This window comes from Micromonospora sp. LHW51205, from assembly GCF_003315815.1.
Classification (GTDB): domain Bacteria; phylum Actinomycetota; class Actinomycetes; order Mycobacteriales; family Micromonosporaceae; genus Micromonospora; species Micromonospora chalcea.
On record NZ_QMEZ01000006.1, the window covers coordinates 167,527 to 222,615 of the forward strand.

The following is a 55,089-nucleotide window of genomic DNA, read 5'->3' on the forward strand; positions in this document are numbered from 1 at the left end:
GGCCTGCGGTAAAGGAAGGGCCCCCTGTTAACGCCTGCGGTAGAGGAAGGGCCCCTTCTTAACGCCCCGCACCCCCGCGCACGCGACGAAGGCCGCCGACCCTGCTCGGGTCGGCGGCCTTCGTCGTCCGCGTGTTAAAAGGGGGCCCCTCCTCTACCGGAGGCGTTAAGAAGGGGCCCTTCCTTGCACGCTCAGCGCTTGTCGGCCGGGACGTACTCCCGCTCGGTGGCGCCGGTGTAGATCTGCCGCGGGCGACCGATCTTGGTCTCCGGGTCGTTGATCATCTCGCGCCACTGCGCGATCCAGCCGGGCAGGCGGCCCAGCGCGAACAGCACCGTGAACATCTTCGTCGGGAAGCCCATGGCCTTGTAGATCAGACCGGTGTAGAAGTCCACGTTCGGGTAGAGCCGGCGGGACACGAAGAAGTCGTCGGCGAGCGCGATCTCCTCCAGCTGCACCGCGAGATCGAGCAGCGGGTCCGGCTTGGACATCCGGCCGAGCACGTCCTGGGCGGCCTTCTTCACGATGGCGGCACGCGGGTCGTAGTTCTTGTAGACCCGGTGCCCGAAGCCCATCAGCTTCACGCCGTCCTGCTTGTCCTTCACCTTCTGCACGAAGGAGCGGACGTCGCCGCCGTCGGCCTGGATCTTCTGGAGCATCTCCAGCACGGCCTGGTTGGCGCCGCCGTGCAGCGGGCCGAACAGCGCGTTCACGCCGGCCGAGACCGAGGCGAACAGGTTGGCGTTGCTGGAGCCGACCAGCCGCACGGTGGAGGTGGAGCAGTTCTGCTCGTGGTCGGCGTGCAGGATGAACAGCATGTCCAGCACCCGGGCCACCACCGGGTCGACCTCGTACGGCTCGGCCGGCACGCCGAACGTCATCCGCAGGAAGTTCTCGACGTAGCCGAGCGAGTTGTCCGGGTACAGCAGCGGCTGCCCGATCGACTTCTTGTACGCGTACGAGGCGATGGTCGGGACCTTCGCCATCAGCCGCACCGTGGACATCTCCACGTGCTCGGAGTCGAACGGGTCCAGGCTGTCCTGGTAGAAGGTGGAGATGGCGCTGACGGCCGAGGAGAGCACGGCCATCGGGTGCGCGTCACGGGGGAAGCCGTCGAAGAACCGGCGCATCTCCTCGTGCAGCAGCGAGTGCCGCCGGATCCGCTCGCTGAACTCGGTGAGCTGCGCCTGGGTCGGCAGCTCGCCGTAGATCAGCAGGTAGGAGACCTCCAGGAAGGAGGACTTCTCGGCCAACTGGTCGATCGGGTAACCCCGGTACCGCAGGATGCCGGCATCACCGTCGATGTAGGTGATGGCGGACGAGCAGGACGCGGTGTTCACGAAACCGGGGTCGTACGTGGTCATCCCGGTTTCCTTGAGCAGCTTGCTCACCCCGATCCCGGCGGGGCCCTCAACCGCGGACTGCACCGGCATCGACAGCTGCCCACCGGGGTGGTCGAGCTTGACTTCCGTCATCTGTTCCTCGCTTCGCCGGCAAGATCTTCGTTGAATTGCCTTCGCTTCTACCGTAATCACGGCGCGGAGAACACCGCTCGTCATGGTTTCGGGGTGAGGTGTGCGTCACCTGTTTCCCGGCCAGGCGGTCCGGAAACCGGTTGGGAGCGCGACCATGGGTGCCGGCCGGGGGCCCGTCACGACAGCGTGAGCCGCCGCAGCGCCCCGTCGTCGCCGACCCGGTAGAGGTCGAGCCGGTTGGCGCCGGCGGCGAAGAGCCGGTCGTCGGGGAGGAACGCCGCGAACCGCCGGCCACCGGCGTCCGGGGGCACCACCGGCGCCACCGCCCCGACCGTGCCGTTCACCGCGACGGCGAGCCGTGTCCCGTCGGGCACGTCGTCCGGGACCGTCCCCCAGACCAGCGCCGGCAGGCCGCCGCGCGCCGGGTCGACCGCGTCGAACGCGTCCCGGTTCGCCACCGTGGCGGACCCGCCCACCGGCACGTTCCCGACCCGGGTCCCGACGAGCGGATCAGCGGCCGGCGGCGGGAGCGGGGCGGGCACCCCGCCGGTGATCGTCACCGGCTGGCCGGGGCGGTCGTAGAAGCGTTTGTCGGCTCGCTCGCGCGGAGCCGCCTTGGCCGACCGGCCGTCCATCTGCCAGGGCACCCGCATGTGGGTCTCGTCGGCGATCGTGGGCAGCAGGTCCACGTGCTCCCAGTTGCGGTCGTCCACCCGGCCGGCGCGCTGGCCGGGTTCCTTGACGAACATCGGCACCCAGGCCACCTCGTTGGCGGCGTGCTCGATGGCGTCCATCCCCCGCCCCTGCCAGTCCCGCCGGAAGCTCACCCCGTGGTCGGCGGTGACCACCACCAGCGCCTTGTCGTAGAGGCCGGTGGCGCGCAGCGTCCGCAGCGTCTCGCCGATCAGCCGGTCGGTGTAGCCGAGCTGGGCCAGGTGCCGGGCGCGGGCCAGGTCGACCCAGCCGGTCCCGTCGTTGGGCAGGTCCTCCGGTGCGGCGTAGTGCGCCCCGGACGGCAGGTACGCCCACGGCGAGTGCGGCATCAGCAGGTGCAGGAAGTGCAGCGTGGGCCGGGGGTCGGGGCGCAGCCCGGCCAGGAACGAGGTGAACCGGGCCGGCTGGTTGTCGTCGAGGGTGTCCCAGCGGAACTTGGGGTCGTCCGGCACCGGCTCGGCGGCGTCCAGCCCGGCCTCGGCGGCGGTCCGCTCGCGGTAGGAGTCCTCCGGGTCGACGCGGCTGTCCACCGGCGCGGCGATCCGGCCCATCAGCTTGCCGCTCTCCCGGACCAGCACCCCGAGCCCCTGCTCCGGCGTGGTGGCCTGCTCGCAGCGGCTGGGCGGGCAGAGCCGGGTGATGCTCTCCTCGGCCTTGATCCGGTAGAGGCCCCCGAGCGCGGTGAACAGGTTGTCCGGGTACTGCGAGTAGTGCGGCGCCGCGCCCTGCTCCGGGTAGCGCCCGGTGAGCATCGCCGGCAGCGCGTAGGGCGTCCAGCCGCTGACGCCTGTGGCGTTGGGGTACCACGTCGACCCGGCCGCGAGCGCGGCGAAGTTCGGGTAGCGCTCGGCGTCGATGTGTCCGTCCGGGCCGAGCAAGGAGACCAGCGGCAGCTCGTCCAGCACGATCATGACCACCGGCGGGTGCGCGCCCGCGCCGGCGATCCCGGCCGCACCGCCCTCGCCGCGCGGCAGCACCACCGCCGAGGCCGGCGAGGCGAACAGGAACAACCCGACGAACACCAGCGGCCCGGCGGCGGCCACCCGCAGCACCCGCCGGGGCGCCCGCCACCGCCGGTGCGCGGCCGCCCCGGCGGCTCCGGCCACACCGGCGGCGACGAGCAGGGGTACGCCCCGAAGCGGCGTGACGTGCCGGCCGACCTGGACGGCCAGCGCGGCGAGCAGCAGGCCGACGAAGGTGGTGTGCACGGCGGCCCGGATAAGGCGTCCGGCGGGCACTGCCAGCGCGCCGAGCAGCGCGAACGGTACCGTCGGCGCGAGCGCGATCAGGGCGACCAGGAGCAGCACGTCGCCCCGGGACGCGCGGTGGAACAGGAAGAAGTCGGGGCTGCGGCCGAGCACGTCGAGCAGCGGCTGGGTCACCACCAGCCCGACCAGCGCGGTCACCTCCGCCAGCCGCGCAAGCTCGGACCGCCACCACTGCGGGCGTTCCCGCCGGTCCGGGCCGGCCGTGTGGTCCCGGGGTGGCGCGAGGGTGCGCTCAGCCACCCACCACCACCTGGTAGAGCGTCCGGGTGCCGGACGGCAGCTCGGTGCGGGCGACCACCCGGCCCCGGCGGGCCAGCAGCGCCTCGAAGGCGTCGCGCCGGTAGTCCGGGAACAGGCCGTCGGGCTTGTTGGCGAGCAGGCGGCGGGCCATCGGATCGTCCGGGTGGACGAACTCCACCACCAGGCTGCCGCCGGTGGCGGTGAGCGCGGTGAGCTGGTCCAGCACCCCGGGCAGCGGCACGTTGCGCCCGATCGCCAGGTGGTGCACGACGGCCAGGGCGAGCACCACGTCGGCGCGGGCCCGGTCGGCGAACGCGGCCCGCTCGACGCCGCGCCAGCCGCCGCCGGGCGACGGGTCGGCCAGGTCCATCACCAGCGGCAGGATCCGCGTCTCGCCCTCGTCGCGCAGCGCGCGGTAGAGCGTGTCGACCACCGCCGGGTCCTGCTCGACCGCGACGACGTGCGTGGCGTGCCGGGCGGCGATGCGCGCGTACCGGCCGTCGTTGGCGCCCAGGTCCAGCGCCGGGCCGCCGCCGGTGGCGGCCACCGCGCGGTCGACGAACTCCTCCTTGGCCTGCCGGTCCGGCACCGAGTACGCGCAGGTGCGCTGGTAGTCCGCCCAGTGGCTGTCGCCCGGCCGGTGGTCGAGGCGGCGGACCAGTTTCGTCAGCCCGCGTACCGTGGCCAGCGCCAGCTCGCGGGAGAATCCGGCGGCGCGCAACTGGGCGCGGACGTCGGTGGTGCTCGCGGCGGAGTTGCGGGCCTGCATCGCGCCGTGCAGGTGCACGTGGGTGGGCACGCCGGCCCGCCAGCGCCGGGCGCCGCCGAACAGCCGGCGCATCTGGTCCGGCTCGACGCCGTCGACGCGGGCCCGCAGGAACGGCTGGAAGTCCAGCCCGAGGTGGGCCTGGATCAGCAGCGGGTAGAGCAGCGTCTGGCAGAACTGCCGGTAGCCGGCCCAGGGCTCGCCGTCGCGCAGCGCCTCGAACGAGCCGACGTCGATGAAGACGGGTCGCGCGCCGCGCCACTGCACGTTGTACGCCGAGCCGTCCTTGGTGGTGAAGCCGGCCTCCAGGGCGGCGCGCAGCACGTCGAGGTGCAGCAACGCGGCGTCGCGCAGCATCGCGTACGACCACTCGTAGGGGTGCGAGACGAACGGGATCCGCTCGTGCCGCAGCACCGCAGCCCACCGCGTGTCGACGGGGGTCGGGGTCAGCTCCTCGGTGGCGACGATCTGCCCCCGCTCGGCCGCGCGGCGGAAGAAGTCGGTGACGGACAGCGCACGCCAGTCCCGGGCGGAGCGCTCGTCGAGCCCGCGCAGCACCTCCTCGCCCCGGTGGAACACCCGGTTGCCGGGGTCGCGGAAGGAGCCGGGCTCGACGCGGACGCCGGTGTCGGGGACCGTCACGCCGTGGGGCCCTGGTCGCTGGGCTGGCGGCGGAACCGGGACACCAGGCGGCGCCAGTAGAGCTTGGCGGCCACGGCCACTCCGGCCACGCCGCCGACCACCGCCTGCACGATGAGACTGCCCGATCCCGCGTCCAGGTAGGCCAGGTGGGTCACGGCTGCTTCCTTCCGTCGCCGGTCGTCAGTGCGCGCCCGGAATGCGAGCTTTCGTGCTTCGCGCCGGACTTGTCCCCCACCGTAACGCCTCGGGCGTCGCACGCGGGGCCACACCGGCCACTCGTCCCCCGTCCGATCCGTTCAAGACGGGCCGGACCGGTCGCGCCTACCGTGACGCCATGACACCGCAGTTCGATCTGGTCGGGGCCGTGGTCACCGACATGGCCCGCACACTCGACTTCTACCGGCGGCTGGGGCTGCCGATCCCGGCCGGCGCCGAGACGGAAGGGCACGTGGAGGTCACCCTGCCGAACGGCGTACGGCTGGCCTGGGACACGGTCGAGGTGATCCGCAGCTTCCACCCCGACTTCGACCCGTCCGGCGGCAACAACCGGATGAGCCTGGCCTTCCGGTGCGCCGACCCGGCCGAGGTGGACCGCTGGTACGCCGAGCTGACCGCCGCCGGCCACCACGGGGAGCTGCCCCCGTGGGACGCGTTCTGGGGCCAGCGGTACGCGGTCCTGCACGACCCGGACGGCAACGGCGTGGACCTGTTCGCCCCGCTGCCGGCGGGCGACTGAAAGGCGGCCGGTCAGGCGGTGGCCGGGGCGAGCAGCCGCGACGGGGGCACCCCGGCCAGCTCCCGCACCTCGCGGGTCAGGTGGGCCTGATCGGCGTACCCGCTGCGCGCGGCCACCTCGGCGAGCGGCGCGCCGGCGCGGGCCAGGTCCAGCGCCCGGCGCATCCGCAGGATGCGGGCGAGCGTCTTCGGGCCGTACCCGAACAGGGTCAGGCTGCGGCGGTGCAGGGCCCGCGCGCCGAGGCCGACCTCGGCGGCGGTCGCGGCGACGGTGGCCCCGGCGGCCAGGCGGGCGGCGACACGCGCGCCGACCGGGTCGGGGCCGCCGGCCGCACGCAGCCGGTCGCGGGCGACCCGGGTGAGCACCCCGGCGGCGCTACCGGCGCCCGGCGCGGCCAGCGCCGCCTCGACCCGCTCGGTCACCTCGGCGGCGGCGCGGCCCCACAGGTCGGCCAGCGGGACGCGGCGGTCGCGCAGTTCCTCGGCGGGCACGCCGAACACGGCCGGGCCGGTGCCCGGCGGCAGGCGCAGCCCGATCCACCGGTCCCCCGGCGCGGACCGCGACAGGTGCGCGGTGCGGTCCGGACCGGCCACCAGCAGCCCGGACCGGCTGGACCAGAGCAGGTCCAGGCACCCGTCCGGCAGCACCCGCGTCTCACCCCCGCCGGACACGCTGCCCCACAGCACCGCGCCCGGAACCCCCGCCGCCCCCCACTCCCGGTACACGCCCCCAACCCTGCCACCCGCCCCGTCGATCATGAAGTTGACGGTGCCGGCGCCCGGCGTGTCGCGCCGCCAACCTCATGATCGACGGGGTGTTCGGGGTGGGTCAGGGGCGGTGGTGCATGGCCAGGCGGAGCAGGAGGAAGCGCAGGGCTGTCGCGGCCAGGTTGGCCGCTACCAGCACCACCAGCTCCAGGCTGCGGCTCGGGCGTGTGGCGGCGTGCAGCAGGGCCAGTGAGCCGCTGGTCAGGGCCAGGCCCAGCGCGAACGCCAGCAGGCCCTGGAGGTGGTGGCGGCCGGCGTGCCGCCGGCCGCTGACCCCGAACGTGAGCCGCCGGTTGGCCGCCGTGTTCGCCACCGCCGTGAGCAGCAACGCCAGCAGGTTCGCCGGCTGCGCCCCGAGCGGTCCGCGGGCCAGCAGGAACAACAGCAGGTACGCGAGCGTGCTCGCCACGCCCACCGCGGCGAACCGGACGAGCTGGCGCGGTAGGCCGGCCGGCACACGCGCCGGCGGGGCCGGCAACGGTCCCCGGCCGAGCTGGGCGCGCAGCTGCGCCAGCGGCAGCGCCCCGGTGGCCAGCGCCCGGCCCAGCCGGCCGATGCCCCGCAGGTCGGCCAGCGCGGTGGCGACGATGTCGACGCGGCTGTCCGGGTCGTCCACCCAGTCCACCGGCACCTCGTGGATGCGCAGCCCGGCCCGCTGCGCCAGGACCAGCAGCTCGGTGTCGAAGAACCAGCCGGTGTCGCGTACCAGCGGCAGCAGCCCGGCCGCCACGTCGGCGCGGATCGCCTTGAACCCGCACTGGGCGTCGGAGAACCGCGCCGCGAGCGTGCCGCGCAACAGCAGGTTGTAGCCGCGCGAGATCACCTCCCGCTTGGCGCCCCGGACCACCCGGCTGGTCCGCGCCAGCCGGGTGCCGATGGCCAGGTCCGAGTGCCCGGAGATGAGCGGCGCCACCAGCGGCAGCAACGCGGCCAGGTCGGTGGACAGGTCCACGTCCATGTACGCGAGCACCGGCGCGGGCGAGGCCGACCACGCGGCGCGCAGCGCCCGCCCACGGCCCTTCTCGTCCAGGCGCAGCACCCCCACCTCGGGCAGCTCGTCGGCGAGCGCCCGGGCAACCTCCGGGGTGCCGTCCACGCTGGCGTTGTCGGCCACCGTGATCTGGAACGGGTACGGGAAGTGCGCGGTCAGGTGCGCGTGCAGCCGCCGGACGCAGGGACCGAGGTCGGTCTCCTCGTTGTAGACCGGGACCACCACGTCCAGCACCGCGCTGCCGGCGGCGGGCCGGGCCCGCACGGCGGCCCGGGGCGCGTACGTGTCAGTCATCGCTCAGCCCTGCTTTCCGCTGCTCAGGTCGTACACGGTCACGCCGTCGACGGTGGTCGCGGTGAAGTTCTCGGCGACCCAGGCGGCGATCTCGGCCGAGGCGTTGCTGCCGCCGTTGGCCCGGAACCCGCCGCCGCCGAGGAAGTAGTGGATCCGCCCGTCGGCGACGTACCGCTGGAACTGGGCGAGCGTCGGCGACGGATCGCTGCCGTTGAAGCCGCCGATCGGCATGACCGGCCGCCCGGTGGCCAGCTGGTAGCCGGAGGCGTTGTTCGAGCCGACCGTGGCGGCGACCCAGGTGTAGTCGTCGGCGTCGGCGGTGAGCAGCGCGGTCATCTCGGCGCTCGGCTCGCGGGCGTCGAGCAGCCCGCCCATGCCGCCGCCGCGCTGCCCCCGGCCGTCCGGTCCCGTGCCACCCTCCGGACCGGCGCCGCCGTCCTGACCGGCGCCGCCGGGCGCGCCCGGAGCCGAACCACCGCCCGGGAAGCCGGGGAATCCGCCGGCGCTCGCCCCGCCGCCCGGGCCGGTGCCGTTCGGACCCGTGCCGCTGGAGCCGGTGCCGTTCGGGAAGCCCGGGAAGCCCGGGAACTGCCCGTTCCCGCCGCCCGGGCGACCGGGGAACTGCCCGTCCCCGCCGCCCGGCATCCGCCCACCCGGGCCACCCGGGCCGCCGAAGCCCCCCGCTCCGGCCGGTCCGGCGCTCGGAATGGCGCCGCTGTGCGGGGTGGCAGCGGTCTGCATCGCGTACGCGGCCGGCCCGGCCAGCGCCACCGCGATCCCGGCGACGGACACCACCGGCACCAGCCACCGCACGACCCGCCCGGCAAACCCGCCCCGGTGCCCCGCCGCCACCCCCATGCCGGAGTTGACCAAGGAGTTTGCGTCAGCCTGAACGCCGTTCCCGGACACAAACTCCTTGATCAACGGGGTGGGCGGGGAGGCGGGAGAGGGCGGGACGGGCCGGCGGGGGCCGGTGGTGAGGAACGCCGGTGCGGCCAGGAGGACGGCTGCGGTCAGGCCCACTGCGAGCACCGTGGGGCGCAGCCAGGGGTACCAGTCGGGGGTGCGGCCGAGCAGGTGCCAGGACCACCAGGCGGTGACCGCCAGCGTGGCGGCCAGGACAAGCGTGGCGGCGAACCCACGCCACCGGGCCGGTGCGGCCGGGCCAGGTGCAGCCGAAGCTGCGCCGGCACGGGCCCGCCACAGCGCTGTGACGCCGATGCCGACCAGCGCGCCGACCGCCGGGGCCAGGGCGACCGTGTAGTAGGCGTGGAAGATCCCGGACATGAAGCTGAAGATCAGTCCGGTGACCAGCAGCCAGCCGCCCCAGAGCAGCAGACCGGCCCGGGTCCGGTCGGTACGCGGTGCCCGCCCGGCCAGCCACAGCCCGGCGACCAGCAGGATCAGCGCGGCCGGCAGCAGCCAGGAGATCTGCCCGCCGACCTCGGTGTCGAACATCCGCAGCAGCCCGGTCTGACCGGAGAACGGTCCACCGCCGCCGGGCCGTCCGCCGCCACCGCCGACGCTGCCCACCTCGTCGCCGGTGATCCGGCCCAGGCCGTTGTAGCCGAGCGTCAGCTCCAGGATGCTGTTGTTCTGCGAGCCGCCGACGTACGGGCGGGCGCTCGCCGGCACCAGTTCGACGATCGCCACCCACCAGCCGGCGGAGACGACCACGGCGAGCCCGGCCAGCAGGAGCTGGCGGATCCGCCGTCCCAGGCCGGTCGGCGCGGCCAGCAGGTAGACCACGGCGAAGACCGGGATCACCAGGAACGCCTGGAGCATCTTGGTGAGGAAGCCGAACCCGACGAGCACGCCGGTCAGCACGATCCACCGGGTGCTCGCCGTCTCGACCGCGCGCACCGTCGCGTACGCGGCGGCGACCAGCAGGAACACCAGCAGCGCGTCCGGGTTGTTGAACCGGAACATCAGCGTCGCCACCGGGGTGAGCGCGAGCACCGTCCCGGCGAGCAGTCCGGCGGCCGGGCCGTACCAGCGGCGGACCGTCGCGTACAGCACGCCGACCGAGGCGACGCCGAGCAGCGCCTGCGGCACCAGGATCGACCAGCTGCTCAAGCCGAAGATCCGCACCGAGAGCGCCATCAGCCAGAGCGAGGCCGGGGTCTTGTCCACCGTGATCGAGTTGGCCGCGTCGGACGAGCCGTAGAAGAACGCGGTCCAGTTCTGCGACCCGGCCTGCACGGCGGCCGAGTAGAAGGCGTTGGCCCAGCCGGAGGCGCCCAGGCCCCACAGGTAGAGCAGCGCGGTGGCGGCCAGCAGGCCGAGCAGCGCCGGGCGGGCCCAGCGGTCGGCGCGGGTCTCCTCCGGTACGGGCGCGGGGGCCGGCTCGGCGCCGGGTGGACCGGCCGTGGGCGGGGTCGGCAGGCTCTCGGTTCTGTCCATGCCGGCAAGCCTCGGAGCGTCCGCTGGCCCGCTGCCGTGAGTGACCTATGCGTCTGCTGTGGATCCGGGCAGCCAGACCGTGAACGCGGTGTGGCCGGGCCGGCTGACCACGTCGACCCGGCCGTGGTGGGCCTCCACCACGGCGGCGACGATGGCCAGGCCGAGGCCGGTGCTGCCCTGCGCGCGGGAGCGGGAGCTGTCGCCGCGGGCGAAGCGCTCGAAGACCTCCGGCTGCAACTGTTCCGGGATGCCCGGTCCGTCGTCGGTGACGCGCAGCTCGACGCCGCCGTCGGCGGGCGCCAGCCGGACGGTGACGGTGGTGCCGGCCGGGGTGTGCACCCGCGCGTTGGCGAGCAGGTTCGCCAGCACCTGGTGCAGCCGGTGGGCGTCGCCGGTGACGGTGAGCGGCTCGTCGGGCAGGTCGAGCTGCCAGCGGTGGTCGGGGCCGGCGACGTGGGCGTCGCTCACCGCGTTCACCGCCGTGGCGGTCAGGTCGACCGGTTCGGCGGCGAGCGGGCGGCCGGAGTCCAGCCGGGCCAGCAGCAGCAGGTCGTCGACGAGGCTCGTCATCCGGGTGCTCTCCGACTCGACGCGGCGTAGCGCGTGCGCCACGTCGGGCGGGACCTCCTGGCGGCCCCGGCGGGCCACCTCGGCGTACCCCCGGATGGCCGCGAGGGGGGTGCGCAGCTCGTGGCTGGCATCGGCGACGAACTGGCGTACCCGGGTCTCGCTGGCCTGCCGGGCGGAGAGCGCGGCGGCGACGTGGCCGAGCATCCGGTTGAGCGCGCCGCCGACCTGCCCGACCTCGGTGCGGGGGTCGGTGTCGGCGGCCGGGACCCGCACCGACAGGGCGACCTCACCGCGATCGAGCGGCAGTTCGGTGACCCGGGCGGCGGTGGCGGCGACCCGGTTGAGCGGGCGCAGCGTGACCCGCACGATGAGCAGACCGAGGGCGCCGGCGATGACCAGGCCGGCGCCGATCACCCCGGCCTGCGCGACGATCATCCACATGACGGTGTCGTCCACCTGGGCCAGCGGGATCGCGAGGACCAGCACGTCGCCGTCGCCGCGCGGCGAGGGCAGCGCGACCGCGCGGTAGTCCCCCCGGTCCCCGACGACGACGGTGCGCGGGCGGTCGCCGACGGGTACGCGGGCCAGCGCGGTCAGGTCGGCGGCGGGCACCTCCTCGCTGCCGCCGCTCTCGGACCGGACCCGGCCGACGGGTTCGGCGGCGCCGGGCACCCGGACCGCGATGGAGCCTGGCGGGAAGCCGCCCGGGGGGTCCGGCGCGACCTCGTCGGAGTTCGGCGGGGTGGGCCGCTGGTCCGGGCGCGGCGGGTCGATGCCGCGCCGGGCCCAGCGTTCGAAGTCGGCGGGCCGCCGGTCGCCGAAGGTGAGCTGGTTGTCGATCTGGTTGATCAGGAAGTGCCGCAGCGCGACTGTGGTCAGGCCGCCGATGCCGAGGCTGACCAGCGCGAGCAGCGCCACCACGGAGAGCACGAGCCGGCGGCGCAGCGACCAGCCGGCCAGGCGGCGGCGCAGCCGGCCGCGGGCGTCACTCGGCGGGCTTGAGGACATAACCCGCCCCGCGCAGCGTGTGGATCATGGGCGCGCGGCCCGCGTCGATCTTCTTGCGCAGGTACGAGATGTACAGCTCGACCACGTTGGCCTGGCCGCCGAAGTCGTAGTTCCAGACCCGGTCGAGGATCTGCGCCTTGCTGAGCACGCGGCGCGGGTTGCGCATCAGGTAGCGCAGCAGCTCGAACTCGGTGGCGGTGAGCGTGATCAGGTCGTCGCCGCGGCGTACCTCGTGGCTGTCCTCGTCGAGGGTGAGGTCACCGACGGTGAGCACCGCCTCCTGGCGGGCGGCGACCGCGAAGCCGGAGCGGCGCAGCAGCGCACGCAGCCGGGCGATGACCTCCTCCAGGCTGAACGGTTTGGTGACGTAGTCGTCGCCGCCGACGGTGAGCCCGGCGACGCGCTCCTCCACGGCGTCGCGGGCGGTCAGGAACAGCACCGGCACGCTCGGCGACTCCTCGCGCAGGCGACGCAGCACCTGGAAGCCGTCCAGGTCGGGCAGCATCACGTCGAGCACCACGGCGTCCGGGCGGAACTGGCGGGCGGTGCTGATCGCCGCCATCCCGTTGCCGGCGGTCGCGACCTGCCAGCCCTCGTACCGCAGGGCCATGGCGAGCAGATCGGTGAGCGTCGGCTCGTCGTCGACCACGAGCACCCGCACCGGCTCGCCGTCCGGTCGGTGCAGCTCGATGCGGCCCTGCGCGGCCTGCCCGTTCATGACCATGCCCCCATCGTGGGCGGACCCGCTGTCGCCGGGCTGTCCCGATCCTGTGTACCAGCTGTGCGCGCCGGCCGACTTCGAATCCGGGCAGGTCCGGCCGGGCCTTCCACACCCGGTCTACCCGGTGGTAACTTCCCGGCATGTCCATCGACGGTCGTTTTTCCGGCCGGTTGGCCGGCAAGGCGGTGCTGGTGACCGGCGCGGCCCGGGGCATCGGCGAGCACACCGCCCGCCTCGCCGCCGCACGCGGCGCGCGGTTGTCACTGGTCGGGCTGGAACCCGACCGGCTCGCCGCGCTCGCCGCCGAGCTGGGTCCCGGGCACGCCTGGTTCGCCGCCGACGTCACCGACCAGCAGGCGCTGGCCGAGGCGGTCGACGGTACCGTGGCGGCGCTGGGCGGGATCGACGCGGTGGTCGCGAACGCCGGGGTGGCCAACCGCGGCACGATCGCCGTCGGCGACGTCGAGGCGCTGGTGCGTACGGTCGAGGTCAACCTGATCGGGGTGATGCGCACCGCCGCCGCGACCGTGCCGGCGCTCGTCGACCGGGGCGGCTACCTGCTCATCGTGTCCTCGGCCGCGGCGTTCGCCGCGCTGCCCGGCATGGCCGCCTACTGCGCCTCCAAGGCCGGCGTCGAGCAGTTCGGCAACGCGATCCGCCTGGAGCTGGCGCACCGGGGCGTGGCGGTGGGCACCGCCCATCCGTCGTGGGTGGACACCGACCTGGTCCGCGAGGCGCGCGCCGACCTGCCGGCCTTCGAAACGGCGCTGACGAAGCTGCCGTGGCCGCTGCGGCGTACCACGACGGTGGCCGAGTGCGCCGAGGCGTTCGTCCGGGCGATCGAGCGGCGCAGCCGCCGGGTGTACGTGCCACGCGCCGTCGCCGGCGTGCAGGCCGTGCGGTCGGTGCTGGTCAGCCCGCTGGCCGACCGCCTGGTGGGCCGCACCGCCCGGGCCACCGTGCCGCTGATCGAGGAACAGGCCCGCGCGTTGGGGCGGGGCTTCGGCCCCAGCACGCCGCAGGGACGGCCGTGACCGCGCCGGTGGAGGTCGTCTACGAGCGGCGCGGCGCCGGGCCCACGCTGGTGCTGCTGCACGGCATCGGTCACCACGGCGGCGCCTGGCGGCCGGTGCTGGACCGGCTCGCGCAGGCGCACGACGTGATAGCCGTCGACCTGCCGGGCTTCGGCCGCTCCCCGGTGCCCGCCACCGGGCTGCCCGCCGACATGCCCGGCCTGACCGCGGCCATGGTCGAGCTGTTCGCCGCGTTCGGGCTGGATCGCCCGCACGTCGCGGGCAACAGCCTCGGCGGGGCGATCGCGCTGGAACTCGCCGCGCTCGGCGCGGTCTCCTCGGCCACCGCGCTGTCCCCGGCCGGCTTCTGCACCGCCCGCGAGCTGCGCTGGGCGCTGACCGTGCTCGCCCTGCACCGCAACGCGGCCCGGCTGCCCGAGCCGGTGCTGCGCCGCCTGTTCGCCGCGCCCGCGCTGCGGATGCTGGCGATGGGCATGATCCTGGCCCGGCCCAACCGGATGACCCTCGACGACGCGGTCGCCGACGCCCGCGCGCTGCGCCAGGCGCGGGCGTTCCGCGCCGTCGCGCGCGCCGGCCGGGGGTACGCCTACGCGGGCGCGCCGACGGTGCCGGTCACCGTGGCGTGGGGCACCCGGGACCGGATCCTGCCCTACCGGCAGGCGGCGCTGGCGCGTACCCGGCTGCCCGCCGCGCGGCACCTGGACCTGCCCGGCTGCGGCCACGTGCCGATGCACGACGATCCGGAGCTGGTCGCCTCGGTCATCCTCGGCACCACCGGCGTCCGGGCGGGCTGAGCCTCACTCGGTCGCGCCGAACGGGAACGTGTGCACGTACCGCATGGTCCAGCCGCCCGCCGCGGCGTGCTCGTCGCGTTCGTAGAGGTGGTCGGCCACCCCCTCGGCCGGCTCCTCGGGATGCCGCAGCACCCACCGGGGCGGTGGCCCGCCGTCCGGCCCCGCGGGCAGGTCCCGGGTCAGCTCGTCGGCCGGACCGCCGACGAACCGTACGCGCACCGAAGCCACCGCTGCCCTCCCTGTGTCGACCCCTCGCCGCGAAGCTACCCCGCCGGAATGGAAACCCCCGCCGGTTTGCACAGCTCCGGGGCCGGGTAGCGGGACCGGAGGGCACACCGGACGAGGCGAGGAGTGGGCGATGCGGACGCTGGGCGGGCGGTACGAGCTCGAACAGCGGGCCGGCCTGGGTGGCATGTCGGAGGTCTGGCGGGCGCACGACCGTGTGCTGGACCGGACCGTCGCGGTGAAGCTGATCTCGCCCCGGCTCGACGGCGAGGCCGGCTCGGTGGAGCGGATCCGGGCCGAGGCGCGCTCGGCGGCTCGCCTGGTGCACCCGAACGTCGCGAGCGTGCACGACTTCGGCACCGCCACGCTGCCCGACGGCCGGCCGGCGCCGTACATCGTGATGGAGCTGGCCGAGGGCGAGACGCTCGCCGCGCACCTGCGCGCGGGGCCGCTGGACTGGCGGATCGCGGCGCGGGTCTGCGCCGAGGTGTGCGCCGCGCTCGCGGCCGCGCACGCGCACGGCATCGTGCACCGGGACGTGAAGCCCGCGAACGTGATCCTCACCCCGTGCGGGGTGAAGGTGCTCGACTTCGGTATCGCCACCCCGGCCGGCGCGCCGGACCACACTCCGGACGGCGTGGTGGTGGGCACCCCCGCCTATCTGGCGCCGGAGCAGCTCGACCGGCAGCCCGCCACCCCGGCCGCCGACATGTACGCCCTCGGCGTGCTGCTCTACTACTGCCTCACCGGTCACCTGCCGTACGAGGCGGACAGCACCACCCGGCTGCTCGGGCCGGGGGGACGCCGGCCCGAGCCCCGGCCGCTGCCCGACGTTCCCGGGCTGCCGCCCGAGGTGGCCGACCTGTGCCGCAGCTGCCTCGACGCCGACCCGGCGGCCCGGCCGACCAGCCCGATGGCCGCGCTGCTGCTGGCCGAGGCGGTGGACGCCCGGGTGTACGTGCCGATGAGCGCGGTGCTGCCCCGCCAGCGCGCGGAGCAGGTCTCGCCGTGGACCAGCCGGGCGGCCGCCGAGGCCACCGAGGCGATGGCCGTCGACGCCGCGCCAAGCGGCCGGGTCGGCTGAGCGCTCCTACTGCCCGCCCGGGCGCGGTTTCGCTGCTCGGGGTCCGGGAACGCGGTCCGGTGAGTGACGGGAGGAACGCGATGCCGGATCCGAGTTCCTGGCTGGCCGAGACGGCCACGGCGACCGCGGCGGGCGGTCACGTACGCACCGACGACGGCGGTCTCTCCTCCGCCCTGGCGTCCCCGCTGGCGCCGCACTGCACCGGTCTGACGCCGGAGCAGCTCCTGGCCGCGGCGTTCGCCTCCTGCCTGCACCACGCGGCTGTGGAGGCGGCCGGGGAGATCACCGACGAGGCGCACACCGTGCAGGTGACCGCAGAGGCGAAACTGGGCCGCGACGACGACGGCCGTTACCGGGCCGACGTGCACGCCGAGATCTCCTCGGCGGGACTGACCCGGGATCAGCTGGCCGACCTGGTCGCGTACGCCGACCGGCTCTGGCCGTTCTCCAGCGGCGACCCGAGCCGGCACCGGCTCACGGTGACCCCGGCGGAGAACGGCCGGCACTGAGCGCTCACCAGCGGAAGCCGGCGGTCACCGCGCGGTGGTCGCTGTCCGGGGTGTGCAGCACCCCGGCAGTGGTGGGGGTGAGTCCCCGGTAGAGGACGTGGTCCGGTCGGGTCACCGGTAGCTCCGCCGGCCAGGTGAAGCCGAATCCCTGCCCGGCCTCGGCCTGAGCGTCGCGCAGCAGCCGGGTCAGCGGGTCGAAGACCCGGTCGGTGGTGGCGGTGTTCAGGTCGCCGAGCACCACCAGCCGCTCCGCCGGGTCGACGCGTACGGCGTCGGCCAGCGCGGCGACGGTCTGGTCCCGGGTGGCGGTGTGCCCGGCGCGCGCGGAGCCGAGGTGGACGACGTACACGGTCAGGTCGCCCCGGGGGGCGGCCACCACGGCGCGCAGCGCGCGGTCCCAGCCCAGCCCGGTGTCGATGCCGTGCGCCTCCCGGATCGGCCACCGGCTCCACAGCGCGACCGTCGACACCACCGCGCGGTGCGGGTACCGGCCGGCGAGGACCGGCGCCACCCGGTCGCCGTCGGCGACCTCCTGGAGCCCGATCAGGTCCGGTCCGTCGCCGGCGAGCGCGCCCACCGTGGCGGCCGGGTCGGGGTTGCCGACACGCAGGTTCTGGCTGGCCACCCGCACCGAGGCGCCCGCCGCGCCGGCCGCCGGGGGCAGCCACGCGCGCCCGTACAGGCCGGCCCAGACCAGCGCCGGCAGCAGCACCGCCAGCAGCGCCGGGCGGGAGCGGCGCAGCAGCGCCACGAGCGCGAGCACCGGTACGCCGAGGCCGAGCAGCGGAACGGCGCTGTCCAGCAGGCTGCCCAGCCCGTGCACGTTCGGCACCGCCCGATGGCCGGCGAGCAGCGCCGCGAGCAGCCCGGCGCAGGCTATGACGACGAGTCCGCGCCGCCTCCGGCGGCCGGACGGCTCTCCGGGGCCACGCTCGTCGGCCTTCTGCTCGGTCACCGTCGGAATCGTAACGAGCGCCCGGGTCACCGTGCCGGGGCCTCGCCATGATCCACAGCGGTCGCCGCCATCCGGGGCGGTCTATGCTTCCGGTCGGCGGACCGCCGCGCCGGGCGGGCCGCTCGACCAGCCTGCCCTCCTCCGAACGGTGGAGGGCGGCGCGCGGCCCGGGTTGCTCGTGCTTGCGTCCTCTTTCCCGGCCTTAAAGCGACATGAGGCATGTTCCGGGTACGCGAGGTTCGCTTGTTTGGTGATCGGCCGAGTGAATTGTCGGCCGCGAATCCGGCAGATTGTGGCGCATGCCACCAATCACCCCGATGGCAACGGTCCGGAAGCTCTCTAGCCTCGGCGGGTGCCTCCCGACCACCCCTCCCACCAGCCGTTGCCCGCCAACCGCCCGGTTCGCCGAACGATTGACCCGGCATCAGCCGAACGGAGAGTGGGGCGTCACCGCGCCCCGGAGCAGCCCCGGCGCGGCCCGGCCCGCTCCGTACCGGGCCGGATCGCGGTGGCCACCGGCGTCACCTGCTGCCTCGGCCTGATCGGCGTCGCCGCCGTCGGCGAAACCGGCCCCGCGCGGCTGGACGTACGCGAGGCGGTCGCCGACCGGACCGCCGCCGAGCAGCGGGCCTCCCGCGACTTCACCCGCCTCGCGCCACCTGTCGCCGCGGCGCCGATCCTGCCCGCCCCGGCCGCCACGCCGAGCCCGGCCGCGTCGACGAAGAAGCCGCCGCGCAAGCCCGCCCGCCCGAAGAACCCGCGGCCGGTCGCCGGGCTGGACCAGCGGCAGATGAACAACGCGAAGATCATCGTGGACGTGGGGCGGGACATGGGCATGCCCCGCCGGGCACTCGTCGTGGCGGTCGCCACCGCGATGCAGGAGAGCAACCTCTACAACCTGGCCAGCGACGTCCTCCCGGAGTCCTTCGACCACCCGCACCAGGGCAGCGGCTCCGACCACGACTCGGTCGGGCTGTTCCAGCAGCGCCCCAGCAGCGGCTGGGGCACCGTCGCCCAGCTCATGCGACCCTCGTACGCGGCCCGCGCCTTCTACACCGCCCTGCGCGAGGTGCCCGGCTGGGCGGACATGAGCGTCACCGCCGCCGCCCAGGCGGTGCAGGTGTCCGCGTACCCGGACGCGTACGCCCGGCACGAGGACCGGGCCGCGACGGTCGTGGCGGCGCTGACCTGACCCGGACCGGTCAGGCGGCGCCACGCCCGGCGCCGGGCCGCACGCCCGCGGCGGCGGTCGGGGTGTCCACCGGCACCCGCTCGCCGCGCGCGCCGGCCAGGATCTCGTCCACCCGGGACTCGCGGCGACGCCGTGCCAGCAGGGCCGCCTCGAACTCGCGGCGGGCCCGCAGAGCGTCGGCGTACGCCTCCTCCCGCAACCGGCGGGCCTCCTCGCGGGCGGCCTCCAGCTCGGCGCGGGCGGTGGCCAGCAGCTCGGCGGCCTCCCGCTCGGCCGGCGACGGGCGGGCCGCCTCCGGGCCCTCGACCGGCGCGGTCCGCCGGTGGAGGAAGTCGCACAGGTGCAGGGCGTCGGACCGGATCTGATCCCACTCCCGGCCGGCCCCGGCGGCGCCCTCCGCCCGCGCCGCCAGCCGCCCCAGCCGCAGGCTCAGCTCGTCGAGGCAGGAATCCACCTGACGCCTGTCGTATCCGGTCTCCACCACCGAGAACCTCATGCGTCGCCCCCCAGGCAGCCGGTGTTCGTCCCCACTGCCGATCCTGCGGGCCGGTCGCTCACGGGCGGGGCCGTTCCCACAAAATGTTCAGGATGCGGAGGCCCGGACTTCCCGCACCTACTGGTGCTTCGGGAGCACGACCACCCGGCCGAAGAACTCGTCGATGCGGCGTACCACGTCGTTGAAGTCGTCCAGGTCGATCGGCTTGGTCACGTACGCGTTGGCCTGCAACGTGTAGCTGCTGACCACGTCGGTGTCGGCGTTGGAGGTGGTCAGCACCACGATCGGGATGGTCCGCAGGCTCTCGTCGCCCTTGACCTCGCCGAGCACCTGCCGCCCGTCCATCCGGGGCATGTTCAGGTCGAGCAGGATCACGTCCGGACGCTGCGCCTCGGCGTGCCGGCCCTCGCGCCGGAGGAACTCCATCGCCTCCTGACCGTCGGCGACCACGTCGATGACCTTGTCGACGTCGGAGTCGGCGAGCGCCTCCTCGATCATCAGGACGTCACCCGGATCGTCGTCCACCACCAGGATGCGAACCGGGCTCGGGCTGCTCTGACCCATCGTCTTACCTGCTTGTCTCGAGGAGGGCGGCCGGCCGCACGGCCGGTTGCTGGCGGGAGAATGTACCGGATCAGGAGGCGGCCGGCGCGGCCGGGTCGACGGTGTCACGGGCGTACCGGAGCACCTCGGCCAGCCCGGTCACCTGCAGCACCCGGGCCACCCGGCCGGTCGCCCCGGTCAGGCGCAGCCAGCCGCCGTCGGCGGCGACAAGATTGTCCCCGCGCACGAAGGCGGCGATGCCGGTGGAGTCGCAGAAGGTCAGCTCGGCGAGGTCGAGCAGCAGCTCGCGCTGCCCCTCGGCGATCAGCCGGTCGATCGCCGAGTTCAGCTCGGGGGCCGTGCCCAGGTCGAGCTCACCGGCGAGCCGGAGGCAGACGCCGCCCCCGTCCCGCTGGGCGTACGTGACGGTGAACGTCACCCTGGCCCCCCTCGCTCCCCACCGCAGGCGAACGCTTGCAGTAGTGCAAGTATATGGGACGGCCCATCCGGGTGCCGTCAGCGGCCCGCCGCAGACAGGCCGCCGACCAGAGCCCAGGACCGGTCGAGGAAACCGGCCGCGCGCGGGAAGTCGCGCAACTGCTGTCCATAGTGCTCCAGCGTCAGGCCGACCGCCCCCGCCGGCACCCCGCGGCTGACCAGGATCTCCACCAGCCACTCGACGAACGCGGTGAACAGCGTCCCGTCGTCCACATAGAGCGCGGCGGCCAGGAAGTCCACGATGTAACCGAGGTCGCTGATCGTGGAGTCGAGCTGCGCCGGGGTGTAGCCGGACACCGACGGCACCCGCTCCCGCAGGTCGGCCAGGGCGCTGTCGATCAACTCGCCGCGCCGCTTGACCAGGCTGGCGTACTCGTCGTCGGCCAGGTGGTCCAGCCGGGCCGGCGGCGCCGCACGCAACGCCCGCTCGTCGGCCACCAGGTCGGCCGCGGCCGGCGCGTCCGGCGCCCACGGCACACCCAGCACACGCGCCCAGCGGCCGTCCTCGCCGAAGCCCCGGCCACCCACCACCACCGGCACGTCGGAACGGCGGCACGCCTCCACCATCCGGTGGGCGTGCGGCAGCCGCATCGGCAGCGCGCAGGCCAGTGCCACCGCCTCCGCGTCGTAACGGTGCAGGTAGGAGACCAGGTGGGCGGCGGGCACGCTGGCGCCGAGGAAGACGACCTGCCAGCCGCGCAACCGCAGCACCTCGGCCACCAGCCGGGCCGGCAGCGCGTGCCACTCGCCGTCCATGCAGGCCATCACGATCCGTCCCCGCGTCGGCCGGGGATCGGCGTACGCGGCCACCGCCGCCACCACCCGCTCGCTGATGTGCGTGGCGGCGTGCTCCTCGGCGACGCTCCACTCGTTGCGCGCCCACCGTTCGCCCACCTCGGCCTGCGCCGGCGCGACCAGGTCGAGCAGCACCCGCTCGGCGGGCACGCCCGCCTCCAGCAGCCCCACGGCCACCGCCACGGCGGCGGACTCGTCCGCGTCGGCCAGGCACTCCAGGTAGCGGGCGAAGGCGTGACCCGCATCGACCCCGACAGTCGGCACTGTCACGCGGACCACTCCCTCGTCAGCTCGGCCGCGGCCGGTTCCGGCACCGCGTGCAGGTGCCGGGGCGCCCGCCCGGCCGGGCCGGTCGCCCGCAGCGCCAGCACCGCTATGTCGTCGTGGTCGCCGTGCGCGAGCCAGTCACAGGTCACCTGCTCGACCCGTTCGGCCAGCGCGGGCGCCGGCATCCGGTTACAGCCGGCCACGGCGTTGAGCAGCCGCTCGGCGCCGAACTGCTCGTCGCCGCGCCGGCCGCCCCGCGCCTCGGTCACGCCGTCGCTGTAGAAGAGGCAGGTCTCCCCCGGCGCCAGGCGCACGGTGACCTCGCCGATGCGGGGATCGGGCACCACGCCGATCAGCATGCCGCGCAACGGCACCACCTCGACGTCACCGGACTCCCGCAGCACCAGCGGGGGCAGGTGCCCGCCACCGGCCAGCGTCAGGGTCTGGCCGCCGTCGCGGTGCGGACGCGCCACGCCGAGGACCATGGTGGCGAACCGGCCCTGCCCGTGTGCCTGGGTGGTCTCCAGCAGCGCGTCGTTGAGCAGCTTCAGCAGCCGCCCGGGCTGGCTCTCGACCCGGTGCAGCGCCTGCAGGCACTGGCGCAGCTGGCCGGTGAAGACGGCCGCCTCCACGCCCTTGCCCGACACGTCACCGAGGAAGAAGACCGACCCGCCGTCGGTGAGCTGGTGCGAACCGTAGAAGTCGCCGCCGATGCGCAGGCCGGCCTGCGCGGGCCGGTACGCGGTGCCCCACTGCACGCCGGTCGCGGGAGCCGGCTCGACCGGCAGCAGGCTGGCCTGCAGCGTGTCGGCGACCTCGGCCTGGTCGCGGTAGAGCAGAGCGGTGGTCAGCGCCGCGCCGGCCCGTGCCGCGAACGCGCGGATCAGGTCCACATCGGCCTCGTCGTACCAGCGGTCGGCACGGCGGGCCACCAGCAGCGCGCCGGCCGGCGCATCCCGGCCGGGCAGCGGCACCACCCGGGCGACGGCGCCGGAGGTGTCCAGACCGGGCAGCCAACCCGCCTCGGCGGCCTGCTCGACCAGCCAGTCCAGCTCGTGCGGCTCGGCGCCGGACAGGCCGGCCTCGATGGCCACGGGCAGCGCCGGGGCGGGCAGCACGCCGCTGTCCACCACGGGCGCCTGGTCGTCCGCGCGTACCGCCCGCCACCACCGGGACCGGCCGGAGCGGGGGGCGAGCACCAGGACCGCCACGTCGGCCGTCGTCGGCACGGCGAGGCGGACCACGGCCGCGGCCGCCCGGTCGGGGTGCAGCGGGTTGCCGAGCTTCTCGCCGACCACCGCGAGGAACGCCGAGCGGGCCCGCTCGGCCAGCAGCGCGTCGGCCCGGCTGACGCTCTCGGTGACGTCCTCGACGTACCAGCAGCGCCGGTGACCGGACAGCGCGACCGGCCGTACGCGCAGCCGTCGCCCGTGGTGGGTGAACTCCGCCGGGCCGTCGCCGCGCAGCGCGTCCACGCCCGCCGCGGCGAGCAGCTCTCCGGCGGTCACCTCGGGGACCAGGCGCTCCGCGACGGGGCTCACGTGCCGCACGACACCGTCGGCGTCGCAGACGACAAGGCCCTCCCGGAAGTGCTCGACGACCTCGGACCAGTCCGGGACGGCGGGGCCGCGGTCGGCTGCCAGCGGCGGCAGGGCAGGCGTCGCCGCAGCGGCGGCGGACCACGCCGGGACCCGTGCGGCACTCGGCGTGGAGATCCGTCCGTCGCCCGGGTCGGCACCCCTGACGTCGGCAGCAGTCACCAGCTGAGCCCCACTCTCCTCGTCGGCACCCCCGGGGCGCCGCACGGCGCCTGTGGCCACATCTCTTCGCCCCACACTACGCCGGTATGCCGGTACCGCCACCCAGCCGACGCTGCTGGGGCGTCCCGCGCGCGCCCAGCGGGGCGGTGCCGCTGTTGTTACGATCCAGGCATCCCTGCCCGACCGGCAGCGTGCGGAAAGGCGTGATGGTGGTTCCTCAACGCAGAAGGTCCGAGGCGACCCCGCTGAGCATCTCCGTGGATCGTTCCGACCCTGCCGTCCCGGTGATCGGCGTCGGCGGCGACCTGGCCTACGCCACCGCGGCGCCGCTGCGCGCGGAGGTCGACCGGCTGCTCGCCGGGCGTCCCGCGACGCTCGTGCTCGACTTCGCCGACCTGCTGTTCCTGGACAGCACCGGCCTGTCCGTGATCGTGCACGCCTGGCGGGAGGGGCAGCAGGTCGGCACCCGGATCGAGCTGCGCGCGGTCCCGCGGTTCCTGGAGACCATTCTCGACCTGACCGGCGTCACCGGCCTGCTCGACCGTGCGCCGGTCGACGACCGGACCGGGCCGCCCGCCACGGGTTCGGCCGCCTCCGCGTGACCCCGGGGGTTTCCCGCCGGGGTCCGGCTGGGAACATGGGAGCGTGCCCTCCCAGATGCTGACCATCGAGGTGGACCGGCTCGACGCCGGCGCCGTCCGGGTGCGGCTGGCCGGTGAGCTGGACTACGACACCGCCCCGGAACTGGTCGAGGCCGTTGCGCGGCTTCGCCGCGACGGCTGCCAGGAGGTGGAGCTCGACTTCGGCGGCGTGGTCCTCTGCGACTCCTCCGGGCTGAGCGCGCTCGTGGTGATCCACCGCTCCGGCACCGGCGCGGTCCGGCTGCGCAACACCAATCCGCAGGTACGGCATCTGCTGGACCGCACCGGCCTGGCCGAGCTGCTGGCCGCCCCGCCCCGCGACGTGACCGGCGGCGCCCGCGAGGTGGGCTGACCGCGCGGCACGCCGTTGCCGGGAAGGGGTGGCCCCCGGCCCTGGGACCAGGGGCCGGGGACCGGGAGGATGGCTCAGGCGGCGGGCGCGGCCTGCCGGCGCGGGCCGGTGGTGTGCGGCTCTCCCACGATCGGGGCCTCGGCGTCCTCCGGCGCGCCGGAATCGGGCGTCTGGAACAGGTAACGGACGAAGTCTCCGGTAGCACCGTCGTCGTCCGCGCCCGGCCACTGCCCGACGCAGTCGACGCCGATCACCTCACGCCCGGTGCCGTCGTGGTGCTCCAGCAGCGCCCAGAGGGTCACCGGGTAGCAGCGGGTGACGTCCGGGCCGATCCGCCAGCGGGCGTACCACCCGGGACGGGCGGGGACGATCTCCACGATCCGTTTCATGTCGACCTGCCCTTCCGCGTGCGTCGGAAGTTGTCCGGTCCATCCGATCCTGCCGCCCGCCGGGGTGAGCGCTCCTCACCCGCAGCGAGTGAAGCCTCCGCCGGGCGGGCCTCCCGTTAGCTTCCCGGCAGCGCCGGGAACGCGGTCGGCGCAAGCGCAACCGACCAGGAACGAGGTGCGACGATGCGCAAGCAGATGGAGGGCGACAACCAGCGCCGCCGGGCTCTCGCCCGCGAGGCCCGCGAGCGAGGGCTGCGGCCGAGCCAGACCGGCGCCAGCCTGAGCGCGTCCAAGCAGGTCACCTCGCTGGACCGGCACGACCGGTCCGGCCCGCCGCCGGCCGGACGACACAAGCCGGACACCACGCGCGGCGGTCCCGCGCCGCCGCCGGTCGCCGTCGCGGAGCAGCAGCGCCCGCTGCCGGACCCGACGCCGTCACCCGGGGTCTCGATGAGCTACCGGGATCTCGTCGACGACGTGAGCCGGCGCGCCGGGGTGGACTTCACCACGGCCAAGGTCGCCGCGGAGGGCACCGTGCTGGCCCTGGCCCAGGCGCTGGACGAGGTGGAACGTGAGCGACTGCTGGAGGCGGTGCCGCTGACCCTGCACGACGTGGTGCCGGTGTACGGCATGGAACCCCGCCGCGACCTGCCCGGGTTCCTGGCCGAGGTCGGCCGCTACAGCCGCCTCACCCCGGAGCAGGCGCGCTACCAGGCCGAGGCGACGCTCGCCGCGCTCAGTGAGGCCGACGCGGAGCTGGTCGAGTCGCTGCGCGTACCCGACGAGTTGCGTGACCTGCTCGGGCCGACCGACTTCGGCGGCGGCCTGGTGGGCGCGTCCTCGGCCACCGCGCCGCTGACCGAGCCGGAGTTGCGTGACGCGCTCGCGGCGCTGCCCTACTGGTCCAGCGATCGGCGGTCGCTGGTGCGCACGATCGAGTTGCCCGGCGGCAACCTGGACCGGGTGCTCGACCGGCTGGACCAGCTCAAGTCCGAGGCCGGGCGCGCGCCGCAGATCGGGCGGCCGGACCCGGACAACGCCGTGCTGACGGTCCGCACACAGCAGGTCGACGGCGTGACCGCGGCGGACGTCGACCTCGCGCACCGGGTGGACGCGGCAGTCGACGAGGCCGGCGCCGGGATGGCGGCCGGCTGACCCGGCGGCGGAACGGTCCCGGTCCCCCGCGGGCCGGGGCCACCCGTGGCCGGGCGGTACCGTGTGCCGCCGTGGATCACGACGACACCGAGACCCTGGAGATCGTGGTGGACCCGGCCCGCCCGTCCGGGCGCACGCTGCTGGCCGACGGGGTCGAGCAGTCGTACGTGGACGTGGCCGACGCCCGGTACCTGCACTTCGAGTACGTGCGGCGGATCGCCGCCGCGATCGACCTGGCCGCCCCGCGGGGGGAGGCGCTGACGGCGCTGCACCTGGGCGGGGGCGCGCTCACGCTGCCGCGCTGGCTCGCGCGCACCCGGCCCGGTTCCGCGCAGCGGGTGATCGAGCGGGACCCGGGCGTGGTCGAGCTGGTCCGGCGGAAGCTGCCGCCGCTGCCGCCGGAGGTGGTGGTCGCGATCGGTGACGCCCGGGAGGCGGTCACCGAGGCGCCGTCCGGGGCGTACGACGTGGTGGTGGCCGACGTGTACCGGGCGGCCCGGATGCCCCCGCAGGTGGCGGCGGTCGAGTTCGCGGCGCAGGTGGCCCGCGTGCTGCGCCCGGACGGCATCTATCTGATCAACCTCACCGACCTGCCGCCGCTGGCGCACAGCCGGGGGCAGGTGGCCACGCTGCGGGCGGTGTTCGCCGACGTCTGCCTGGTGGCCGACCGGCGGATGCTGCGCGGACGGCGGTACGGCAACGTGGTGCTGGCCGCCTCGCCCACGCCGGGACGGCTGCCGGCGCGCCGGCTCGCCGCCCGGGCCGCCGCCGATCCGGTGCCCGGAACCGTGCTGCACGACGCGACGCTCGACGCGTTCGCCGCCGGCGCCCTCCCGGTCACCGACGCCGACCTGGGCTGAGCCGGGTTTTCCGCCCCGCGCGGCGGGTAGCCGCGCCGGATGAGCACCGCCGACGACCGGTCCACCGCCCGCCGGACGCTTGTCGTGATCGGGCTGGTCCTCGCCACGGTGGTCGGGCTGGCGCTGGTCTGGGCGACCCGGCGGGTGCTGGTGTGGGGTCTGGTGGCGGTGTTCTTCGCGGTCGCGCTGAAACCGCTCGTGGACCGCCTGCAGCGGCGCGTACGCCGCCGCGCGTTGGCCACGCTGCTGGTGTTCCTGGCCGCGTTCGCGCTGTTCGCCGCGGTCGGCGCGCTGATCCTGGTGCCGCTGGTGGACGAGGTGGCCCGCTTCGCCGACCGGCTGCCGGAGCTGGTGCGCGAGGCCCAGGCCGGGCGGGGACCGGTCGGGCGGCTGCTGGACCGCTTCCACCTGCTCCGGTACGCCGAGCCGGGCCAGCTGCGCCGGTTCGGCTCGCGGCTCGGCGACCCGACGGTCGGGGTGGTCCGCAGCGTGGCCCAGGCGGTGACCGCGCTGGTCACGGTGGTGGTGCTGGCGTACCTGATGGTGCTGGAGGCGCCGAAGATCGTCGCCGCGACGCTGCGGCTGGTCGGCGACGGCCCGGCGCGGCGGCTGCGGCGCATCGGCCGTGACTCGTCCCGGATCGTCACCGGCTACCTCAGCGGCAACGTGCTGATCAGCGTGATCTGCGGCGGCCTGACGTTCGTCGTGCTGTTCCTGCTCGGCGTGCCGTTCGCCGCGGTGATCGCGCTGACGGTCGCCGTGGTGGACCTGATCCCGCTGGTCGGCGCCACGCTCGGGGCGATCGCCGCGGCCGGGGCGGGATTCGTGCACTCCCCCACCGCCGGCATCGTGGTGCTCGTCTTCTTCGTGGTCTACCAGCAGGTGGAGAACCATCTGCTGCAGCCGGTCATCATGGCCCGCGCGGTGCGGCTCAACCCGTTGACGGTGCTGGTCAGCCTGCTGCTGGCGGTGGAGCTGGGCGGCCTGGTCGGCGCGCTGCTGGCGATCCCGGCGGCCGGCATCGCGCAGGTGCTGCTGCGCGAGTTCGTGCCGGCCGGGCGGCAGGCCCTGCCGGAGCCGGCCGACGGCGAGCCGGCGCAGCGGCCGCCGGCCGGCGGGTGAGGGCCGGCCGGCGGGTGCGCGGCGCTCAGCGCCGCCGGGCCAGCTCCGGTGACTCGCTCTCCAGCGGCACCGCGTTGGCCGGGACCAGGCCCAGTTGCACGGCGGGGCGGGGCAGCGTCGCGTCGAGCGCCCAGTCCGCGGCGACCCGGGGCCGGTTACCGGGCATGGCGAGCAGGTGGTAGCCGCGGGTGACGGCCTTGGCCGGCAGCCCGGCCAGCGGGACCTTCAGCGGGTTCGCCGCCGCGTCCTTGCCGCCCAGGTCCACCACCCAGCCCAGGTCGTGGTGCTTGTACGACTTGCGCACGCCCTGCCCGTAGGAGGCGGCGATGTTGTGCGCGGCCAGCTTGCCCTGCCGCTGGGCGTGCTGCGCGGTCATCGCGCACACCTGCCCGGGGCGGGTCGGATCGGGCACGGCGGCGGCGTCGCCGCAGGCGAACACCTCCGGGAAGCCGGGGACGTTGAGGAACTCGTCGACCACCAGCCGGCCCTTCTCGGTGCGCAGCCCCAGCTCGGCCACGAACGGGTCGGGGCGTACGCCGACGCACCAGACGAGGCTGCACGTCGGGACGTACTCGCCGTCGGTGAGCATCACCCCGTCCGGGGTGGCCTCGGCGACCGAGGTGTTCATCCGCACGTCCACGCCGCGCTTGCGCAGCACCCGGTCGGCGGTGACCGACATCCGGCGGTCCAGTTCGGGCAGCACCCGTGGCGCGAGGTCGAGCAGCATCCAGCGCGGCCGGACCTTCAGGTGCGGGCGCTGGGCCATCAGCCGGTCGGTGAACAGCTGCCCGTGCGCGGCCACCTCGGTGCCGGTGTAGCCGGCGCCGACCACCACGAACGTGGCGCGGGCCCGCTGCTCGGCCGGGTCGTCGGTCAGCTCGGCCAGCTCGATCTGCCGGACCACGTGATCGTGCAGGTACAGCGCCTCGGGCAGGCCGCGGAAGCCGTGGGCGTACTCGGTCACGCCGGGGATCGGCAGCAGCTTGTTGACGCTGCCGACGCTGAGCACGAGCCGGTCGTACGCGAGCTGACCGTGGTCACCCTCGATCGAGCGGTAGCCGACCCACCGGTTCTGCAGGTCGACCCGGTCCGCCTCGCCGACCACCACGCGGACGCCGTCGAGCGTGCCGGCGAGCGGCACGGCGATCCGGGTCGGCTCCACCACGCCGGCCGCCACCTCGGGCAGCAGCGGCAGGTAGAGGAAGTAGTCGGTCGTGTTCAGCAGGACGATCTCGGCCCGGTCGCGGGCCAGTCGGCGCAACGTCTTGGCCGCGTGGTACCCGGCGAACCCGGCCCCCACGATCACCACACGTGGTTTCGTCATGCCTGCTGCCGTTCCCGGGCAGACCTGCGACAAACGTACCCAAGATCCATCCATCAGCGGCTATATGGACATTCCTCGCGATCAACGCGAGGATGTACCGCCTCCGCCGCGGGGTGCTGCCGGTCGGCGACGTCACCGAGGTGACCGTCGACCTGTCCAAGGACAACGTGTTCCTCGGTGTGCGGGCGGTGGACCGGGCCGGGCACCACAGCCCGGTCGCCTTCCCGAAGCCGGGCAGCTGGGGCTGCTCGGTTCGGCGGCGGCGCGGCTCGGGCGTCAGGCGGTGATCGCCCAGCGTTCGTGGTCGCGCCACGCGCCATCGATGAACAGGTAGTCCGGGGAGAAGCCCTCCAGCCGGAAGCCGAGCCGACGCGCCAGCCGCTTCGACGGCTCGTTGCCGGGCTGGATGTTCGCCTCCAGCCGGTGCAGCCCCAGCGGCCCGAACGCGTACCCGATCACCAGGCGCACCCCGGCCGAGGCGTGCCCGGTCCCGGCGTACGGGTGGAACGCCGCGTATCCGAGGTAGCCGCCACGCAGCGCGCCCCGCACGATGCCGCTGATGTTCGCGTACCCGGCGATCTCACCACTCTCCCGGTCGCAGAACAGGAACCCGGAACTGTCCCGCCGCCGGATCTTGCGTAGGTACGCCGCGTACAGCTGCGTGTCGTCCGGCGCGGACAGCCACGGATGGTGCAGATCACGGCTGCGCCGGGCGGCGGCGACGAACTCCGCCTCGTCGGCGGGGCGGGGGCGGCGGATGGCGACGCGGCCGTCGCTGCGCAGATATCGCACCGTCCCACTCTCGGCCACCGCCCCCACTCCGCCCCACCCGGGTCAGCTCCGCCACCCGCCGTCCTACCCACCGGGAGCAGCGTTCCACTTCTCAGGCAACGCCAACGCCAACGCCAACGCCAACGCGATCTTGCAGTTACCGCCCAAGGCTTGCCTGTTTTGCGAGGTTTGCCGGGGCAATAAGTGCAAGATCGCGCACACATGGTGGATCTTGATGGCTCTTGAGCTAGCGGACCCGTCGGCGATGTGCGGGCCGGGTCGTTTGGCGGTCGGTGTCCGGTTCGCTGTGTTGCGGGACCGTGGTCGGTGCCACCGTCAGGGTGGAATCGGTGGCGGGCGCGGGGCGTTGTACATGGCTGACCCCGGGGCACCGGGACGAGCGCCGAACACCAGCCGCCCGGCACCCCCGCGCGGATCGCCAGGTCAGGGAATCGGCCCGGCCCGGACGTCGTTACATCCCCGAGCGACGGGCACGCCGCCGTCCCCGGGAATGGCCCCGGTCCCTTCGTGGTTACATCCCCAGACCCACGCCACCGGTCACCCCCCGGCTGGCAGCCACGGTCGGCGGGAATCATCCCCGGCCCGCAGGTCGTTACATCCCCCGAGCCGCGACGAGCAGGCCCCTTCCGGGTCGCCCGCGTGCCAGCCCGCTCGACGGGCGCCCCCCAAGACTTTCCCCCTTCGCGGCACCCCCGCCGCGTATCCCCCATTTCAGGGAGGCAACCATCATGGCTACCACTCTGCTGCGCAAGACCGTTCTGACCGCTGCCGGTGTCGTCGCCACCGCCGGTGGCATCGCCGGCCCCGCCGTCGCCGCCCAGGCCACCCCGGCCGAGCGCGCCGCCGCCCAGGTCACCACCGACCGCAAGGGCCATGGCGAGCGGGAACTCGACGTCCGCTACGAAGCCCAGCCCAACTTCTACTTTTGCGGCCCCGCCGCCGCCCGCAACGCGCTGAGCGTGCAGGGCAAGAACATCGACGTTCACGCCATGGCCGAGGAGATGGGCACCACCGAGGCCGGCACCAACTCCATCAACGACATCACCCCGGTGCTGAACAAGGAGACCGGTAAGGACGTCTACAAGTCCACCGAGATCCCCGTGGACAAGGCCCGCGACCGCGACAAGGTCGACAAGCTGCGCGCCGACGTGGTCAAGACCGTCGACGACGGCCGTGCCGTGGTGGCCAACATCGCCGGCACCGCGACCGACACCGACGGCAACGCCCACTCCTTCGAGGGTGGCCACTACATCAGCGTGGTGGGCTACCGCGACGGCGGGAAGGTCGTGACGATCGCCGACTCGGCGAACCCGAACCAGGCCTCCTACCGGATGGACGTGGACGAGCTCGCCCGCTGGATCGCCAGCCGCGGCTACAGCTCCTGACCGAACACGAAGGGCCCGACCCCCACCACGGGGTCGGGCCCTTCGGCGTATCCAACGGCTGCCGTCCGGTCACCTCGTCGTCACGCGGGTGTCGTCACCCGGACGGGTCGCTCCACCACGCTGGGTCGCGCCGGACCGTCCGGGCGACCGTGAAGGAGCAGCAGTGACAGCCGAGGAGGCGACGAACCGCCCCGACGTGAGTGTCGTCGTACCGGTCTACAACACGCTGCGCTACCTGCGGCAGTGCCTCGACTCGCTGCTGCGGCAGACGATCGGGCCGGACCGGATGGAGATCGTGGCGGTGGACGACGGGTCCACCGACGGCAGCGGCCGCCTGCTGGACCGGTACGCCGCGCGGTACCCGGGCACCGTACGGGTGGCGCACCAGCCCAACTCCGGTGGCCCGGCCGCGCCGTGCAACCGGGGACTGGATCTGGCCACCGGCCGGTACGTGTTCTTCCTCGGTTCCGACGACCGGCTCGGCCCGGAGGCCCTCGAACGCCTGGTCGCCGCCGCCGACCGGTACGGCTCGGACGTGGTGCTCGGCAGGGTGGTGGGCGTCAACGGCCGGCACGTCTTCTCCGACGTGTTCGCCGACGGCAACGTGGTCGACGTGAGCCTGTTCGACTCGGCGCTGCCCTGGTCGCTGGCGAACACGAAGCTGTTCCGGCGCGAACTGGTCGACCGGCTGGGGCTGCGCTTCCCGGAGGACATGCCGGTCCTCAGCGACCAGCCGTTCACGCTGGCCGCCTGCTACCACGCCCGGCGGATCTCGGTGCTGGGCGACTACGACTACTACCACGCCGTGCGCCGCCTGGACGCCCGCAACATCACCTACCACAGCCGGGTCGAGCAGCGCCTGGTCAGCGTGGAGCGGCTGTTCGCGTTCGTCGCCGGCCTGATCCCCGCGGGACCGCGCCGGGACGCGGTGCTGTGCCGCCACGTCGGGCTGGAGCTGGCGAACCTGGTCGGCGACGACTTCCGGCACCTGGACCGGGCCACGCAGGAACTGGTGCACGCCGGTGTCGCCCGGCTGGTGCGGCGGCACGTCACTGACGGCGTGCGGGACCGGCTCGGCATCGAGGCCCGGCTGCGGCTGGGCGCGGTGACCGCGGGCGGGGTCGACGAGCTGCTGGCGGTCATCGAGCAGGACACCGGCCGGGGGGTGCCGGCGACGGTGTTCGCCGGGGACCGGTGGCACGCGGGCTATCCGGGCGCCCCGGCCGGCTGGTCGGACGTCACCGACGTACGCGCCGCCTGGCTGGCGCGGCTGGACGCCGTCGACGTGAGCTGGACCGACGGGGACACGCTCACGGTGACCGCGCGCAGCCCGTACCCCCGGTTCGCCGCGGAGGCCGGGCCGGTGCGGCTGCTGGCCGGTCCGGTCGTGGGCGCCACCCGGGTCGACGCCGGCGACCCGACCGGCCGCACGGTCCGCACGGAGTTCCCCCTCGGCCGGCTCCTGGCCGCGAGCTGCGCGGGCGGCCGGCGTCATCCGGTACGCGCCGAGGTGGACGGCGGCCACGGGCGCGGCGGGGCCGCGGTGCGCGCGCCCCGGCTCGCCGCCGGGCGGCCCCGCCTGCTGCGGCACGGCGCCCGGCTGTACGCGGTCGCGGCCACCGTCGACCCCCGCAACGGTCAGCTCGTGCTGTCCGTGGTGCCGGTGACCGTCGGGCAGCTCGTCGGGCGGCTGCGCCGGCGCGGAAGGCGCAGCCCGGCCCCGGCGCAGACGTCAGGGCGCGGCGCGGAAGGCCGGCTCGGCCGGCATGGGCACCTGGAGGTACGTGGTGCCGCGCAGGTCCAGCCAGGCCCGCTGCGGCGCGCGGACCAGGCGCACCATCACTCCGGAACAGGCGGGACATCGCCCGACCAGGCCCGGGGCGTGCGAGTAGACGTGTAGCCCGGCCATCGGGCCGGTCATCCCGCAGGTGTCGCAGCGCCCGGTGGTGGCGCTCAGGTCGACGGCGAACACCTCGCGCAACGGCCCGTCGAGCATGTTGCCATCCAGGTAGGACAGGTCGGTCATCCGCTCTCCTCGGGTCGTCAGCCGGTCGGGCCGAACCGTTCGGTCCGCACACGCCGGGTCGGGTGGCCCAGCCCCACCAGCAGGTCGGCCACGGTCTCCACGAAACCGGTGGGGCCGCAGACGTAGCAGAGCGGCTCCAGGTCCGGCGGCCAGCCGTGGCTGTTCACGTCGGCCAGGCCGATCCGGTGCGGCTCGCCGCGCCAGCCGTCGGGCGCCGCGCGGGTGTAGACGTACGCGACGTCCAGGCCCTGGTCGTCGCGGGCGCGGCGGCGCAGCTCGTCGGCGTAGATCACGTCGTCCGGGGTGCGCACCGAGTAGACGAGCCGGAACGGGGTGCGGCTGCCGGCGGCCCGGCGCGCGCGGATCATCGCCATCAGCGGCACGACGCCGGAGCCGCCGCCGACCAGCAGCACCGGCGCGGTCTCGTCGGTACGCCAGACGAACCAGCCGCCGACCGGCCCGCGCACCTCGATCGGGTCGCCCTCGGCGTAGGTGTCGGTCAGGTACGGCGACACCTCCCCGTCGGGCACCCGCTGCACCGTCACCTCGATCCGCTCGCCGTCGGCCGGGCCGGCCAGCGAGTACGACCGGGCGGCCTGGTAGCCGTCCTCGGCGGTCAGGCGCAGGTCGACGTGCTGCCCGGGCAGGTGGCCGGGCCAGCCGGGCACGTCCAGCACCAGCGTCTGCGCGGTGGGCGTCTCGATCCGCCGCTCGACGAGCCGGGCCACCCGCCACATCAGCGGCGCGACGCGGCGGCCCTGCGCCTGCACGGTCACCTCAGTCGCCCTGGTAGCGCTGCTCGCGCCACGGGTCGCCGTAGTCGTGGTAGCCGGCGGTCTCCCAGAAGCCGGGCCGGTCGTCGACGAGCAGCCGGATGCCGTGCACCCACTTCGCCGACTTCCACAGGTACAGGTGCGGCACGAGCAGCCGCGCCGGGCCGCCGTGTTCGGCCGGCAGCGGCCCCCCGTCGTACGTGTGCACCACCCAGGCCCGCCCGCCGCGCAGGTCGTCAAGCGGCAGGTTGGTGGTGTAGCCGCCGTAGGAGTGCGCCAGCGCGTACCGGGCGGTGGTGTCGACGCCGTCGAGCAGCGTGTCCAGGGAGACGCCCTGCCAGGTGGTGCCGAGCTTGGACCAGCGGGTGACGCAGTGCAGGTCCACCGTCGGCGTGTCCTGCGGCAGGCCCATCATCTCGTCCCAGGACCAGCGGTACTCCGCGCCGGTCTCGCTGGTCAGCACGAACTCCCAGGTGTCGAGCGGCACCCGCGGCGTCGGGCCGGCGGAGAGCACGGGAAAGTCCTCGGTGAGGTACTGCCCCGGCGGCAGGTCGGTCGCGGACGAACGGGGCCGGCCCTGGAAGCCCGGCGAGACGATTCCCACCCGTCAGTCGTACCACCGCCGGCCGTGCCGGGGCAGCGGTTCCCACCGAGTCAGGCGCCGCCTCCGCCCTGCACCTCGTGCACGACGGTGCGCTGGCCGTCGCCGCTGTTGCGGGTGGCCCGGAGGCTGGTGATGGTGACGATCACCAGGACGCCGATGATCACGCCGAGCGAGGCCAGCGTCGGAATCTCCGGCACGCCCTCCCAGATGCCGTGCGCCCAGTGCAGGCCCAGCTTGAGGCCGATGAACGCCAGGATGACGGCCAGGCCGTAGCTGAGGTGCACGAGCCGGCTCAGCGCGGCGTGCAGCACGAAGTAGAGCGCCCGCAGGCCCAGCAGCGCGAAGGCGTTGGTGGCGAAGACCAGGTACGGGTCCTCGGTGATGCCGTAGACGGCGGGCACCGAGTCGACGGCGAACACGATGTCGGTGGCCAGCACCGCGACCACGACCAGCGCGAACGGGGTGAGCGCCCGGCGGCCGTTCTGCCGGATGGTCATCCGGGTGCCGTGGTATTCGTCGACCACCGGCATGACCTTGCGCAGCAGCCGCACCGACCGCATCTTGTTGATGTCGACCTCCTGCTCGTGCCCGCTGAGGGCGTCGCGCAGCAACTTCACCGCGGTGGCGACGAGGATGAGCGCGAAGAGCAGGAAGGCGAAGTCGAGCGTCTTGAGCGCGGCGGCGCCGAGCGCGATGAACACACCGCGCAGCACCAGGGCGCCCGCGATGCCGTAGAGCAGCACCCGCTGGGCCAGCACGGAGGGCACCGCGAACGCGGCGAGCAGCAGCATGAAGACGAACAGGTTGTCGACCGACAGCGACTTCTCGACCAGGTAGCCGGTGAGGTACTCGATGCCCTGCTGGCTGCCCCAGCGGGACCAGATCCAGGCGCCGAACGCCAGCGGCAGCGCGATGTAGAAGGCCGACCAGCCCAGGGCTTCACGGATGGAGACCTCGTGCGGCTTGCGGGTGACCAGGAAGTCGAGCACCAGCAGCACGAGCACGCCGACGATCGTCACCGCCCACAGCGTGGGCGTGCCGACCGACGACAGTTCGGCCGCAGCCAGCGGGGACAATTCGGGCATGGAACCTCCTCGAACACCGTGTCATGTTCGAGGTCTCCTTCACCCACGTTTCCGTGGGCAACCACCCGGGGCTCGCCTCGGCGGCTTGCCGTACTGACCGGAATGATTTTTGGGAAGTACTCCCCTCGCCTGGACAAGGCTAGGTCACCGCCGGACCGGACGCCAAGTCGGGACACGGATGCTTGCCCTGGTCAACAGACTGGGCGGCGGTTCAGGGCATGGCGCCTGGTCACCGCGGCCCCTATGGTGACGCAGGTGACAGTCCAGGGACCGCTGACCGGCGTACGGGTGATCGAGCTGGCCGGGATCGGCCCCGGGCCGTTCGCGGCGATGATGCTGGCCGACCTCGGCGCCGACGTGGTGCGCATCGACCGGCCCCTCGGCGGGTTCGGCGCGTTCCCGGGCGACCTGCTGAACCGCAACCGCCGCTCGATCGCGGTGGACCTGAAGCAGCCCGCGGGCCGTGACCTGGTGCTGGCGCTCGCCGCCCGGGCCGACGCGCTGGTGGAGGGCTTCCGGCCCGGGGTGACCGAGCGGCTCGGCCTCGGCCCGGACGACTGCCTCACCGCCAACCCGCGCCTGGTGTACGGGCGGATGACCGGCTGGGGGCAGGACGGCCCGCTCGCGCACAGCGCCGGACACGACATCGGCTATCTGGCGCTGACCGGGGCGCTGCACGGGGTGGGCCGGGCCGGTGAGCGTCCGGTGCCGCCGATGAACCTGCTCGGCGACTTCGGTGGCGGGGGCATGATGCTGGCCCTGGGCGTGGTCGCGGCGCTGTACGCGGTACGCGGCGGCGCGCCCGGCCAGGTGGTCGACGCCGCCATCGTGGACGGCGTCTCGGTGCTGGCCACCCAGATCCACGCGCTGCGCGGCATCGGGCTGTGGCAGGATCCGCGCGGCGTGAACCTGCTCGACGGCGGCGCGCCCTTCTACGACACGTACGAGTGCGCCGACGGGCGGTACGTGGCGGTCGGCGCGCTGGAGCCGCAGTTCTACGCCGAACTGGTCCGGCTCACCGGTTTCCCGTTGGACGGCGACGACGGCCCGGACAGCGGCGACGCGCTGGACCGGGACGACCCGGCGAACTGGCCGGCGTTGCGGGCCGCCTGGGCGCGGCTGTTCCGCACCCGCACCCGGGACGAGTGGACGCAGCTGCTGGCCGGCACTGACGCCTGCGTGGCGCCGGTGCTCGACTGGGCCGAGGCGCCCGAGCACCCGCACCTGCGCGCCCGGGACACCTTCGTCGCGCCGGACGGGGTCACCCAGCCCGCGCCCGCGCCGCGTTTCTCGGCCACCCCCACAAGTGTGCGGCGCCCGCCGCCGGGGCCGGGCGAGCACACCGACGAGGTCCTCGCCGAGGCGGGGGTGGACGCCGCCCGGATCGCCGCGCTGCGGGCGGACGGTGTGATCGCCTGATCGTGGGCGGTCAGCGCCGGCGCGCGGCGGCCGGGGCGAGCGCCGGTTCCACCATGTCGCGGTAGTCGCGCGGGAACTGGACCACGACGTCCTGGAACTCGCCGCCGCCGATCGCCTCGCGCAGCGTGGTGAACACCGCGCGTACGGCGTCGCGGGCGGTGTTCTCGTCGCAGTCCGCCCGGCGGGCGACCCGGGCCACGAACTCCGCCGCGCCGAACCGCTCGGCCGCCTCGTCCCGCGGGTACGGGCTGAGCAGCCCCTGCAGCGGTTTCGGCAGTTGCGCGGCCAGGTCAAGCACCTCGCCACCGGTCAGCCGCTGCGCGAACGTCTCCAGGGTGGCCGCGGTGAGCGTGGCGGCGCGGTCCTCGCTGGTGCCGGTGAGCCGGGCGACCCGGCCCACGAACGTCAGGTAGTGCATCGGTGGTACCCCCTTCGGTGCGCCCAGCGCGGCTACCCGCCCCGGCGCGGCGGAAACGGTTGCGACGGGGCGGCAGGTTTTCCGGCGGCGGCGGGCGTGAGCGGCGGCGCGGCGGGTAACCGCCGCCCGGTCGTGACCCCAACTACTGCCGCGAGGAGCCCGACTGATGGCGAGTTACTCGGACGTCCTGGAGTACCTGTCCGCGCTGGACTACCCGGCCGGGAAGGACGACGTCATCCGCGAGGCGGAGCGGGAGGGCGCGCCGCCGGACGTGTTGCGGGCGTTGCGCGCGCTGCCCCCGGTGGACTACGCCAACGGCACCGAGGTGGCCCGCTCGGCCGGCATCGACGCGGCCCCGGAGGTGAGCCGCTCGCAGCGCGCGGCGCAGGCCCGGGACAACCACCCGCGCGTGTCGCAGCACCTGCGCGGCATCTGAGCACGGCGGGAGAGCCGGCGGGCGACACGGCCGCCGGCCTCTGCGCGTGCGGAAAAGCTGGGCTCCTCTGTGGCCGGTCGCGCAGCCCGGACAGGCGAGCGCCCCGGGTCACGAACCGCGACCTGGGGCGCCACGCAGCACCTGTCCCCCGCGGTTCACGCCCGAACCGGGTCGCGACCGCGAGGCGGTGAGATGTTCGCCCGAACCGGGCGGGCATCGCTGCCACGATCATCATACGACGCAACATCAGCCGAACGGGTGAGAATCGCGGAACTGTGTCCGGGCGCACGTACGCGCTCAGGCGGTCACCTCGGCGTACCGGCGTTCCAGGTCCACTCGCGCCAGCGCTCCGACCAGCCACGACAGTTGTTCCGACTCACCACTGCCGGCCAGCCCGGCTAGGTCACCGGCGGTACGGCCCAGGCCGAGCCGGCGGGCCGCCGCGAGCGCTCGACGGTCGGCCACCGGCGCCGCCTCGCGCCACAGCGCCTGCGCCTCACGCAGGAACAGGTCGCACACCTCGTCGTCCACTCCGGGCAGTGCGGTCAGCAGCCGCCGCTCCCCCGCCGGGTCCTGACGCGCCGCGGTGCGCAGCCGGCGCAGGTCGCCCCGGTACGTGTCGACGACCGTGCGGGCCAGGTCGCCGAGCGTGTCGGCGAGCCCGGCCAGGTCGCCGCGCAGCCCGGCGGCGCGCAGCACGCGTACCCGGTCCTCGTGGCGCGAGCGGGCCATCCGCGCCGCCGTGTCCCAGCCGGCGTCCCGCAGCGCCGTGGCCGCGTCGACCGCGCGGTGGAAGTCGCCCCGGCGGGCCAGCAGGACGGACAGGTAGAGGACCTGGAACAGCTGGGCCGGGTTGTTCGTCACCCGGAACCCGAAGCACTCGGCGAAGCCGCGGCCGTCCCCGGCGAGCCGGCGGGCCAGCCGCTTCTTCTCCTCGACGCTGCGCGTGGCGGTGTGTGTCGGCATGCCGCCGACTACCCAGGCGACGGCCCGGCATTCGGGTACGACCGTCAGCCGCGTACGCCGCCGCTGCGGTCGCGGGCCTTGAGCCGGGTGGTGGGCAGCGCGGGCGCGGGCAGCGGCGGCGCCGCGTCGTCGGCGACGACGCCGAAGCGGCGGCCGGCCATCCAGTCCTCGCGGGCGGCCACCACCTCCTCGTGTGAACGGCCGACGAAGTTCCACCACATCACCAGCGGCTCGTCGAACGGGGTGCCGCCGAGCAGCAGCAGCCGGGTGCCCGGTTCGGCGCTCAGGGTCAGCGCGCTTCGCCCGAGGCCCAGGTACAGCAGCGCGCCGGGGGCCAGCGCCACGCCGTCGCAGTCGGCGGCGCCGGACATGGCCAGCAGCGCGTACTCGAAGTCGGGGCGCAGCGGCAGCGTGGCCGGCGCCGCGCCGCGGGCCTCGAGCTGCGCGCCGACGAGCGGGGTGTGCACGACGGCGGGCGAGCGTTGCCCGCCGAACTCACCGACGAGCACCGTGACGTCGAGGTCGCCGTCGCGCAAGCGGGGCAGGTCGGCGTGGTGGGCGAAGTCCGGGTCGCCGGCGCGCGCCGGGTCGGGCAGCGCCACCCAGAGTTGTACGCCGTGCATGAGCGGCGGGTGCACCAGCGGGGAGCGCTCGGAGTGGGCGATGCCGCGCCCGGAGGTCATCACGTTGAGCTGGCCGGGGCGGATGGGCTGGACGTTGCCGAGGCTGTCGCGGTGCAGGATCTCCCCGTCGAGCAGCCAGGTGACGGTCTGCAGGCCGGTGTGCGGGTGCGGCGGCACCTCCATGCCGGGCCGGTCGGCGACGTCGTCGGGCCCGAAGTGGTCGACGAAGCACCACGCGCCGACCATCCGGCGCTGCCGCTGGGGCAGCAGCCGGCGCACCGTGGTGTAGCGGCCGAGGGGGACGTCGTGCCCGGGCAGCAGCACGCTGCCCGGGTCGGTCGGGCCGACGCCGGGCGGGAGCGTCTGCGCGGGCAGGGATTCGGTGCGGTCCACCGCCCCGACTGTACGCTCAGTCCGCCGTGACGCTCACCGCGTTCGCGCCCGCCGCCAGATCGAGGTAGAGCCGTTCGGCCGCCCGGTCCCAGCCCGGTGAGCTGACCAGGTCACCGGCGGCGATCCCGCCGTGCCGCTCGTCGTAGACGGTCAGCGAGCCGGCCCCGGCGGCGACGCGCACCCGCACCGGCGGCCCGCCGGGCACGGTGACGGTCAGCTCGCTGACCCCGCCGGTCATCCGGATGGTGAGCGACCCGTTCAGCCGGGGCAGCAGCAGCCGGGTCCGCGACGCGCCGCCGACCAGGTCGATCCCGGCGAGCCGGGCGTCGCCCAGGTCGAGCCGCTGCTCGCTGACGCCGCCGACGAGCCGCAGCCGCCAGGTGACCCGGGAGTTGAGCACGACGTCCACGGCGGCCGGCCCGCGTCGGCCGTTCTCCTCGACCCGCAGGCGGACCCGGTCGCCGACCATCTGCGGGCGCGGCGTGACGCCGCCGTCCTCCGGCACGTCGATGCGGTAGAGGTCGTCGCCGAGGTCGGCGGCCCGCAGGGTGAACCTGGTCAGACCGTCGGCCAGCTCGAACTCGGCGCGCTGCCGGCCGCCCCGGGGCTCGGCGAGCGTCTGCGCTCCGGCGGCCTCGGCCGCGCCGACACCTCCGGCGCCGGTGGCGGGCGACGGCGGCGCGCCGCCGGAGAAGACCACGCCGAGGCGGCCCGGGTTGGACAGCGTCACCGCCACGGCCACCCCGCCGAGCACGACCACCAGCGCGGCGGCGGCGGCCAGCAGGCGGGCCGCGCCGGACCAGCGGGGTCGGGTCAGGCCGGGCTCATCCTCGGATGTGGTCATGGTCATCCCCTCTCGCCGGTCCCCAACGGGTCATACGTGTCCGTTTCCCGGTCGGTTCACTCCTTTTCCGTGGCAGCGGTACGGGAGCGCACCTTGTCGGCGCACGTGGTCAGCACGGCGTGGGCGTCCAGGCCGAGGCTCTCGATGGCGACGAGCGCGGTGAACGCCACGTCGGCGAGTTCGGCGGCGACCTCCTCGCGGGTGTGCGTCACCCCCTTGCGCGGGTTCTGCCCGAGCATCCCGATCCAGGCGGCGGCGACCTCGCCGGCCTCCTCGCCGATCTTGAGGATGCGACAGGTCAGCTCGGTGTCGCCGCGGCCGTTCGCGGCGTCCAGCCAGGCGCGCGCGTCCCGCGCCGTTGTCCAGATGGTGGCGTCCACGGCGACCAGTGAACCTGATCGCGCAGACCGTTCGTATCCTGGGGCGACGCAGGCCAGCAGGTCTGCGGCCCAGGCGAGAGGAGGTGCCCGTGATGCCGGAGACCGTCGAGTCGGTGTTCGCCGGCGTGGTCGCCCGGAACCCGGGAGAGCCCGAGTTCCACCAGGCGGTCCGCGAGGTACTGGAGAGCATCGGTCCGGCCCTGGCCCGGCATCCCGAGTACGCCGAGGTGGTCGAGCGGATCTGCGAGCCCGAGCGGCAGGTCATCTTCCGGGTGCCGTGGGAGGACGACCAGGGCCGGGTACGGGTGAACCGCGGCTTCCGGGTGGAGTTCAACAGCGCGCTCGGCCCGTTCAAGGGCGGGCTGCGCTTCCACCCGTCGGTCTACCTAGGCATCGTGAAGTTCCTCGGCTTCGAGCAGATCTTCAAGAACGCGCTGACCGGCCTGGCGATCGGCGGCGGCAAGGGCGGCGCGGACTTCGACCCGAAGGGTCGCTCCGACCGCGAGGTGATGCGGTTCTGCCAGAGCTTCATGACCGAGCTGTACCGGCACATCGGCCCGCAGACCGACGTGCCGGCCGGGGACATCGGGGTGGGCGGCCGGGAGATCGGCTACCTGTTCGGGCAGTACAAGCGGATCACCAACCGGTACGACGCGGGCGTGCTCACCGGCAAGGGCCTGGCGTACGGGGGCGCGCAGGTGCGCCGGGAGGCGACCGGGTACGGCGCGGTGTTCTTCGCCGACGAGATGCTGCGCCAGGCCGGGGACAGCCTGGAGGGCAAGCGGGTGGTGGTGTCCGGCTCCGGCAACGTGGCCATCTACGCGATCGAGAAGGTGCACCAGCTCGGCGGCACGGTGGTGGCGTGCTCCGACTCCGGCGGCTACGTGGTCGACGAGAAGGGCATCGACCTGGCGTTGCTGCGGGAGCTGAAGGAGCAGCGCCGGGGGCGGCTGGCCGAGTACGCCGGGCACGCCCGCAACGCCGTGGCGGTCCCGGACCGCAACGTCTGGGAGGTGCCCTGCGACCTCGCGCTGCCCTGCGCCACGCAGAACGAGATCGGCGGCGCGGAGGCCGCCGCGCTGGTCGCCGGCGGCTGCGTCGCCGTGGTGGAGGGGGCGAACATGCCCACCACGCCGGAGGCGGTGCGGATCCTCGGCCGGGCCGGGGTGCGGTTCGCGCCGGGCAAGGCGGCCAACGCCGGCGGCGTGGCGGTCAGCGGGCTGGAGATGCAGCAGAACGCCAGCCGCGACACGTGGACGTTCGGCGAGTCGGAGCAGCGGCTGCGCGAGATCATGCGGGACGTGCACGACAGGTGCTGGGCGACCGCCGAGGAGTTCGGCCTGCCGGGCGACTACGTGGCCGGGGCGAACATCCAGGGGTTCCGGCGGGTGGCCGAGGCGATGCTGGCGCACGGCGTGGTGTGAGCGGCACGCGGGACGGGCGCTGACCGAGCGGTCGGTCAGTGATTGACAGCTCTCGACGCCCGGCCTAGGTTCAGGGCGCTACCGGCCGGTAGGCATCCGTCCCGCGTCGTCACCCCCGTCCCGGGGTGGCACCGTCCCCCCGGGGAGCAGCGATGCAGCCCTCACCCGTGCGCAGCCGGCTGCTCGCCGTCGGCGTGGCCCTCACGTTGACGCTCGGCCTCACCGGCGCGGCCCCCGCCGCCGCCACCGGCCGCGACGACGGCAGCGGCCCGCTGCCCGGCTACACCATCGTCAACCCGCCGCTGCCGCCACTTGTCGTCGGCGGCGCAGCCACCACCGTGCGGCAGGGCGTGCACGCCAACGCCGGGTACGTCATCGAGATCCCCAGGCGCTGGAACGGCGACCTCGTCATGTGGGCGCACGGCTACCGCGGCCAGGGCACCGAGCTGTCGCCGGAGCCGCCCGGCTTCGACCTGCGGCAGCGCCTGGTGACCCAGGGGTACGCGTGGGCGTCGTCGTCGTACGACCGCAACGGCTACGACGTGCGCTCCGGCGTGCGCAGCACCCGCGCCCTGGCCGACCTGTTCAGCCGTACCGTCCGGCACCCGCACCGGGTGCTGATCGCCGGGGTGTCGATGGGCGGTCACGTCATCGGCCGTTCGCTGGAACAGTACCCGGGCTTCTACGCCGGCGCGCTGCCGATGTGCGGGGTGCTCGGCGACCAGGAGCTGTTCGACTTCTTCCTGGACTACAACCTGGTCGCGCAGGCGCTGGCGGGGGTGCGCGCGTACCCGACGCCGCCCGACTACCTGACCTCGGCGGTGCCCCGGATCCAGGTCACGCTCGGCCTGGCCGGACTGGCTCCGGGCGGCCCCGACACCACCAACGACCTGGGCAAGCAGCTGCGCGCGGTCACCGTGGAGCGCTCCGGTGGGCCGCGGCCGGGCGCCGACGCCGCGTTCGCGGTCTGGAAGGACTTCCTGTTCGGCATCGCGGTCAGCGAGGCGGACGGCTCCCCCGCCCGGCGGCCCGGCCAGCTCGCCACGAACCTGTTCACCAGGTACGCGCCGAACCAGCCGGTCGACCTGAACGCGACGGTGCAGCGGGTCGCGCCGGAGAACCTGCGCCAGCGGCTCTCGCCGAGTCTGACCGAGGTGCCCCGGATCGCCGGGCGGCCCACCGCGCCGGTGCTGAGCCTGCACGGCCTCGGTGACCTGTTCGTGCCGTTCGGCATGGAGCAGGCGTACGCCCGGGACGTGGCCCGGCACGGCCGGTCCCGGCTGCTGGTGCAGCGGGCCGTGCGTACCGCGCAGCACTGCGAGTTCAGCCCGGCCGAGGCCGGCGCCGCCTGGGACGACCTGACCCGCTGGGTCCGCACCGGCAAGCGCCCGGCCGGCGACGCGGTCACCGACCGGCGCGCGGTGGCGGCGCCGGACTTCGGCTGCCGGTTCAGCGACCAGGCCGCCCGGGCCGCCGGGGCCGGCACCCGCCCGCTCTATCCGCCCTGCCCGGCTCAGTCCTCCTCGCGGCCGTACCAGCCGCCGCGGTAGACGGTGCCCTGCCGGGCCGACTCCGGCCCCGATTCCGGCGCCGGCGCCGCCTCCGCCGCGAGGGCGCTCCGGCGCGAGCGGCGGACCCGGCTGACCACGAACCAGCAGAACCCGGCGACCACGGCCACGATCACGATCTTCTGGAACGTGCCCGCGTACGCCTCGACCACGTGCCACTGCTCGCCGAGGAAGTACCCGGCGAGCACGAACGTGGTGTTCCAGATCAGGCTGCCCAGCGCGGTGTAGAGCAGGAACACCGGCACCGGCATGCGTTCCACCCCGGCCGGAATGGAGATGAGACTGCGGAAGATCGGAATCATCCGGCCGAAGAACACCGCCTTGACGCCGTGGCGCAGGAACCACGCCTCGGTGCGGTCCACGTCCTCCAGCTTGATCAGCGGCAGTCGCTCGGCCAGGGCGCGCATCCGGTCCCGCCCGAGGGCCGCGCCGATGTAGTAGAGCGCCAGCGCGCCCACGATCGACCCGATCGTGGTCCAGACGATCGCACCGACCAGGCTCATCTTGCCCTGGCTCGCGGTGAAGCCGGCCAGCGGCAGGATCACCTCGCTGGGAATGGGCGGGAACAGGTTCTCCAGCGCCACCGCGAGGCCGGCGCCGGGACCGCCGAGCCGTTCCATCAGGCCGGTGACCCAGCCGGTCACTCCGTCACCGGACGGCTCTGCCGCCCGCGCGGCGCTCACCCGGGGGCCGGCGAGCAGCTGTGCGTTTCCGATCATCCGACCAACGTTACGGGGCGAAGCTGCGGACGACCACGCGTCATGGAAACCATTATCGTGTACGCCATGCGTACGCCGTTGCGGATCGCCGTCGCCCAGCCGCTCACCCGCTCCGGCGACGTCGCGGGCAACGCGGCACGGCACGCCGACGCCGTGCGCGCCGCCGCGGCCCGCGTGGTGGTCTTCCCGGAGATGTCACTGACCGGGTACGAACTGGACGCCGCGCCGCTGGACCCGGACGATCCCCGGCTCGCACCGCTGCGCGCGGCGTGCGCCGAGACCGGGACGCTGGCGCTGGCCGGCGCGCCGGTGCCCGGACCGCACATCGGGGTGCTCGCGATCGACGCCGAGGGCGTGCGGGTGGCGTACCTGAAGATGTGCCTGGGCGGCGCGGAGCCGCAGCACATGCGGCCGGGCCGGGAGCCGGCGGTACTCGATGTGGACGGCTGGCGGCTGGGCCTGGCGGTGTGCAAGGACACCGGCACGCCGGAGCACGCGACGGCGACGGTGGCGCTCGGCGCGGACGCCTACCTGGCCGGGGTGCTGGAGTCGGCGGACGACGCGGCGGTGCCCGACGAACGCGCCCGCCGGGTCGCCGCCGCGCACGGCGTGTGGGTGGCGACGGCGAGTTTCGCCGGCTCGACCGGAGGCGGGTACGCGCGCGCCGCGGGTGGTTCGGGGATCTGGTCACCGGCGGGTGAGCCGGTGGCCCGGGCCGGTACGGACACCGGCGAGGTGGTCACCGCCACGCTGCGGTGACACTCAGCCCTCGTCGCCGCTGCGCAGCCGCTCGTAGCCGTCGATCAGCTTGCGCAGCCCGGCGGCGGTGACCGGGTCGATCTTGTCGTCCTCGGCGGCGTCCTCGATCTTCTCGCGCAGATCCTCGACCCGCTTCTCCCGGTCCTTCGGCTTGCCCCGGTCCAGCTCGGCGACCTTCTTGCGCAGGTCGTCGGCGACCTTGCGCTCGATCAGCCCGATCGACTCGGCCCGGTCGAGCAACTCGTCGAACCGGTCGCCGAGCTGCCGCAGCGTCACCGGTTCGGCCGCCGTCGACGGCGGCGCCGCGCTGCTCGGCTCGGGCGCGGGCGGCTCGGCGGCGCCGGTCGTGGGGCCAGTCGTGGGCGCGGAGGCCGGCGGGGCGCCGGAGCCGTCACCCCACACCAGCGAGCCGACCACCGCGAGCAGCAGCACCACGGCGCCGGCGACCAGCAGCCCGAACAGCCGGTTCGAGGAGACCGCCGGACGCGGCGGCGCGCCGGGACGCCGCGGCGCGACCGGGCGGGCCGTAGCGGCCGGAACCCGCTCGACCAGGGTGGGCGAACGCGTCACCGGCGCCACGGTGGGCAGGATCGCGGTCGGCGGATCCACCGGGCGGCCCGCGCCGAGCCGCTCGGCGAGCCGGGCCGCGCTCGGCCGCCGCGCCGGGTCCACGTCCAGGCAGGCCAGCACCAGGTCGGCGATCTCCGGCGGCAGGCCGGGCACGCGCGGCGGCGGCACCGGCGGCCGGTTGCGCCGCACCTCCAGCACGTCGTCCCAGCTGCGCACCGGCAGCGGGGCCCGGCCGGTGAGGCTGCGGTACAGCAGCACGCCGAGCGCGTACACGTCACCGGCCGGATGCGCCGGGCCCGGGTCGAGGCGTTCCGGGGCGAAGTAGGCGGGGGTGCCCATCAGCAGCACGCCGGTGTGCCCGGTGACCGGGTGCGGGCCGGCGGGCGCGGCGATGCCGAAGTCGAGCACCTTCGCGCCGGTCTCGGTGAGCATCACGTTCGCCGGTTTGATGTCGCGGTGCACCACGCCGATGCGGTGCGCCGCGGCCAGCGCCCCGGCGACCTGCCCGGCCGTGCGGACCGCGTCCGGCCAGGCCAGTGGCCCGCCGGCCAGCCGGTCGGCGAGCGTCTGCCCCTCCACCAGCTCCATCACCAGGTACGGGACCACGACGCCGCCCTCCAGCGTCGCCTCGGCGTAGTCGTACACCTGGGTCACGTGCGGGTGGGTCAGCCGCGCCGCCGCGCGGGCCTCGCGCTGGATGACCGCGCGCAGTTGCGGGTCGGCGGCGAGCTGCCCGGCGAGGACCTTGACCGCGACGGGCCGGTGCAGCACCTCGTCGTCGGCGCGCCACACCTCGGACATCCCGCCGAGGCCGATGCGCTCACGCAGGACGTAGCGGTCGTGCAGGCGCAGGGCGGGCGTGAACGGCGACATAATTCACCAGGCTGCCATGCGCGGCACCGGCCGCACCAACCCGCGCCCCCGTTTCGTCCGTGTTCCGGCGTTCTTCCGCCCGAGTCAGGGCTTGCGGGCGACCCCGCCGTACATGCTGACGTCGACCACGGACGGCCGCGGCTCCGGCTCGCCGTCGGCGCGCCACTCGGCCACCGAGCAGATGCCCGGCTCGACCAGTTCGAGGCCGTCGAAGAAGCGTACGACCTCCTCCCGGCTGCGCAGGTTGATCACGCCGTGCGGGCCACCGCCCCGGGCCGCCGCCTTCGCCTCGGCGGCCACCTCCGCCGGAAGGTAGTCGTGGGTGGCGTGCGAGGCGGCCAGGTAACTGCCGGCGGGCAGCGCGTCGAGAAGCGTGTCGACCAGCGCGTACGGGTCTTCGCCGTCGGGCACGAAGTGCAGCACCGCCAGCAGCATCAACGCCACCGGCTGGGACAGGTCGAGCGTGCGGCGCAGGTCCGGGTGGGCCAGGATCCGCTCCGGGTCGCGCAGGTCCGCGTCGAGGTAGGCGGTGACGCCGTCGGCCGAACTGGTCAGCAACGCGCGGGCGTGGGCCAGCACGATCGGGTCGTTGTCGACGTACACCACCCGGGCGCGCGGGTCGATCGCCTGCGCCACCTCGTGGGTGTTGTCGGCGGTGGGTATGCCGGTGCCGATGTCCAGGAACTGCCGGATGCCCGCCTCACCCGCCAGGTGACGCACCGCGCGGCGCAGGAACCGCCGGTTCTCCAGCGCGCTGATCCGGATGGTCGGGAACCGGGCGGCCATCGCGTCGCCGGAGTCCCGGTCGGCCTGGAAGTTGTCCTTGCCACCGAGCCAGTAGTTGTACCGCCGGGCGGGGTGCGCCACTGTCGTGTCGATCCGGTCGCCGAGCGGCCCGGAAACGGGCGCCGTCCCTGCTGCGTCGCTGGTCAAGGCCACCTCCACGACTCGGGTCCCACCGTCCACTGTCTCCGGTGCGGATCATGGTACTGCCCAGCGCCGGCCCGGTCAGGCCGGGTACAGCTCGTCACGGAGGCGGGCCAGCAGCTCACGGGTGCGCTCCGGCGGCGCGGCCTCCACGCACAGCCGTTCCATCGCCTCGGCGTAGAACTCGAGGTCGTCGCGCTTGTCCAGGTAGATCGCGCTGGTCAGCTGCTCGATGTAGACGATGTCCGGCAGGTCCGCGTCGCCGAAGCGCAGGATGCTGAAGGCCCCGCTGGCCGCGGCGTGCCCGCCGGCGGAGAACGGGACGATCTGCAGCCGTACGTGCGGCGCGGCGGTCGCCTCGATCAGCGCGTCCAGCTGCTCGCGCATCACCGCGGCCCCGCCGATCGGGCGGCGCAGCGCCGCCTCGTCGAGCACCGCCCACAACTGCGGCGGGTTGCTGCGGCGCAGCAGCTCCTTGCGCTGCATCCGCAGCTCCACCCGCCGGTCCAGCTCCGCCGCCGACGCGCCGCGGTGCCCGAGCAGGATCACCTGCCGGGCGTACGCGGCGGTCTGCAGCAGCCCGGGCACGAACTGCACCTCGTACGTGCGGATCAGCGCGGCGGCGGCCTCCAGCCCCAGGTACGCCTGGAACCACGCGGGGAGCACGTCACCGTAGCGGTGCCACCAGCCGGGGCTGTTCGCGTCCCGGGCGAGCTTGAGCAGCGACTCGCGCTCGCCGGCGTCGGTCACGCCGTAGAGCGTGAGCAGGTCAGCCACGTCGCGCTCCTTGAAGCCGACCCGGCCCAGCTCCATCCGGCTGATCTTCGACTCGGAGGAGCGGATCTCCCAGCCGGCCGTCTCCCGGCTGACCCCGGCCCTCTCACGGAGCCGCCGCAGCTGCCCACCGAGCAACATGCGCAGCACGGTGGGCCCGCTTGTCGGACCGCCCTCGACGGGCACCGTCGCCACCTGACCGCCCTCGCATCCCGACTGCCCCGGCCGGGCGCCCCCCGGCCGACGAGTAAGCATGCCATGAACCGACAGTGAGGTGAACTCCTCCGGAGCGGTTAATCAGTCCCGTGTGCGGGACGGCGGGATCAGGTGGTCGAAGTCGCCGTCGCGCGCGCCGAGCACGAAGGCGGCGATCTCGTCCACTGTGTAGATCAGCGCCGGGCCCTCCGGGTGCCGGGAGTTTCGGACCGCGATTCCGGTGCCACCGGGCAGCTCGGCCAACTCGACGCAGTTGCCGCTGGGGTTGCTGCGACGACTCTTCGACCAGCGCATCGGGGGCAGCTCGGGCACGGGCACACCGTTCGGCGGTTGTTGCATGGGCGTCCTTCGGGATGAGCCAGCCGAGGCCGCGGGGAGGAGCGGTGGGTGGCGACGTCTGTCGACTGAGGAGTGAGATGCACGTGCATCTGCTATTGCATCTGCAATGGACGGAGAGCATGATAGCCGAAACGTACGGTGTGCCGGGTCGCTCACATTCGGTGACCCGAACCCGGCCTCCGGATGCCGCCGCGCGCGGCTAGGGGACTGCGGTGAGGAGGACGCGCGTGCCGGATCCGATGACCGTCGCCTCCGGCATATCCGCCGCGGGGGCCCTCATCTCGGCCTGGCAGTTGCGCCGCCGCGCCGTACGCGCCGAGGCCGAGATCGAGCTGCTCCAGGCCGAACTGGCCGCCGAACGGCACGCGGCCAGCCACGACCCGCTCACCGGCCTGCCCAACCGCCGCGCGTTCTTCCGGCTCGCCGCCACCCTGCTCACCGACCCGGCCGGCCAGCCACTGGTAGCGGTCGTGCTCGACCTGGACAACTTCAAGCAGGTGAACGACCGCTACGGGCACGCCGCCGGCGACCAGGTGCTGATCAGCGTCGCGCAGCGGCTCGCCGCGTTCGCCGGCAACAACCTGGTGGCCCGCCTCGGCGGCGACGAGTTCGCGGGCCTGCTGGCCAGCCCCACGGCCGACCGCCGGTGGATCGAGCACGCCACGCGGCGGCTCTGCGAGGCGCTCGCCGCGCCCATCCCGCTGGGCGCGCGCAGCATCCAGGTCACCGCGTCGGTCGGGCTCGCGCCCGTGCACTGCCCGACGCAGCTCACCGACGCGCTGTGCCGCGCCGACGCCGCCATGTACGAGGCGAAGACGCTGGGCGCGGCCCGCCCGACCCGGCAGCTCGTCGCGGAGTACTGACCGGCCCGGCCCAGGGCGCCCACGTGCCCGGCCGGTCCGTGTGCTCAGCCAATCAGCGTGGCCGGTCGGTCCGCGTGCTCGGCCGGCGCGGCTACCTGACTGGCGCGGGTCCCGGGCGCGCGGTCAGCGCCAGCCGTAGCCGGCGCGCAGCGCCTGCCCGACCCGGTCGAACCGTGGCCGGTCCAGCACCGCGCCCTCGCGGCGGATGCTGTCCTCGCGCATGGTGAGCACCCGGTCCAGGCGCACCCAGGAGGGCCGGTTGTCCCGGTCCCACTCCCCCGGGCCGAGCGCCAGCCAGTGCCGCTGGCCGTCCCGGTCGCTCTGGCTGGACAGCATCAGCCCGAATAAGGTGCGGCTGTGCCGTCCGACCACCAGCACCGGGCGGTCCTTGCCCTGGCGGGGGTCGTCCTCGTAGGGCACCCACGTCCAGACGATCTCGCCCGGGTCGGCCTGGCCGTCCGGCTCCGGCGCGTACGACAACTCGCGGCGCTGCAGCGCGTTGACCTGGCGGCGGCGCGCGACCTGAGCCGGGATCGGCGCGCCCGGGCGGGGCGGGGCGGGCACAGCCCGGGTGATCCGGCCGAGCCGCGACGCCACGTTCTTCAACAGACCTGCCACGGCGGGCAGCCTATCGGCCGGGGTACGACCGCCCGGGAATCGGGTCGCCCGGTCGGGTGGACGGTGCCGTGCGGGATGCCCCTGTTAATAGGGGGCCCCTCTACTACCGGAGGCGTTAATAAGGGGCCCTTCCTTACGCTGGGGGCGTGCGGCTACCCGATGATCTGCCGGTGTTCGAGCGCAGCGCGGTGCGGCTGGTCGTGCTCGACGCCACCGACCACCTGCTGCTGTTCCACACCCGCGACCCGGACCACCCCGACCTCGGCGTCTGGTGGGAGCTACCCGGCGGCGGGCTGGACCCGGGCGAGACCTACCGGGAGGCGGCGGTCCGCGAACTGCGCGAGGAGACCGGCATCGCGATCGGTCCGGACGAGGTGGGCGCGCCGACGTGGCGGCGGCGGGCCAGCTTCCGGCACCGGCAGCGCCGCCACCTCCAGGACGAGGTGATCGTGGCGGTACGGCTGTCCGGCCCCGGACCGGACGTGGACGAGGCGCTGCGGCTGGACTACGAGGTGGAGGACTACTTCGGGTTCCGCTGGTGGCCGCTGGCCGAGGTGCTCGCTGAGCGGCCGCGCTGCTATCCCGGGCGGCTGCCCGAACTGCTGCCCGCGTTCCTGGCCGGCGAGGAGATCGACGAGCCGTTCGAGCTGTGGTCCTGAGCGCGGGCGTGCCACCCGGCGCGTGAGCGGGCAGAGTGGAGCCGTGACTCCCCTGCACGCACCACTGGCCCGTTACGCCGAGCGGCTGCACCGCGCCGCCGGTGACACCCACCACGTCGCCTCGCCGCTGGGCGCGTGGCTGCTGCTGGCGCTGACCGGCCCGGCCGCCACCGGCGAGACCCGGGCGGCGCTGGCCGAGGCGCTCGACGCCGACCCGGACGACGCCGCCGCGGAGGCCCGGGCGCTGCTCGCCGCGCCGCACCCGATGGTCGCCGCGGCCACCGCGCTGTGGGAGCGCGCTCCGGCGCCGGAGCTGGCCGCGTGGCGGGCCGCGCTGCCGGAGAACACCGAACGCGGCCCGCTGCCCGACCAGGCCGCGCTGGACGGCTGGGCCCGGGAGCGTACCGGCGGGCTGATCGACAGCTTCCCCGTCGACGTCACCCCGGACACGCTGCTGCTCCTGGCCAACGCGCTGGCCACCCGCGTGTCGTGGGCCGACCCGTTCGACACCGCCCCCGGCGCGGAGCTGGGCGCGGGCAGCGCCTGGTCGGGCCGGCCGAGCCGGGTGCTGCGTACGCCGCCGTTCGGGCACCGGTGCTGGGTGGCGGCCACCGACCGGGCCGGTGACGTGGCGGCGCACGCGGTGCCGGCCCGCACCGGCGACGACGGCGCCGGAATGCTCGTGGTGTCGGTGGCCGCCGCGCCCGACGTGCCCGCCGCAGACGTGCTGGCCGCCGCACAGGAGCTGGCGAGCGCCGCCGCGCTCCTGCCGGACGCCATGCCGGGCCGCCGGTCGCTGTTCGACCTGCCGCTGGGCGAGACGCCGCTGTGGACGCTGCGGGAGGAGCCGACCCGGACGTACGCGGACGACGGCCGGGAGGAACGCGCCACCGCGGTGCTGCCGTGCTGGTCGGCGCAGAGCCGACACGACCTGACCGCGCCCGGGTTCGGCTTCGACGCGGCGGCGCAGGCACTCGGCGAGCTGCTGGGCCTGGCCGGGCCGAGGTTCGACGCCGCGCAGTCCGCGGCGGCCCGGTTCGGCCGCTACGGCTTCGAGGCCGCCGCGGTGACCGCGTTCGGCCGGGCGACAGCGCTGCCGCCGGAGGGGGTCGCCCGCGTCGCGGAGCTGCGCTTCGGTCACCCGTACGCGGTGGTCGCGGTCACCACCGACCCGGCCGGCGGCCCGTGGCACGCGCTGCCTGTCTACTCCGCGTGGGTGGCCGACCCGGAGGAGTTGCCCGCCGACGAGGCCGGATAGGCGGGGAGCGCGCTCGCGAGCTGGTCCAGTCCCAGCGAGCCGAGTTCCAGCGCCCGGTTGTGGAACGCGCGCCGGTCGCCGGGGAACGCCGCGCGTCCGTCGCGCCACACCCGCTCCCCCACCTTGTAGGTGAGCGCCTGCCCGGGCCGGCCCAGGTACCGGGCCACTTCCAGTGGCGCGTACGGGCCCTGGTGGCAGCGGTCGCGCAGCAGGTCCAGCGCGGCCTGCGGCGTCCACGGCGCGCTGCCCGACGGCATCGGCAGCCGCAGGTGCAGGCCGATGTCGAGCACCACCCGGGCCGCCCGCAGCAACTGCATGAACAGGTGGCCCAGCCGGGCGCCCGGCTGCTCGTAGAGTCCGAGTTCGTCCATCAGCCCTTCGGCGTACAGGGCCCAGCCCTCCTGGGCGCCGGAGAGCCCGCCGAGCAGGTTCAGCCGCTGCCCGGGGCCGCCCCGGCACGCCTCCGCTCCGAGGTGCAGGTGGTGGCCGGGGACGCCCTCGTGGTACGCGGTGCTGTACGCCCACCAGGTCGGGAAGCGCTCCTGACCGTCGGGCAGCAGCCACGAGACCCGGCCCGGCCGGGTCAGGTCCCGCGACGGCGCGATGTAGGCGGTGCCGCCCGACGTGGTGACCCGGGACTCGATGCGGCGCAGCGGCGCGGGGATGTCGAAGTGCGTGCCGTGCATCCGCTCGGTGGTGGCCTCCAGCAGCTCCTGGAGCCAGGCGGCGAACTCGTCCCGGCTGCGCAGCACACCTGGCGCGTCGGGGCGGTCGAGCCGTTGAAGCACCTCGGGCACGGCGCCACCCAGGGCTCTCGCCTCCGCGACCAGGTCCGCCTCGATGGCGGTGAACTCGTCCCAGCCCCACTCGTACAGCTCGCGCAGGTCCGGTTCCGTGCCGAGGAAGGTCCGCACCCAGAGGGCGTACCGCGCCGGGCCGAACGCCTCGTCGTCGCGCGCGAGCGGCGCGAGGTCCGCGGTGAGCGTCGTGGCGAACCTCCGGTACGCCTCCCGCGCGTCCCGCGCCGCCGCCTGCAACGACGCGCGCTGCGGCCCGTCGCCGTAGCGCTGCACGAGCGCCGTGTCCTCGTCGATCCAGGTGCGGCAGCGCTGCGTCACCAGGTCCACCTGGCGTCGCGTGGGCAGGTGACCGCGTTCGGCGGCGACCAGCAGGCTGGCGGCGTACCCGTCCAGGGATGCCGGGATCGCGGCCTGGCGCGCGCCGACGCGGGCCCAGCCGTCCTCGTAGGCCGCGCGCCCGGCGTCGCGGCCCGGGACCGCTGATTCGACGCACTGGCGGATGAGCTGGAGCGGGCCGGTGGCCGCGACGTGCAGTTCCCGCAGGTCCTCCCCGGCGGCGTGGAAGGCGATCCGGGCGCGCAGCCGTTCGGCGAGGTGCTCGTGCAGCGGGCTCGGGGCGGGCAGCGCCTCGATCCGGCGCAGGGCGCGCGCGGCGAGATCGGCGCGGGCCTGGTGACCCTCTGGGCTGTAGTCGGTGAGCCCGTCGACGTCCTGCTCACCGGCCTCGACCACCGCCACACACGGATCGAGGCGCCCCATCTCCCGCAGCAGCGTGTCGGTGACGTCCTCGCCCATCGCACCGATGCTACCCCCGGTGATCAAGGAGTTCGCGCCGGCCGGAAGGCCCGGAAAGGACACGAACTCCTTGATCAACCGGATGGGAGGCGGGGTCAGACCGAGACGAGCTCCTTCTTCTCGGCCTTGGCGGCCAGGCGCTTCTCACGCTCCTGAGCGCCGATCAGGTCGTCCGGCAGGGAATCCTCCACCTCGATGTCGAAGCGGCGCAGCAGGCGGATCGCGAACCCGCCGAGCGTGACCAGGACCAGCGCCGCGCCGAAACAGATGTACGCGAAGCCGATGCCCCGGCCCGGTCCGGTGCCGATCACCGCGCCCACCGTGCCGGCCAGCGCCCCGCCCGGCGCGAGCATCGGCTCGAACAGCGCGGTGGCGCCCGGCGCCAGCAGCGCGAACCCGATCGGCAGCGTGGACCAGGAGATGGTCTGGTTGAGGCTGAACACCCGGCCGTGGAAGCGCTGCGGCACCTTCACCTGGACGATCGTCGCGTAGATCGACTGCGCGGTGGTCATCGACATGGCCAGCCAGCAGAACCCGACGCAGATCATCGCCACCGAGGCGTCCAGGCCGATCAGCATGCAGCCGATCGCGGTGCCCAGGTTGCCGATCAGCACGCCGATCATGCGGCGCTTGCGCGGCCCGCCCCACAGCGACATGAGGATGCCGCCGAGCACCGCGCCGACCGCCTCGGCCAGCGCGACCTGGGCGACCTGGGTGGGGCTGCCGAACGACAGCACCAACGGGGTGATCAGCACCAGCGCGGGCGCCAGGAAGATGTTGCCCAGCGCGAAGTAGCCGAGCATCAGCCGGAATCCGCGGTGCCGCCAGGAGTAGCGCATGCCGTTGGCGATGGCCACCAGCAGCCGCTCCCGGGGCCGCCAGCCGAGCGCGTCCGGGAAGCGGACCACGGCGAGCGTGAGCACCGCGAGCACGTAGCTGGCCACGTCGACGAGCAGGATGCCCTTCAGGTCGATGGTGGCGAGCAGGCCGGCCGCGAACGCCGGCATGAGCAGCGTGGCCACACCGGTGGACAGCTGGGTGATGCCCATGGCGTGCCCGAGGTAGCGCTTGGGCACCAGCTGCGGCACCGCCGACTGGAACGCGATCCGCTGGAACGATCCGGCCACCGAACTCAGCGCCACCAGCAGGTAGATGTGCCAGAGCACCAGGTTGTCGGTCCACAGCAGGCTGGC

58 protein-coding genes and 1 pseudogene (2 of these 59 cut by a window edge) are annotated in these 55,089 nt (G+C 74.6%); 23 read left to right on the forward strand and 36 right to left on the reverse strand.

Going from position 1 to position 55,089, the window contains the following annotated elements; translation table 11 throughout:
- Positions 1-12 carry the end of a glycosyltransferase family 4 protein gene (locus DQE82_RS22715; RefSeq protein WP_113973770.1) on the forward strand. 1,386 nt of this gene lie to the left of the window's left edge, so the window shows 12 of its 1,398 coding nt (coding positions 1,387-1,398); the start codon falls outside the window, past its left edge; the stop codon is at positions 10-12.
- A gap of 179 nt (positions 13-191) precedes the next feature.
- On the opposite strand, the gene DQE82_RS22720 is transcribed toward DQE82_RS22715, so the two are convergent.
- From DQE82_RS22720 to DQE82_RS30875, 4 genes are all read right to left on the reverse strand, one after another.
- Positions 192-1,475 carry a citrate synthase gene (locus DQE82_RS22720; protein WP_113973772.1) on the reverse strand — a complete coding sequence of 428 codons (1,284 nt, stop codon included), beginning with the start codon at positions 1,473-1,475 and terminating at the stop codon, positions 192-194.
- Between the two features lie 176 nt (positions 1,476-1,651).
- Positions 1,652-3,697 carry a sulfatase-like hydrolase/transferase gene (locus DQE82_RS22725; protein WP_113973774.1) on the reverse strand — a complete coding sequence of 682 codons (2,046 nt, stop codon included), beginning with the start codon at positions 3,695-3,697 and terminating at the stop codon, positions 1,652-1,654.
- Positions 3,690-5,105 carry a methyltransferase domain-containing protein gene (locus tag DQE82_RS22730; RefSeq protein WP_113973776.1) on the reverse strand — a complete coding sequence of 472 codons (1,416 nt, stop codon included), beginning with the start codon at positions 5,103-5,105 and terminating at the stop codon, positions 3,690-3,692. The genes DQE82_RS22725 and DQE82_RS22730 overlap by 8 nt, the downstream gene beginning before the upstream one ends.
- Positions 5,102-5,260: a hypothetical protein gene (locus DQE82_RS30875; protein WP_166456093.1), complete on the reverse strand. Its 159-nt coding sequence runs from the start codon at positions 5,258-5,260 to the stop codon at positions 5,102-5,104. The genes DQE82_RS22730 and DQE82_RS30875 overlap by 4 nt, the downstream gene beginning before the upstream one ends.
- Positions 5,261-5,439: 179 nt before the next feature.
- On the opposite strand from DQE82_RS30875, the gene DQE82_RS22735 reads away from it, so the two are divergent.
- Positions 5,440-5,841, forward strand: coding sequence for a VOC family protein (locus tag DQE82_RS22735; protein ID WP_043324537.1), 402 nt, complete (start codon positions 5,440-5,442; stop codon positions 5,839-5,841).
- Positions 5,842-5,852: 11 nt separating this feature from the next.
- On the opposite strand, the gene DQE82_RS22740 is transcribed toward DQE82_RS22735, so the two are convergent.
- The 5 genes from DQE82_RS22740 to DQE82_RS22760 form a co-directional block, all read right to left on the reverse strand.
- A complete protein-coding gene (locus tag DQE82_RS22740) occupies positions 5,853-6,566 on the reverse strand; it encodes a helix-turn-helix domain-containing protein (protein ID WP_113973778.1) in 714 nt (237 codons plus the stop codon).
- A gap of 103 nt (positions 6,567-6,669) precedes the next feature.
- Positions 6,670-7,893, reverse strand: coding sequence for a dolichyl-phosphate beta-glucosyltransferase (locus tag DQE82_RS22745; RefSeq protein ID WP_113973780.1), 1,224 nt, complete (start codon positions 7,891-7,893; stop codon positions 6,670-6,672).
- A 3-nt stretch (positions 7,894-7,896) separates the two neighbouring features.
- Positions 7,897-10,296, reverse strand: a complete 2,400-nt coding sequence (locus DQE82_RS22750) for a glycosyltransferase family 39 protein (protein ID WP_113973782.1) — start codon at positions 10,294-10,296, stop codon at positions 7,897-7,899.
- Between the two features lie 45 nt (positions 10,297-10,341).
- Entirely contained in the window at positions 10,342-11,874 is a 1,533-nt protein-coding gene (locus DQE82_RS22755) for a cell wall metabolism sensor histidine kinase WalK (protein ID WP_113973783.1), read from the reverse strand.
- Positions 11,852-12,598, reverse strand: coding sequence for a response regulator transcription factor (locus tag DQE82_RS22760; RefSeq protein WP_064446159.1), 747 nt, complete (start codon positions 12,596-12,598; stop codon positions 11,852-11,854). Before DQE82_RS22760 ends, DQE82_RS22755 begins: the two co-directional genes overlap by 23 nt.
- Positions 12,599-12,735: 137 nt before the next feature.
- On the opposite strand from DQE82_RS22760, the gene DQE82_RS22765 reads away from it, so the two are divergent.
- Together DQE82_RS22765 and DQE82_RS22770 are read left to right on the forward strand one after the other, a co-directional pair.
- Complete coding sequence (locus DQE82_RS22765) at positions 12,736-13,629, forward strand: SDR family oxidoreductase (RefSeq protein WP_113973785.1); 894 nt, start codon at positions 12,736-12,738, stop codon at positions 13,627-13,629.
- Positions 13,626-14,423 carry an alpha/beta fold hydrolase gene (locus DQE82_RS22770; RefSeq protein ID WP_113973787.1) on the forward strand — a complete coding sequence of 266 codons (798 nt, stop codon included), beginning with the start codon at positions 13,626-13,628 and terminating at the stop codon, positions 14,421-14,423. Before DQE82_RS22765 ends, DQE82_RS22770 begins: the two co-directional genes overlap by 4 nt.
- 3 nt (positions 14,424-14,426) lie before the next feature.
- Here DQE82_RS22770 and DQE82_RS22775 read toward each other — a convergent pair whose 3' ends face one another.
- On the reverse strand, positions 14,427-14,651 hold the full coding sequence (locus DQE82_RS22775) for a hypothetical protein (protein ID WP_043324550.1): 225 nt from the start codon (positions 14,649-14,651) through the stop codon (positions 14,427-14,429).
- 130 nt (positions 14,652-14,781) lie between these two features.
- Between DQE82_RS22775 and DQE82_RS22780 the strand changes: the two genes are divergently transcribed.
- Both DQE82_RS22780 and DQE82_RS22785 read left to right on the forward strand, forming a co-directional pair.
- Positions 14,782-15,732 (forward strand): serine/threonine-protein kinase, encoded by a 951-nt coding sequence (locus tag DQE82_RS22780; protein ID WP_064446162.1) that lies wholly within the window; start codon positions 14,782-14,784, stop codon positions 15,730-15,732.
- Positions 15,733-15,812: 80 nt separating this feature from the next.
- Positions 15,813-16,241 carry an OsmC family protein gene (locus DQE82_RS22785; protein ID WP_013285994.1) on the forward strand — a complete coding sequence of 143 codons (429 nt, stop codon included), beginning with the start codon at positions 15,813-15,815 and terminating at the stop codon, positions 16,239-16,241.
- Positions 16,242-16,245: 4 nt separating this feature from the next.
- On the opposite strand, the gene DQE82_RS22790 is transcribed toward DQE82_RS22785, so the two are convergent.
- Positions 16,246-17,196, reverse strand: coding sequence for an endonuclease/exonuclease/phosphatase family protein (locus DQE82_RS22790; RefSeq protein ID WP_113973789.1), 951 nt, complete (start codon positions 17,194-17,196; stop codon positions 16,246-16,248).
- 352 nt (positions 17,197-17,548) lie between these two features.
- Here DQE82_RS22790 and DQE82_RS22795 point away from each other — a divergent pair, with 352 nt between their 5' ends.
- Positions 17,549-18,388 carry a hypothetical protein gene (locus tag DQE82_RS22795; protein WP_199496082.1) on the forward strand — a complete coding sequence of 280 codons (840 nt, stop codon included), beginning with the start codon at positions 17,549-17,551 and terminating at the stop codon, positions 18,386-18,388.
- Positions 18,389-18,398: 10 nt separating this feature from the next.
- On the opposite strand, the gene DQE82_RS22800 is transcribed toward DQE82_RS22795, so the two are convergent.
- From DQE82_RS22800 to DQE82_RS22820, 5 genes are all read right to left on the reverse strand, one after another.
- Complete coding sequence (locus DQE82_RS22800) at positions 18,399-18,884, reverse strand: ATPase (protein ID WP_069089847.1); 486 nt, start codon at positions 18,882-18,884, stop codon at positions 18,399-18,401.
- A gap of 117 nt (positions 18,885-19,001) precedes the next feature.
- Positions 19,002-19,448: a response regulator gene (locus DQE82_RS22805; RefSeq protein WP_030504307.1), complete on the reverse strand. Its 447-nt coding sequence runs from the start codon at positions 19,446-19,448 to the stop codon at positions 19,002-19,004.
- A gap of 70 nt (positions 19,449-19,518) precedes the next feature.
- Entirely contained in the window at positions 19,519-19,866 is a 348-nt protein-coding gene (locus tag DQE82_RS22810; protein ID WP_043324561.1) for an STAS domain-containing protein, read from the reverse strand.
- Between the two features lie 77 nt (positions 19,867-19,943).
- The gene (locus DQE82_RS22815; RefSeq protein WP_113973935.1) at positions 19,944-20,990 is read right to left on the reverse strand and encodes a B12-binding domain-containing protein; all 1,047 of its coding nucleotides are present in this window, start codon (positions 20,988-20,990) and stop codon (positions 19,944-19,946) included.
- Positions 20,987-22,747 carry a PP2C family protein-serine/threonine phosphatase gene (locus tag DQE82_RS22820; RefSeq protein WP_064446165.1) on the reverse strand — a complete coding sequence of 587 codons (1,761 nt, stop codon included), beginning with the start codon at positions 22,745-22,747 and terminating at the stop codon, positions 20,987-20,989. Before DQE82_RS22820 ends, DQE82_RS22815 begins: the two co-directional genes overlap by 4 nt.
- Before the next feature lie 257 nt (positions 22,748-23,004).
- On the opposite strand from DQE82_RS22820, the gene DQE82_RS22825 reads away from it, so the two are divergent.
- Positions 23,005-23,349, forward strand: coding sequence for an STAS domain-containing protein (locus DQE82_RS22825; protein ID WP_043324565.1), 345 nt, complete (start codon positions 23,005-23,007; stop codon positions 23,347-23,349).
- 43 nt (positions 23,350-23,392) lie between these two features.
- On the forward strand, positions 23,393-23,740 hold the full coding sequence (locus tag DQE82_RS22830) for an STAS domain-containing protein (RefSeq protein ID WP_233514741.1): 348 nt from the start codon (positions 23,393-23,395) through the stop codon (positions 23,738-23,740).
- 74 nt (positions 23,741-23,814) lie between these two features.
- Here DQE82_RS22830 and DQE82_RS22835 read toward each other — a convergent pair whose 3' ends face one another.
- Positions 23,815-24,129, reverse strand: a complete 315-nt coding sequence (locus DQE82_RS22835; protein WP_030504313.1) for a hypothetical protein — start codon at positions 24,127-24,129, stop codon at positions 23,815-23,817.
- 183 nt (positions 24,130-24,312) lie between these two features.
- Here DQE82_RS22835 and DQE82_RS22840 point away from each other — a divergent pair, with 183 nt between their 5' ends.
- The 3 genes from DQE82_RS22840 to DQE82_RS22850 all read left to right on the forward strand — a co-directional run bounded on the left by DQE82_RS22840 (position 24,313) and on the right by DQE82_RS22850 (position 27,266).
- On the forward strand, positions 24,313-25,284 hold the full coding sequence (locus DQE82_RS22840; protein WP_113973793.1) for a DUF2267 domain-containing protein: 972 nt from the start codon (positions 24,313-24,315) through the stop codon (positions 25,282-25,284).
- Positions 25,285-25,355: 71 nt separating this feature from the next.
- A complete protein-coding gene (locus DQE82_RS22845; RefSeq protein ID WP_199496083.1) occupies positions 25,356-26,144 on the forward strand; it encodes a spermidine synthase in 789 nt (262 codons plus the stop codon).
- 39 nt (positions 26,145-26,183) lie between these two features.
- A complete protein-coding gene (locus DQE82_RS22850) occupies positions 26,184-27,266 on the forward strand; it encodes an AI-2E family transporter (RefSeq protein ID WP_043324573.1) in 1,083 nt (360 codons plus the stop codon).
- Positions 27,267-27,291: 25 nt separating this feature from the next.
- On the opposite strand, the gene DQE82_RS22855 is transcribed toward DQE82_RS22850, so the two are convergent.
- Entirely contained in the window at positions 27,292-28,590 is a 1,299-nt protein-coding gene (locus tag DQE82_RS22855) for an NAD(P)/FAD-dependent oxidoreductase (protein WP_064446170.1), read from the reverse strand.
- Between the two features lie 92 nt (positions 28,591-28,682).
- On the opposite strand from DQE82_RS22855, the gene DQE82_RS22860 reads away from it, so the two are divergent.
- A complete protein-coding gene (locus tag DQE82_RS22860; protein WP_187694238.1) occupies positions 28,683-28,877 on the forward strand; it encodes a hypothetical protein in 195 nt (64 codons plus the stop codon).
- On the opposite strand, the gene DQE82_RS22865 is transcribed toward DQE82_RS22860, so the two are convergent.
- Positions 28,867-29,382, reverse strand: a complete 516-nt coding sequence (locus DQE82_RS22865; protein ID WP_233514742.1) for a GNAT family N-acetyltransferase — start codon at positions 29,380-29,382, stop codon at positions 28,867-28,869. The two genes, DQE82_RS22860 and DQE82_RS22865, sit on opposite strands and share 11 nt — an antisense overlap.
- 728 nt (positions 29,383-30,110) lie before the next feature.
- Here DQE82_RS22865 and DQE82_RS22870 point away from each other — a divergent pair.
- The gene (locus DQE82_RS22870; RefSeq protein ID WP_064446171.1) at positions 30,111-30,767 is read left to right on the forward strand and encodes a C39 family peptidase; all 657 of its coding nucleotides are present in this window, start codon (positions 30,111-30,113) and stop codon (positions 30,765-30,767) included.
- Positions 30,768-30,930: 163 nt separating this feature from the next.
- Positions 30,931-32,667 (forward strand): glycosyltransferase family 2 protein, encoded by a 1,737-nt coding sequence (locus DQE82_RS22875; protein ID WP_113973797.1) that lies wholly within the window; start codon positions 30,931-30,933, stop codon positions 32,665-32,667.
- On the opposite strand, the pseudogene DQE82_RS31185 reads toward DQE82_RS22875, so the two are convergent.
- The 4 genes and pseudogenes from DQE82_RS31185 to DQE82_RS22890 form a co-directional block, all read right to left on the reverse strand.
- Positions 32,593-32,793: pseudogene (locus DQE82_RS31185) on the reverse strand (DUF6510 family protein); the annotation flags it as partial. The gene DQE82_RS22875 and the pseudogene DQE82_RS31185 overlap by 75 nt on opposite strands.
- A 17-nt stretch (positions 32,794-32,810) precedes the next feature.
- Positions 32,811-33,530, reverse strand: a complete 720-nt coding sequence (locus DQE82_RS22880) for a ferredoxin reductase (protein ID WP_176722796.1) — start codon at positions 33,528-33,530, stop codon at positions 32,811-32,813.
- A 40-nt stretch (positions 33,531-33,570) separates the two neighbouring features.
- Positions 33,571-34,170: a sulfite oxidase-like oxidoreductase gene (locus tag DQE82_RS22885; protein ID WP_043324587.1), complete on the reverse strand. Its 600-nt coding sequence runs from the start codon at positions 34,168-34,170 to the stop codon at positions 33,571-33,573.
- Positions 34,171-34,220: 50 nt separating this feature from the next.
- Positions 34,221-35,255 (reverse strand): TerC/Alx family metal homeostasis membrane protein, encoded by a 1,035-nt coding sequence (locus tag DQE82_RS22890; RefSeq protein WP_064446173.1) that lies wholly within the window; start codon positions 35,253-35,255, stop codon positions 34,221-34,223.
- 243 nt (positions 35,256-35,498) lie between these two features.
- Here DQE82_RS22890 and DQE82_RS22895 point away from each other — a divergent pair, with 243 nt between their 5' ends.
- A complete protein-coding gene (locus DQE82_RS22895; RefSeq protein ID WP_113973801.1) occupies positions 35,499-36,674 on the forward strand; it encodes a CaiB/BaiF CoA-transferase family protein in 1,176 nt (391 codons plus the stop codon).
- Positions 36,675-36,684: 10 nt separating this feature from the next.
- Here DQE82_RS22895 and DQE82_RS22900 read toward each other — a convergent pair whose 3' ends face one another.
- Entirely contained in the window at positions 36,685-37,092 is a 408-nt protein-coding gene (locus DQE82_RS22900; RefSeq protein ID WP_030502658.1) for a DUF2267 domain-containing protein, read from the reverse strand.
- Positions 37,093-37,258: 166 nt separating this feature from the next.
- Between DQE82_RS22900 and DQE82_RS22905 the strand changes: the two genes are divergently transcribed.
- Entirely contained in the window at positions 37,259-37,528 is a 270-nt protein-coding gene (locus DQE82_RS22905; RefSeq protein ID WP_030502657.1) for a DUF2795 domain-containing protein, read from the forward strand.
- 297 nt (positions 37,529-37,825) lie between these two features.
- Here the strand turns inward: DQE82_RS22905 and DQE82_RS22910 are convergent, their stop codons facing one another.
- The 4 genes from DQE82_RS22910 to DQE82_RS22925 are packed head-to-tail and all read right to left on the reverse strand — an operon-like array spanning position 37,826 to position 40,734.
- Positions 37,826-38,494 carry a hypothetical protein gene (locus DQE82_RS22910; RefSeq protein ID WP_113973803.1) on the reverse strand — a complete coding sequence of 223 codons (669 nt, stop codon included), beginning with the start codon at positions 38,492-38,494 and terminating at the stop codon, positions 37,826-37,828.
- 44 nt (positions 38,495-38,538) lie between these two features.
- The gene (locus DQE82_RS22915) at positions 38,539-39,510 is read right to left on the reverse strand and encodes a pirin family protein (RefSeq protein WP_113973805.1); all 972 of its coding nucleotides are present in this window, start codon (positions 39,508-39,510) and stop codon (positions 38,539-38,541) included.
- 16 nt (positions 39,511-39,526) lie between these two features.
- On the reverse strand, positions 39,527-40,354 hold the full coding sequence (locus DQE82_RS22920; RefSeq protein ID WP_113973939.1) for a hypothetical protein: 828 nt from the start codon (positions 40,352-40,354) through the stop codon (positions 39,527-39,529).
- A 56-nt stretch (positions 40,355-40,410) separates the two neighbouring features.
- Positions 40,411-40,734 (reverse strand): MazG-like family protein, encoded by a 324-nt coding sequence (locus DQE82_RS22925; RefSeq protein WP_043324595.1) that lies wholly within the window; start codon positions 40,732-40,734, stop codon positions 40,411-40,413.
- Positions 40,735-40,826: 92 nt separating this feature from the next.
- Between DQE82_RS22925 and gdhA the strand changes: the two genes are divergently transcribed.
- Both gdhA and DQE82_RS22935 read left to right on the forward strand, forming a co-directional pair.
- Positions 40,827-42,158 carry an NADP-specific glutamate dehydrogenase gene (gene gdhA / locus DQE82_RS22930; RefSeq protein ID WP_064446516.1) on the forward strand — a complete coding sequence of 444 codons (1,332 nt, stop codon included), beginning with the start codon at positions 40,827-40,829 and terminating at the stop codon, positions 42,156-42,158.
- A gap of 152 nt (positions 42,159-42,310) precedes the next feature.
- Positions 42,311-43,708, forward strand: coding sequence for a S9 family peptidase (locus DQE82_RS22935; RefSeq protein ID WP_113973807.1), 1,398 nt, complete (start codon positions 42,311-42,313; stop codon positions 43,706-43,708).
- Here DQE82_RS22935 and DQE82_RS22940 read toward each other — a convergent pair.
- Entirely contained in the window at positions 43,672-44,445 is a 774-nt protein-coding gene (locus DQE82_RS22940) for a DedA family protein (RefSeq protein ID WP_113973809.1), read from the reverse strand. The two genes, DQE82_RS22935 and DQE82_RS22940, sit on opposite strands and share 37 nt — an antisense overlap.
- A gap of 66 nt (positions 44,446-44,511) precedes the next feature.
- On the opposite strand from DQE82_RS22940, the gene DQE82_RS22945 reads away from it, so the two are divergent.
- Entirely contained in the window at positions 44,512-45,204 is a 693-nt protein-coding gene (locus DQE82_RS22945; protein WP_113973810.1) for a carbon-nitrogen hydrolase family protein, read from the forward strand.
- A gap of 3 nt (positions 45,205-45,207) precedes the next feature.
- On the opposite strand, the gene DQE82_RS22950 is transcribed toward DQE82_RS22945, so the two are convergent.
- From DQE82_RS22950 to DQE82_RS22965, 4 genes are all read right to left on the reverse strand, one after another.
- Positions 45,208-46,647 carry a serine/threonine-protein kinase gene (locus DQE82_RS22950; RefSeq protein WP_113973812.1) on the reverse strand — a complete coding sequence of 480 codons (1,440 nt, stop codon included), beginning with the start codon at positions 46,645-46,647 and terminating at the stop codon, positions 45,208-45,210.
- Between the two features lie 84 nt (positions 46,648-46,731).
- The gene (locus tag DQE82_RS22955; RefSeq protein ID WP_064446517.1) at positions 46,732-47,580 is read right to left on the reverse strand and encodes an SAM-dependent methyltransferase; all 849 of its coding nucleotides are present in this window, start codon (positions 47,578-47,580) and stop codon (positions 46,732-46,734) included.
- 75 nt (positions 47,581-47,655) lie between these two features.
- Entirely contained in the window at positions 47,656-48,543 is an 888-nt protein-coding gene (locus tag DQE82_RS22960) for a helix-turn-helix transcriptional regulator (RefSeq protein ID WP_043324606.1), read from the reverse strand.
- A 102-nt stretch (positions 48,544-48,645) separates the two neighbouring features.
- The gene (locus tag DQE82_RS22965) at positions 48,646-48,903 is read right to left on the reverse strand and encodes a DUF397 domain-containing protein (RefSeq protein WP_030502645.1); all 258 of its coding nucleotides are present in this window, start codon (positions 48,901-48,903) and stop codon (positions 48,646-48,648) included.
- A gap of 227 nt (positions 48,904-49,130) precedes the next feature.
- Between DQE82_RS22965 and DQE82_RS22970 the strand changes: the two genes are divergently transcribed.
- Positions 49,131-49,766: a GGDEF domain-containing protein gene (locus tag DQE82_RS22970; RefSeq protein WP_043324610.1), complete on the forward strand. Its 636-nt coding sequence runs from the start codon at positions 49,131-49,133 to the stop codon at positions 49,764-49,766.
- Positions 49,767-49,889: 123 nt separating this feature from the next.
- On the opposite strand, the gene DQE82_RS22975 is transcribed toward DQE82_RS22970, so the two are convergent.
- Positions 49,890-50,384, reverse strand: a complete 495-nt coding sequence (locus DQE82_RS22975; protein WP_043324613.1) for a type II toxin-antitoxin system PemK/MazF family toxin — start codon at positions 50,382-50,384, stop codon at positions 49,890-49,892.
- A gap of 146 nt (positions 50,385-50,530) precedes the next feature.
- On the opposite strand from DQE82_RS22975, the gene DQE82_RS22980 reads away from it, so the two are divergent.
- Both DQE82_RS22980 and DQE82_RS22985 read left to right on the forward strand, forming a co-directional pair.
- Entirely contained in the window at positions 50,531-51,043 is a 513-nt protein-coding gene (locus DQE82_RS22980) for an NUDIX hydrolase (protein ID WP_113973814.1), read from the forward strand.
- A 43-nt stretch (positions 51,044-51,086) separates the two neighbouring features.
- Complete coding sequence (locus DQE82_RS22985) at positions 51,087-52,301, forward strand: hypothetical protein (RefSeq protein ID WP_113973816.1); 1,215 nt, start codon at positions 51,087-51,089, stop codon at positions 52,299-52,301.
- Here the strand turns inward: DQE82_RS22985 and DQE82_RS22990 are convergent.
- A complete protein-coding gene (locus tag DQE82_RS22990; RefSeq protein ID WP_113973941.1) occupies positions 52,247-53,896 on the reverse strand; it encodes a DUF885 domain-containing protein in 1,650 nt (549 codons plus the stop codon). The two genes, DQE82_RS22985 and DQE82_RS22990, sit on opposite strands and share 55 nt — an antisense overlap.
- Before the next feature lie 95 nt (positions 53,897-53,991).
- A protein-coding gene (locus DQE82_RS22995; protein WP_113973826.1) for a non-ribosomal peptide synthetase/MFS transporter crosses the window boundary here: on the reverse strand, positions 53,992-55,089 show its 3' portion. It continues 4,389 nt past the right edge of the window; the window shows 1,098 of its 5,487 coding nt (coding positions 4,390-5,487); its start codon lies beyond the right edge, outside the window — the gene reads right to left on this strand; its stop codon occupies positions 53,992-53,994.

Coding starts and splice junctions, on each gene's coding strand:
- DQE82_RS22720 (WP_113973772.1), bottom strand. CDS start 1,475: ATGACGGAAGTCAAGCTCGACCACCCCGGTGGGCAGCTGTCGATGCCG.
- DQE82_RS22735 (WP_043324537.1), top strand. CDS start 5,440: ATGACACCGCAGTTCGATCTGGTCGGGGCCGTGGTCACCGACATGGCC.
- DQE82_RS22745 (WP_113973780.1), bottom strand. CDS start 7,893: ATGACTGACACGTACGCGCCCCGGGCCGCCGTGCGGGCCCGGCCCGCC.
- DQE82_RS22750 (WP_113973782.1), bottom strand. CDS start 10,296: ATGGACAGAACCGAGAGCCTGCCGACCCCGCCCACGGCCGGTCCACCC.
- DQE82_RS22755 (WP_113973783.1), bottom strand. CDS start 11,874: ATGTCCTCAAGCCCGCCGAGTGACGCCCGCGGCCGGCTGCGCCGCCGC.
- DQE82_RS22760 (WP_064446159.1), bottom strand. CDS start 12,598: ATGGTCATGAACGGGCAGGCCGCGCAGGGCCGCATCGAGCTGCACCGA.
- DQE82_RS22765 (WP_113973785.1), top strand. CDS start 12,736: ATGTCCATCGACGGTCGTTTTTCCGGCCGGTTGGCCGGCAAGGCGGTG.
- DQE82_RS22780 (WP_064446162.1), top strand. CDS start 14,782: ATGCGGACGCTGGGCGGGCGGTACGAGCTCGAACAGCGGGCCGGCCTG.
- DQE82_RS22785 (WP_013285994.1), top strand. CDS start 15,813: ATGCCGGATCCGAGTTCCTGGCTGGCCGAGACGGCCACGGCGACCGCG.
- DQE82_RS22800 (WP_069089847.1), bottom strand. CDS start 18,884: ATGAGGTTCTCGGTGGTGGAGACCGGATACGACAGGCGTCAGGTGGAT.
- DQE82_RS22805 (WP_030504307.1), bottom strand. CDS start 19,448: ATGGGTCAGAGCAGCCCGAGCCCGGTTCGCATCCTGGTGGTGGACGAC.
- DQE82_RS22835 (WP_030504313.1), bottom strand. CDS start 24,129: ATGAAACGGATCGTGGAGATCGTCCCCGCCCGTCCCGGGTGGTACGCC.
- DQE82_RS22840 (WP_113973793.1), top strand. CDS start 24,313: ATGCGCAAGCAGATGGAGGGCGACAACCAGCGCCGCCGGGCTCTCGCC.
- DQE82_RS22850 (WP_043324573.1), top strand. CDS start 26,184: ATGAGCACCGCCGACGACCGGTCCACCGCCCGCCGGACGCTTGTCGTG.
- DQE82_RS22855 (WP_064446170.1), bottom strand. CDS start 28,590: ATGACGAAACCACGTGTGGTGATCGTGGGGGCCGGGTTCGCCGGGTAC.
- DQE82_RS22860 (WP_187694238.1), top strand. CDS start 28,683: ATGTACCGCCTCCGCCGCGGGGTGCTGCCGGTCGGCGACGTCACCGAG.
- DQE82_RS22870 (WP_064446171.1), top strand. CDS start 30,111: ATGGCTACCACTCTGCTGCGCAAGACCGTTCTGACCGCTGCCGGTGTC.
- DQE82_RS22880 (WP_176722796.1), bottom strand. CDS start 33,530: ATGTGGCGGGTGGCCCGGCTCGTCGAGCGGCGGATCGAGACGCCCACC.
- DQE82_RS22890 (WP_064446173.1), bottom strand. CDS start 35,255: ATGCCCGAATTGTCCCCGCTGGCTGCGGCCGAACTGTCGTCGGTCGGC.
- DQE82_RS22895 (WP_113973801.1), top strand. CDS start 35,499: ATGGTGACGCAGGTGACAGTCCAGGGACCGCTGACCGGCGTACGGGTG.
- DQE82_RS22900 (WP_030502658.1), bottom strand. CDS start 37,092: ATGCACTACCTGACGTTCGTGGGCCGGGTCGCCCGGCTCACCGGCACC.
- DQE82_RS22905 (WP_030502657.1), top strand. CDS start 37,259: ATGGCGAGTTACTCGGACGTCCTGGAGTACCTGTCCGCGCTGGACTAC.
- DQE82_RS22910 (WP_113973803.1), bottom strand. CDS start 38,494: ATGCCGACACACACCGCCACGCGCAGCGTCGAGGAGAAGAAGCGGCTG.
- DQE82_RS22920 (WP_113973939.1), bottom strand. CDS start 40,354: ATGACCACATCCGAGGATGAGCCCGGCCTGACCCGACCCCGCTGGTCC.
- gdhA (WP_064446516.1), top strand. CDS start 40,827: ATGCCGGAGACCGTCGAGTCGGTGTTCGCCGGCGTGGTCGCCCGGAAC.
- DQE82_RS22935 (WP_113973807.1), top strand. CDS start 42,311: ATGCAGCCCTCACCCGTGCGCAGCCGGCTGCTCGCCGTCGGCGTGGCC.
- DQE82_RS22940 (WP_113973809.1), bottom strand. CDS start 44,445: ATGATCGGAAACGCACAGCTGCTCGCCGGCCCCCGGGTGAGCGCCGCG.
- DQE82_RS22945 (WP_113973810.1), top strand. CDS start 44,512: ATGCGTACGCCGTTGCGGATCGCCGTCGCCCAGCCGCTCACCCGCTCC.
- DQE82_RS22950 (WP_113973812.1), bottom strand. CDS start 46,647: ATGTCGCCGTTCACGCCCGCCCTGCGCCTGCACGACCGCTACGTCCTG.
- DQE82_RS22965 (WP_030502645.1), bottom strand. CDS start 48,903: ATGCAACAACCGCCGAACGGTGTGCCCGTGCCCGAGCTGCCCCCGATG.
- DQE82_RS22990 (WP_113973941.1), bottom strand. CDS start 53,896: ATGGGCGAGGACGTCACCGACACGCTGCTGCGGGAGATGGGGCGCCTC.